At 32.0% G+C, this 50,008-nt stretch carries 39 protein-coding genes (1 of these 39 running past the window's edge); 37 read left to right on the plus strand and 2 right to left on the minus strand.

The window, feature by feature from the left end:
• The 19 genes from JOC47_RS11190 to JOC47_RS11280 all read left to right on the plus strand — a co-directional run.
• Window positions 1–178, plus strand: the 3' portion of a protein-coding gene (locus JOC47_RS11190; RefSeq protein WP_204702162.1) for an ABC transporter substrate-binding protein. 725 nt of this gene lie to the left of the window's left edge; the window shows 178 of its 903 coding nt (coding positions 726–903); its start codon lies off the left edge, out of view; the stop codon is at window positions 176–178.
• A gap of 16 nt (window positions 179–194) precedes the next feature.
• Window positions 195–1,337, plus strand: coding sequence for a betaine/proline/choline family ABC transporter ATP-binding protein (locus JOC47_RS11195; RefSeq protein WP_204702163.1), 1,143 nt, complete (start codon window positions 195–197; stop codon window positions 1,335–1,337).
• Window positions 1,334–1,993 carry an ABC transporter permease gene (locus JOC47_RS11200; RefSeq protein WP_204702164.1) on the plus strand — a complete coding sequence of 220 codons (660 nt, stop codon included), beginning with the start codon at window positions 1,334–1,336 and terminating at the stop codon, window positions 1,991–1,993. Before JOC47_RS11195 ends, JOC47_RS11200 begins: the two co-directional genes overlap by 4 nt.
• On the plus strand, window positions 1,986–2,702 hold the full coding sequence (locus tag JOC47_RS11205; protein ID WP_204702165.1) for an ABC transporter permease: 717 nt from the start codon (window positions 1,986–1,988) through the stop codon (window positions 2,700–2,702). Before JOC47_RS11200 ends, JOC47_RS11205 begins: the two co-directional genes overlap by 8 nt.
• A 15-nt stretch (window positions 2,703–2,717) precedes the next feature.
• Window positions 2,718–3,479 carry an ATP-binding cassette domain-containing protein gene (locus tag JOC47_RS11210; RefSeq protein ID WP_204702166.1) on the plus strand — a complete coding sequence of 254 codons (762 nt, stop codon included), beginning with the start codon at window positions 2,718–2,720 and terminating at the stop codon, window positions 3,477–3,479.
• Window positions 3,466–4,410: a SufB/SufD family protein gene (locus tag JOC47_RS11215; protein ID WP_204702167.1), complete on the plus strand. Its 945-nt coding sequence runs from the start codon at window positions 3,466–3,468 to the stop codon at window positions 4,408–4,410. Before JOC47_RS11210 ends, JOC47_RS11215 begins: the two co-directional genes overlap by 14 nt.
• A 141-nt stretch (window positions 4,411–4,551) precedes the next feature.
• Window positions 4,552–6,594, plus strand: a complete 2,043-nt coding sequence (locus tag JOC47_RS11220; RefSeq protein ID WP_204702168.1) for an EAL domain-containing protein — start codon at window positions 4,552–4,554, stop codon at window positions 6,592–6,594.
• The gene (locus tag JOC47_RS11225) at window positions 6,554–6,844 is read left to right on the plus strand and encodes a DUF427 domain-containing protein (protein WP_204702169.1); all 291 of its coding nucleotides are present in this window, start codon (window positions 6,554–6,556) and stop codon (window positions 6,842–6,844) included. Before JOC47_RS11220 ends, JOC47_RS11225 begins: the two co-directional genes overlap by 41 nt.
• A 107-nt stretch (window positions 6,845–6,951) precedes the next feature.
• Entirely contained in the window at window positions 6,952–8,385 is a 1,434-nt protein-coding gene (locus JOC47_RS11230) for a dihydrolipoyl dehydrogenase family protein (RefSeq protein ID WP_204702170.1), read from the plus strand.
• 104 nt (window positions 8,386–8,489) lie between these two features.
• Window positions 8,490–9,197 (plus strand): flavodoxin family protein, encoded by a 708-nt coding sequence (locus tag JOC47_RS11235; RefSeq protein WP_338035347.1) that lies wholly within the window; start codon window positions 8,490–8,492, stop codon window positions 9,195–9,197.
• Window positions 9,198–9,267: 70 nt separating this feature from the next.
• Window positions 9,268–9,609 (plus strand): DUF1622 domain-containing protein, encoded by a 342-nt coding sequence (locus JOC47_RS11240; protein WP_204702171.1) that lies wholly within the window; start codon window positions 9,268–9,270, stop codon window positions 9,607–9,609.
• Between the two features lie 170 nt (window positions 9,610–9,779).
• Window positions 9,780–10,127, plus strand: coding sequence for a DsrE family protein (locus tag JOC47_RS11245; RefSeq protein ID WP_239551144.1), 348 nt, complete (start codon window positions 9,780–9,782; stop codon window positions 10,125–10,127).
• Window positions 10,128–10,279: 152 nt separating this feature from the next.
• Window positions 10,280–10,849 carry a methyl-accepting chemotaxis protein gene (locus JOC47_RS11250; RefSeq protein ID WP_204702173.1) on the plus strand — a complete coding sequence of 190 codons (570 nt, stop codon included), beginning with the start codon at window positions 10,280–10,282 and terminating at the stop codon, window positions 10,847–10,849.
• A gap of 13 nt (window positions 10,850–10,862) precedes the next feature.
• On the plus strand, window positions 10,863–11,393 hold the full coding sequence (locus JOC47_RS11255; protein ID WP_204702174.1) for a carboxymuconolactone decarboxylase family protein: 531 nt from the start codon (window positions 10,863–10,865) through the stop codon (window positions 11,391–11,393).
• 15 nt (window positions 11,394–11,408) lie between these two features.
• On the plus strand, window positions 11,409–12,029 hold the full coding sequence (locus JOC47_RS11260) for a flavodoxin family protein (protein WP_204702175.1): 621 nt from the start codon (window positions 11,409–11,411) through the stop codon (window positions 12,027–12,029).
• Between the two features lie 163 nt (window positions 12,030–12,192).
• Complete coding sequence (locus JOC47_RS11265) at window positions 12,193–12,951, plus strand: methyl-accepting chemotaxis protein (RefSeq protein ID WP_204702176.1); 759 nt, start codon at window positions 12,193–12,195, stop codon at window positions 12,949–12,951.
• Window positions 12,952–12,962: 11 nt separating this feature from the next.
• A complete protein-coding gene (locus JOC47_RS11270; RefSeq protein WP_204702177.1) occupies window positions 12,963–14,063 on the plus strand; it encodes a hypothetical protein in 1,101 nt (366 codons plus the stop codon).
• 147 nt (window positions 14,064–14,210) lie between these two features.
• Complete coding sequence (locus JOC47_RS11275; protein WP_204702178.1) at window positions 14,211–14,801, plus strand: TlpA family protein disulfide reductase; 591 nt, start codon at window positions 14,211–14,213, stop codon at window positions 14,799–14,801.
• On the plus strand, window positions 14,801–15,208 hold the full coding sequence (locus tag JOC47_RS11280) for an RrF2 family transcriptional regulator (RefSeq protein ID WP_204702179.1): 408 nt from the start codon (window positions 14,801–14,803) through the stop codon (window positions 15,206–15,208). The genes JOC47_RS11275 and JOC47_RS11280 overlap by 1 nt, the downstream gene beginning before the upstream one ends.
• Before the next feature lie 65 nt (window positions 15,209–15,273).
• Here JOC47_RS11280 and JOC47_RS11285 read toward each other — a convergent pair whose 3' ends face one another.
• Window positions 15,274–17,271, minus strand: a complete 1,998-nt coding sequence (locus JOC47_RS11285; RefSeq protein WP_204702180.1) for an MSCRAMM family protein — start codon at window positions 17,269–17,271, stop codon at window positions 15,274–15,276.
• A gap of 237 nt (window positions 17,272–17,508) precedes the next feature.
• Between JOC47_RS11285 and JOC47_RS11290 the strand changes: the two genes are divergently transcribed.
• The 18 genes from JOC47_RS11290 (at window position 17,509) to JOC47_RS11375 (ending at window position 48,438) form a co-directional block, all read left to right on the plus strand.
• Window positions 17,509–17,748 (plus strand): hypothetical protein, encoded by a 240-nt coding sequence (locus JOC47_RS11290; RefSeq protein ID WP_204702181.1) that lies wholly within the window; start codon window positions 17,509–17,511, stop codon window positions 17,746–17,748.
• Between the two features lie 20 nt (window positions 17,749–17,768).
• Window positions 17,769–18,446, plus strand: a complete 678-nt coding sequence (locus JOC47_RS11295) for a TVP38/TMEM64 family protein (RefSeq protein ID WP_204702182.1) — start codon at window positions 17,769–17,771, stop codon at window positions 18,444–18,446.
• Window positions 18,447–18,578: 132 nt separating this feature from the next.
• Window positions 18,579–20,537, plus strand: a complete 1,959-nt coding sequence (gene tkt / locus JOC47_RS11300; RefSeq protein ID WP_204702183.1) for a transketolase — start codon at window positions 18,579–18,581, stop codon at window positions 20,535–20,537.
• Window positions 20,538–20,654: 117 nt separating this feature from the next.
• A complete protein-coding gene (locus tag JOC47_RS11305; protein ID WP_204702184.1) occupies window positions 20,655–22,457 on the plus strand; it encodes a S8 family serine peptidase in 1,803 nt (600 codons plus the stop codon).
• A gap of 176 nt (window positions 22,458–22,633) precedes the next feature.
• Window positions 22,634–24,445: an HD-GYP domain-containing protein gene (locus JOC47_RS11310; protein ID WP_204702185.1), complete on the plus strand. Its 1,812-nt coding sequence runs from the start codon at window positions 22,634–22,636 to the stop codon at window positions 24,443–24,445.
• Between the two features lie 175 nt (window positions 24,446–24,620).
• Complete coding sequence (locus JOC47_RS11315; protein WP_204702186.1) at window positions 24,621–26,303, plus strand: glycoside hydrolase family 13 protein; 1,683 nt, start codon at window positions 24,621–24,623, stop codon at window positions 26,301–26,303.
• A gap of 657 nt (window positions 26,304–26,960) precedes the next feature.
• The gene (gene topA / locus JOC47_RS11320) at window positions 26,961–29,198 is read left to right on the plus strand and encodes a type I DNA topoisomerase (RefSeq protein WP_204702187.1); all 2,238 of its coding nucleotides are present in this window, start codon (window positions 26,961–26,963) and stop codon (window positions 29,196–29,198) included.
• A gap of 136 nt (window positions 29,199–29,334) precedes the next feature.
• On the plus strand, window positions 29,335–31,362 hold the full coding sequence (locus tag JOC47_RS11325) for an EAL domain-containing protein (protein ID WP_439109076.1): 2,028 nt from the start codon (window positions 29,335–29,337) through the stop codon (window positions 31,360–31,362).
• Window positions 31,363–31,615: 253 nt separating this feature from the next.
• Window positions 31,616–33,613, plus strand: a complete 1,998-nt coding sequence (locus tag JOC47_RS11330; protein ID WP_204702189.1) for a DUF2339 domain-containing protein — start codon at window positions 31,616–31,618, stop codon at window positions 33,611–33,613.
• Complete coding sequence (locus tag JOC47_RS11335; RefSeq protein ID WP_204702190.1) at window positions 33,603–33,821, plus strand: hypothetical protein; 219 nt, start codon at window positions 33,603–33,605, stop codon at window positions 33,819–33,821. Before JOC47_RS11330 ends, JOC47_RS11335 begins: the two co-directional genes overlap by 11 nt.
• Window positions 33,822–33,959: 138 nt before the next feature.
• On the plus strand, window positions 33,960–34,298 hold the full coding sequence (locus JOC47_RS11340; protein ID WP_204702191.1) for a rhodanese-like domain-containing protein: 339 nt from the start codon (window positions 33,960–33,962) through the stop codon (window positions 34,296–34,298).
• Between the two features lie 231 nt (window positions 34,299–34,529).
• A complete protein-coding gene (locus JOC47_RS11345) occupies window positions 34,530–37,889 on the plus strand; it encodes a diguanylate cyclase (RefSeq protein WP_204702192.1) in 3,360 nt (1,119 codons plus the stop codon).
• 161 nt (window positions 37,890–38,050) lie between these two features.
• A complete protein-coding gene (locus JOC47_RS11350; RefSeq protein ID WP_204702193.1) occupies window positions 38,051–39,490 on the plus strand; it encodes an MEDS domain-containing protein in 1,440 nt (479 codons plus the stop codon).
• A 30-nt stretch (window positions 39,491–39,520) separates the two neighbouring features.
• On the plus strand, window positions 39,521–41,857 hold the full coding sequence (locus JOC47_RS11355; RefSeq protein ID WP_204702194.1) for a SpoIIE family protein phosphatase: 2,337 nt from the start codon (window positions 39,521–39,523) through the stop codon (window positions 41,855–41,857).
• 214 nt (window positions 41,858–42,071) lie between these two features.
• A complete protein-coding gene (locus JOC47_RS11360) occupies window positions 42,072–42,629 on the plus strand; it encodes a chromate transporter (protein ID WP_204702195.1) in 558 nt (185 codons plus the stop codon).
• Window positions 42,616–43,137 carry a chromate transporter gene (locus tag JOC47_RS11365; RefSeq protein WP_204702196.1) on the plus strand — a complete coding sequence of 174 codons (522 nt, stop codon included), beginning with the start codon at window positions 42,616–42,618 and terminating at the stop codon, window positions 43,135–43,137. The genes JOC47_RS11360 and JOC47_RS11365 overlap by 14 nt, the downstream gene beginning before the upstream one ends.
• 270 nt (window positions 43,138–43,407) lie before the next feature.
• Window positions 43,408–46,191, plus strand: a complete 2,784-nt coding sequence (locus JOC47_RS11370; RefSeq protein WP_204702197.1) for a transporter substrate-binding domain-containing protein — start codon at window positions 43,408–43,410, stop codon at window positions 46,189–46,191.
• Between the two features lie 156 nt (window positions 46,192–46,347).
• Window positions 46,348–48,438 carry a methyl-accepting chemotaxis protein gene (locus tag JOC47_RS11375; RefSeq protein ID WP_204702198.1) on the plus strand — a complete coding sequence of 697 codons (2,091 nt, stop codon included), beginning with the start codon at window positions 46,348–46,350 and terminating at the stop codon, window positions 48,436–48,438.
• Between the two features lie 130 nt (window positions 48,439–48,568).
• Here the strand turns inward: JOC47_RS11375 and JOC47_RS11380 are convergent, their stop codons facing one another.
• The gene (locus tag JOC47_RS11380) at window positions 48,569–49,558 is read right to left on the minus strand and encodes a DUF3231 family protein (protein WP_204702199.1); all 990 of its coding nucleotides are present in this window, start codon (window positions 49,556–49,558) and stop codon (window positions 48,569–48,571) included.
• Between the last annotated feature and the right edge of the window lie 450 nt (window positions 49,559–50,008).

The raw sequence follows: 50,008 nt of genomic DNA on the forward strand, positions 1-50,008 counted from the left end.
ACCTGTAATTAGAAAAGAAGTTTTAGAAGAATATCCTGAAATAGAAAAGATATTAAAGCCGTTAACTAAAAAATTAACTACAGCTGAAGTACAGAAGTTAAATGCTAAAGTAGCTATTGAACACCAAGAAGCTTATCAAGTGGCTAAAGAATGGTTGAAAAAACAAGGCTTAATTTAGATCGGGGGCCAAAACAGTGATTGAATATCAAAATGTAGTTAAAGAATACCAAGATAATGGAGCATTGATTAAAGCAGTTGATGATTTGTCTTTGCAAGTGGAATCTGGCGAGTTAGTAGTTTTACTTGGTCCTTCTGGTTGTGGGAAAACGACTTTATTACGTCTAACTAACCGCCTAGAAGATTTAACTGCGGGTCAAATTTTAATTAATGGGCAAAATATATTAGAACAAGATGAAGTTAAACTACGGCAGAAAATTGGGTATGTGATTCAGGAAATAGGGTTATTCCCTAATAAAACTATTGCTGAAAATATAGGAATGGTTCCTAAAATAATTGGCTGGTCAGCCGAGAGAATTGAAAAAAGAGTGCAGGAATTATTAGAAATGATGAATTTAGATGCTGATTTATTTAAAGACCGTTATCCAGCCCAATTATCAGGGGGCCAAAGACAGCGAGTGGGTGTTGCTAGAGCTTTAGCAGCAGACCCAGAGTTGTTGTTAATGGATGAACCATTTGGAGCTATTGACCCTATCAATCGCAAAGAAATTCAAGATCAGTTTCTGCATCTGCAGGATAAATTGCAAAAGACGATTATATTTGTTAGTCATGATATTCAAGAAGCTTTAAAGATGGGCGATAAAATAGCTTTAATTAATAACGGTCAAGTAGTACAATTTGGTACTCCAGAAGAAATTTTGCTGGAACCAGCTAATGACTTTGTCCAAGATTTTGTTGGTACTGAACGGGCTATGAAGGCTTTAGATTTGGTACAGGTTACAGAAATAATGCATGAGGTAGAATATAAGTATAAAGGTTTAGCAGTTCAAGATGCTTTAACTTGGTTTAGAAAAAAGAATAATGAATATCTTTTAATCTGTAACCGAGACCAAAAACCATTAGGCTATGTCAGTCATCAAGATTTAGTTGATGATTATGCTGCTGAAGCAGTAATTGATGATTATATTCGAGATTTATATACTGTTTTACATCCGCAGGATACCCTTAAAGAAGCATTGAATGTGATGGTAACTAATGAAGTGACTACTTTATGTGTAGTAGAAGAAGGGGCTTTAGTAGGGGTTGTTAAATTTGCTGATTTGCAGGACTATTTGAGCAAAAATTACCGACGGGAGCATCAGGAGTTGAAAAAAGCATGATTGAATTTCTGATTAATAACTGGCATCAAGCTTTAGTACTAGCCGGGGAACATTTATTTATTGTCTTAGTAGCGACTAGTTTAGCTGCTGCAATTGGGATTCCATTAGGGATTTTGATTTCAACTAAAGAAGATTGGGCCCCAGTAGTAATTAATGTAGCCAATATTATTATGACTATTCCTAGTATTGCTTTATTTGGTATTATGCTGCCTTTACTATCAATCTTTAATGCTGGTTTAGGAACCGTGCCAGTAGTGATTGCGTTAATTCTTTATTCGCAATTGCCAATTATTCGTAATACTTATACTGCTATTCAAAATATTGATCCTGCTGTAGTAGATTCTGCTAAAGGAATTGGGCTTTCCACCTGGCGGCGCTTAATTGAAGTAGAGCTACCGTTAGCTTTACCAGTCATCATAGCCGGACTGCGAATAGCAATAGTGATGAATATTGGAATTGTGACTATTGCTGTTTATGTAGGAGCAGGTGGTTTAGGTAAATTCATTCAACGCGGGATTGACCAAGTTTATGAAGAACAGATTATGGCTGGGGCTTTATTAGTTGCTTTATTAGCAATTGTAGTTGAAGCTTTACTTTATGGTGTTGAATATTTGGTTACTCCAGCTGGATTAAAGGAGGGCCAACAACATGACTAAACAGACTGCTCGGATATATCGGGGAGCTTTAATACTTTTAATTGCTGTGCTGCTGATTTACTCCTATTGGAGTGGATTAACGAAATATATGATAGAAAATGCTAGCCAATTGTTGAAATTACTCCAACAGCATTTATTATTAGTAGCTATTTCAATGGGTTTAGCTTCTGCTTTAGGAATTAGTATTGGAATTATTCTCAGTCGCCCTGGATTAAAGAAGTATCAGGGGGTTGTAATGTATATTGTTGGTTTAGGCCAAACTATACCTTCTCTAGCAGTATTAGCGTTGACGATGAGTGTCTTGGGAATAGGTATCAAACCAGCTATTTTTGCTTTAACGATTTATACTGTGCTGCCAATTGCTCGTAACACTTTGGCGGGCTTAGATGCTGTAAGTGATGATTTGCTAGATGCTGCGCGCGGCATGGGACTTCCAAATTGGCGCATTTTGTGGGAAGTAGAATTGCCGAATGCTTTAACAGTAATTCTAACAGGGGTTAGAATGGCTTTAGTAATTAATATTGGTACTGCTGCTTTAGGAGCTTTAGTAGGAGCAGGAGGTTTAGGAGAACAGATTTTTACTGGAATTAGTTTTTTAGATACTAAGTTGATGTTGTCAGGAGCAATTCCCACGGCATTGCTGGCCTTAACAGCAGATTATGGAGTACAGATGTTGGAGGATTTGTTGGTGTCGGAAGGAATTAAATAAAGGGGAGTGATAAAAGTGTCTGATCAATTACTACAAATAAAAAACTTAGATTTAGTGTTAGACAATAAGAAAATACTTGATGATTTGACTTTGGAAGTAGATTCGGGATATGTATGTGCTTTAATTGGTCCCAATGGCTGTGGGAAGAGTTCTTTAGCTTATACTTTAATGGGTTTAGAAGGTTATAGTCCGAGTAATGGACAAGTTTTATTTAAAGATGAGGAGATAACTGATTGGTCTACTCAATCTAGAGCGCAAAAAGGAATGACTTTAGCGTGGCAGGAGCCAGCTCGCTTTGAGGGGGTTACAGTCAGAAAGTTTTTATCACTGGGATTAGAGGGACAAGAAAAAGAAGTAACAGAAGAAAAATTGCAGTGGGCTTTAAATGAAGTAGCGATTAATCCGCGCAAATATTTAGATCGAAGAGTAGATGAGACTTTAAGTGGAGGGGAAAGAAAACGGATTGAATTAGCTTCAATTTTGTTAATGGAGCCTGATTTAGTGATTTTAGATGAACCTGATTCTGGTGTAGATGTAGTAGCTTTAAATAATATTAGTGATGTTATTAATGATTTTAAAGAGCAAGGAACTGGGGTAGTCTTAATTACTCACTCTGATGAGATGTTAGATTTAGCTGATGAAGCCGCTTTGATTTGTGAAGGAGAGATAATTAGACGAGGAGAACCGCAGCGGATAGCAGATTATTTTAGAGATGACTGTTTACCTTGTGAAGATACTGAATGTTTAGTGGAGGTGGAAGATAATGGCACAAAATGATTATCAACAAATGGTAGATGCTTATGATAATGCTGGCGGCGATAAAGATATTTTTTCCAATAGTGATGTAGCTCATTTGGTGATTGAAGAAGATGAAGTAGTAGGTTCTCATTTAGTAGAGGGATTGACAGTTGATGTGGATACGGAAGAGAACTTGGTTAAAGCTAAAATAGTAATTGAAGAAGGTCAGCAGATTGAAAAACCAGTGCACCTCTGTTTTGGAGTACTGCCTGAAGAAGGATTACAGCAAATAGATATGGATATTACAGTAGAGGATAATGCTGCTGTAGAAATTTTAGCCCATTGTGTGTTCCCTAATGCTAAAGATGTAACTCATAAGATGGATGCTGAAATCAAGGTAGGAGATAATAGCGAATATATCTATCGTGAAGTGCATGATCACGGTAGTAATGGTGGAGTTGAAGTAATTGCTAATACTGATATTGTGATGCAGGAGAATAGTTTATTGAAAACGATCTTTAATTTATTTGAAGGACGAGCGGGATTGATTGATATCTCTTATGAAAGTGAAATAGGTGCTGATTCTAAAGTAGAAATGATTGCTAAAATAAGCGGTTATGAAGATGATGAAATAAAGATTGAAGAGAATGCGGAATTAAAAGGGGCTAATGCCCGAGGATTGTTAGAGACTAGAATAGCTCTTCAAGATGAAGCCAAAGCAGATATTTTAAATGAAATGACTGCTTATGCTCCGGGAGCACAGGGACATGTTGACTGTACTGAGGTTATTAAAGATAATGCTCATGCTCGTGCGGTACCAGTAGTTGATGTTCGCCACCCAGAAGCAAAAGTGACCCATGAAGCAGCAATTGGTAGTATTGATAGTACCCAATTACAGACTCTTTTGGCCCGTGGATTAGACGAAGAAGAAGCGAGTGACGTTATAATCCAAGGAATGTTGAGAGGATAAAAAGTAGAAAAATGTCAAAATAAAAGGGAAATTAAATTTTTTGTTGAAATATAACCATAGTAATATATAATTATATTTGGTAAATTAAGAATTATTAAATTGATAATGGGTACTATTTATGTAATTAGGGGTGGTATTACTATGGAAGAAATTGTTTTAATAGAAGATATAGATAATTATAGAATCTTAATTAATAAAAGCGGAGATATTATAGGAGTTGGGACTGGAGTAGGGGAATTACTTGCAGTCCCTACTGCTGATATACTAGGAGATAGTTTTTTTTCCTTTTTTAGTGAAAGCGAACAAATAAAAGTGGAAGAAATATTAAAAAAAGTTATTGTTGATAATCATAATGAAAAATTAGAAAAGGTTACTATAAATATTAATCAACAAAAGAAAAAAGTTGATTTGAAATTTAATTTAATTAAAGAAGAAGAAGGAGAAATAATTGAGGTTTGCCTAATTAAATCTAAAGAACGGCAAAAAGTTAAAACTAAAACTGAGATTTTAGCTGCTTTACCGGATAAAAGTCCTAATCCAGTAATACAGTTAGATCATGATGGTACTATTTTATATGCTAATCAGGCTAGTCGAGAACTAATGCAGGAATTAGGGGTCTCTAAAAATGACAAGGTTCCTAAAGAATATCAAGAAATAGTGGATGAAGTACTAGCTACTAATGGTAGTAGAGAAATTACTGTGCAATTAGGAGAAGAAATTTATCTCTTTTCTTTTGCTGCCTATACTAAACATGAGTGTGTGTATCTTTACGGTCAGGATATAACGGGCTTAAAGCAGGCTAATAAACATATTGAACAATTGGTTAATTATGATTTGTTATCAGGATTACCTAATCGTAATTTGTTTATTGACCGCTTAGAGAGATTAATTATTAAGGCCAAAGAGGCTGATGAGCTGATTGCGGTTTTATTCGCAGATATTGATGATTTCAAGAAGATTAATGATACTTTTGGTCATCAGGCAGGAGATAAATTGTTGACTGATACGGCTAATAAATTGGAGGAATGTATTACTGAGAGTGATACTTTGGCCCGTTTAAGTGGCGATCAATTTGGGATTTTGATTAATGGTATGAACGATATCACTAGATTAAATCAAATACTAGAAGATATCATGGATGAATTTAAAGAGCCATTTACTGTTTATCCTGATCCATTTTGTGACCAAGGTAAAGAAGTATTTGTCAGTGTCAGTATGGGAGTTTCACTTTATCCCCAGGATAGTACTGAAGTAGAACAGTTAATTAAGAATGCTGAAGTAGCTATGCATAAGGTTAAACAGGCAGGCAAAAATAACTATAGATTTTTCTCCCAAGAAATGAATGAATCATTTTTGCAAGAACTAGAGCTAGAAGCTAAATTACGTCGGGCCCTAGATAGAAAAGAATTTATTCTTTATTATCAACCACAAATTGATATTCAAGAAAATACCGTTGATGGGGTTGAGGCCTTAATTAGATGGGATAATGATGAATTAGGGCTAGTTTCTCCAGGACAATTTATTCCTTTGGCTGAAAGAACAGGACTAATATTAGAAATTGGGAATTGGGTTTTACAGCGTGCTTGCTGTGAGACAAAATTTATGCAAGAAAAAACAGGCATGGATTTAGAGATAGCAGTTAACCTATCACCGCGACAGTTTAAAGATAAAGAATTAATTGATAAAGTAGATAATGCTTTGGATCAGAGTGGTTTGGCTCCTCATTATTTAACTTTAGAAATAACTGAAAGTATAATTATGGAAGATATAGACCAGAGTATTGAAACTTTGATGCAGTTAAAAGAAAGAGGAATTAATATCTCAGTTGATGATTTTGGAACTGGCTATTCGTCTTTAAATTACTTAAGTACTTATCCGCTAGATGAGTTGAAGATAGATCGGTCTTTCATTATGGATATTCCTGCAGATGAAGAGAAAGTATCTATTTCGAAAGCAGTTATTAATTTAGCTCATGCTTTAAATTTAACAGTAACTGCTGAAGGAGTAGAAGAATATGAGCAAATTAAATTTTTAAAAGAAAATGAATGTGAGAGATTACAGGGGTATTATTATTCTAAGCCAGTACCTAGAGATAGTATGCTGCACTTTTTAGAATATAAAAATAATTTTGAGGAGGGAAAATATGACGGAACAGGCTATTTGGCGGGGATTAATAGTCGCTGAAAGTAGTGATTGTATTGTAGTAGAAGGTAATCACTATTTTCCACCTGGTGATGTAAAAAAAGAATACTTAGTTTCTAGTGATAAAGAGACAATTTGTCCTTGGAAAGGTAGAGCTGAATATTATAATTTAGTTGCACAGCGCACTTCTGTAGAAAATGTAGCTTGGTCTTATCCTGAACCTAAAGATAAAGCACAACAGATAAAAGAATATATTGCTTTTGCTGACCAGATAAAAGTAGAAGAAAAATAGCTTCAAATTTGATTGGAGCTATTTTTTTATTTCTAATTCGGATAATAAAAGTCTATAATATGGATGCATTTTACAATTAATTCAATGAGAAGTGAGGAGGGATAATAATGTCTAATTATGAATATGATTTAATAGTAATTGGTGGTGGAGCTGCAGGCATAACTTCAGCTTTTACTGCGCAGGGATTAGGAAAGAAAGTAGCGATTGTTGAAGAAAATAAGCTAGGTGGAGAATGCACTTGGTCTGGTTGTGTCCCGAGTAAAGCATTGATTAAAGCAAGTAAAGTAGCACACGAGAGTCAGACAGCAGACAAATACGGGATTAAAACAACAGTAGAGATTGATGATGAGGAAGTTTTAGATTATGTAAATTCAGTTATCCAGAAGGTTTATCAAAAGGAAAACCCAGAAGTATTTGCAGAAGCAGGCATTACTGTTTTTAAAGAGAGAGCAGAATTTGTAGATGGTCAGACTCTTAACGTAGGAACAGAGGAGATAACAGCAGATAAGATTATGATTGCTACTGGGAGTAAACCTTTTGTGCCGCCAATCCCGGGGCTAGATGAAGTAGACTATCTAACTAATGAAAGTTTCTTTGAGTTAAGTGAACTGCCTGCCTCAATGATAGTTTTAGGTGGGGGAGCAATTGGAGTGGAGTTGGCCCAAGCTTTAAATCGTTTAGGAGTAGAAGTAACAATTGTAGAAATGCAGGATAATATTTTACCCCGCGAAGAACCAGAACTAGTTAATATTTTAAGAGATAAGTTAGTAGCAGAAGGGGTAAATTTACTGACTGGTTATAAAGCAGAGCAGGTAGCACAGAATGATGAGCAATTAATTGAGGTAACAGCAGTTGATAAAGCAGAAAATGAAAGAACAGTTAGTGCTGAGAAGTTATTGGTCGCTGTAGGTAGAAAACCTAATACAGAAACTCTTAATTTAGATGAAATAGGTGTTGAAACTAAGCGGCAAGGTATAGTAGTCGACCAGACATTAAAAACATCAGTCCCTAATATTTATGCCTGTGGAGATATTGTAGGTCCTTATCGCTTTAGCCATGTGTCTAACTATGAAGGAGTGACTGCTACTTTGAATGCTGTGCTGCCTTTACCAATCAAACGAAAAGTTGATTATTCTAATTTATTATGGGTTACTTATACAGACCCTGAATTGGCCCATTTAGGATTAACTGAGGCTCAAGCTAGAGAAGAATATGGAGAGCAAATAAAAATTTATGAGTATGATTATGCCGAATTAGATAGAGCAGAAACAGACTCTAACGGTGAAGGTAAGGCTGAATTCATTTGTGATAAGAAAAATAAGATTATTGGGGTTCATATTTTAGGTGCCCGAGCTGGGGAGTTAATTCACGAAAGTCAGGTTTTAAAGAATTTGAATCAGCCGCTTACTAAGTTAAATGCAATGATTCATGCTTACCCTACTTATTCTGAATTAAATAAGCAAGTTGGGAAAGAAGCACAAATTAAGGGTTTAAAAGAGAAGTTCTCTTGGGTAGATAAATTAATGTGGTGGCGAGATTAACTAGATGTTTTTTCTGAATTATCTTAATATTTTGAATAATGATTTATTAATTAATTTTAAGTAGTAGAGAGAATATAATAAACTAATTCAAGGGGGCGTTAATAGTGGATTTAGATTTTAGTGATTTGAAGGCGGTATTTTTGAATTGCACTTTGAAGAAGTCGCCGCAGCAGTCTCATACTAGAGGTTTATTGGATGTTTCGAAGCATATTATGGAAGAGAATGATGTTGATGTCGAAGTGATTAGAGTAGTAGACCATCAAGTAGCCAATGGAGTTTATTCTGATATGACTGAGCACGGTTGGGAGGAAGATGACTGGCCGGAAATTTATGAAAAGGTACAAGAGTCTGATATTCTTATTTTAGGCACGCCGATTTGGCTAGGAGATAAATCATCTGTTTGTACAAAAGTAATTGAGAGATTATATGCTTCTTCAGGTGATTTAAATGAAGAAGGACAGTATGCTTATTATGATCGTGTGGGCGGGACAATCATTACTGGTAATGAAGATGGGGCTAAACACTGTGCTATGAATATTTTGTACTCCTTACAGCATTTAGGATTTTTGATTCCACCGCAAGCTGATGCAGCTTGGTTAGGAGAAGCAGGACCTGGTCCATCTTATTTAGATGAAGATTCTGGCGGACCAGAGAATGATTTTACTAATCGAAATACTACTTTTATGACTTGGAATTTAATGCACATGGCAAAGATGATTAAAGAGCAAGGTGGGATTCCTGCTCACGGTAATCAACGTAGCAAATGGGATGCGGGATGTAGATTTGATCATCCTAATCCAGAATACAGATAAAAATCACAAATATAGCTGATGCTCATAATCTAATGGGCATCAGTCATATTTAAATCGAGGAGTGATGTTGATGGAGCAGTTAACCGAAACATTGGCTTTATTTATTGCTTTGGCAGGTGTAGCAGTTATTATTTGGGGCGTGATCATGGCTTTAATTGCTTTAATTAAATTAGAAATTGGACGGTTTAACGGGATGGCTATTTGTTCGAAACGTGATAATTTGCGTCATCATTTGGGTTCTTATCTCTTATTGGGACTAGAATTTTTAGTAGCCGCAGATGTAATTCACACCATTTTACATCCTGGTCGAGAGGAATTAATAATTTTAGGAGCAATAGTGCTAATTAGAACTATATTAAGTTTCTTTTTAAATTTGGAAATGAGAAATAACCATAAAAATTGTACGAAATAAGTTTATAATAAAGAATTAGTATAATTTTAGCGATAGATGTTGGTTAATGTTTGACTTTTGAATATTTAGTTATTATAATAACAACTAAATAAGAGTTATAAACTCTGAGTTTTGTATTTTTTTGGAATTAACTCGGATGATTAAAATCGCAATTAAAGGAGTTGATGCTAATGAGCCAAGATTTAGCAGGGTTAACAGTGGTTTGGACTAGCGGAGATAAAGAAGTAGCTAAAAAAATGGTATTCATGTATACGCTGACTGCAAAATTAAATGGTTGGTGGGATAATATTCGCTTTGTTATTTGGGGTCCTTCATCTAAGTTGTTAAGTCAAGATGAGGAATTGCAAAAAGAATTAGCTAAAATGAAAGAAGCAGGAATCAAATTAGAAGCTTGTAAAGCTTGTGCTGACCAATATGGAGTAAGTTCTAAATTAGAAGAGCTAGGAATTGATGTTAAGTATATGGGCCAACCGCTAACGGAGTGCATTAAAGGCGATTGGGAAGTAGTTACTTTTTAATTAGATTAATTCGGATAATGAAAGTCTGAAAAACGGAATGTATTTAGAGGAGGTGTATTAGATGGAGTCCGATTTATTGTTTTCGCATCATAGAAGATATAGAAAGTTTATCAGAAAAAGTTGATGTAGGTGGAGAAAACATTAATGAAACGGTGACTAGTATTAAAGAAATCCGCCGTGCAGTTCAAGAGACAGTCGATATAATTGAAAAACTCGATGATAATGCTCAAGAAATTGAAGAGATAGTAGATTTGATTAATAATATAGCTGAACAGACTAATTTATTAGCGTTAAATGCTTCGATAGAAGCAGCGAGAGCAGGCGAAGAGGGGCATGGATTTGCAGTAGTAGCTGAGGAAATACGACAATTGGCAGAAGAAACTGCCCAAGCCACAGATGAAATTTCTAATTTAATCACTAAAACACAAAAGCAATCTAAAAAAGGATTAAGTTCTGTCCAAAAAGTAAAACAAAAAACTAAACAAGGAGAAAAAGTTGTTAAAGAAACAGGAACGACTTTTTCTGAAATAGAAACAGCAATTGAAAAGACTGCAGTCCGCATTGATGAAACTGCTGATTTTGCTAATCAACTAGCTGAAAATAGTCAGCAAGTTGATAATGCGACTGAAGAAATTAAACTAATGTCAGATGAGGTTGCTAGTTCGGCTGAAAAATTAACCGAGATGGCACAAAAGTTGCAAAGATTAATAGAAGAAATTTAAAGGGGGAGATAGTATGAATAGAACTAAACTAGTTAGTGAAGAAGAGGCAGAAGGATTAGTCGAAGAAATTTATGGCGGTATCAAAAAAGATTTTGGTGGAGTCCCAAATTTATTTAAGGCATTAGCTGTGAAACCGGGTATTTTAAAAGCCAATCTAGAAAAAGTTAAAAGTATAATGATGACAGGAGATTTAGATAGAACTTTAAAAGAAATGGTAGCAGTAGTAGTTTCAGAAGCTAATGGCTGTGATTATTGTGTAGGTGCTCATTCAGCTTTTTTAAATCAATTGGGAGTAAAGGAAGAGACAATTAATGAAGTATTAACAGATATTGATAGTGCAGATATTAGTAAAAAGAGGAAGAAAATTTTAAATTTTGCTGTCCAGTCAACAACTAATCCCCATCAAATTTCTGATGCAGAGTTTAATCAGATTAAAGAATTAGGGTTTACAGATGCTGAGATAGTAGAATTAGTGTCTGTAATTGATTTATTTACATCTTTTAATATATTTTTAGATACTTTAGAGGTTCAATTAGATCTTTAAAACAGGAGTGATATAATGGCAACTATCTTAGGTGTCAGCGGTAGCCCAGTGGCAAATAGTAATACGGATCGGTTGATAAAATTAATTTTAGAAGAAACAGAACAAGATTCTGAATTTATAAAATTATCTAATTATGATTTACATCCTTGTCAAGCTTGTTTAGGTTGTGTGGAGGATAATATCTGTAAGCAGAATGATGATTGGCAGGAATTAGAACCTAAGCTAAAAGAAGCAGAAGGCTTTGTAATTGGAAGTTATGCCCCTTATGATATATTAGATGCTCATACGAAGATTTTTATAGAGCGAATGTATGCCCTGCGGCATCAAAAACTATTGAATAATGGCAAAGCAATAATTAGCATTGCCCTTGGACAACCAGAAAGTAATAGTGCCCAACAAGCGATTGAACAAATTAATAATTTTGCCGAACATGAAGGGATGGAAGTAGTGGCTTCTATTAAAGCCCAAGGAACTTCGACTTGTGTAGCCTGCGGCTATGGAACTGATTGTGCAATTAGGTCGACTGATAAAGAAACAATCAAACAGCAAGAATATAATCAAATTGAAGAGCAACCTCAGGTTTTAGAACAAGCTCGTCAAGCTGCCCAAAAGATAAGTAAAAATTTGTCTAAATAAAAGGAAAAAGAGATTGTATGTTTAATTAATAAATAGTACAAGGTAATTTTTTATTTAAGTTAATAAATGAAAAATGTTTTTATTTAGCTTATAATTCAGATAATAAATATCCGAATTATAGGACTGGTTAGAGAACGTTAATTTAATCTAAGGGGGAATTAATATGTCGGCAGAAAATGAAGAAATTTTTGAACAGATTGAAGAAGCGAAATATACGATGGATGAACAAAAAGGAAATATTCAATCGTTGGTTGATATTTCAAAAGATGTAGCTGGCTATTCGACAGAAGTTTTAGAAGTAGTAGATGATATTAAAGATTTATCTGAAGAAACAAGTGATTTATCCCAGTCGGGAGAAGAACAAATTGAAGAGGCAGTAGAGCAAATTGAAGAAATAAATGAGCATGTGCAAGATATTGAAGCAAGAATGGAGGCTTTAGAGGAGTTTTCTAATGAAATTTTGAATATTATTGGTGTGCTGCAGGATATTGCTTCTAAAACACATATGTTATCTCTAAATGCTTCGATTGAAGCAGCCAGAGCAGGAGAGGCTGGTAAAGGTTTTGCAGTAGTAGCAGAAGAAGTAAAAAAATTAGCTGAGGATAGTTCTAAATCTTCAGAAGAAGTAGAGGAATTAATCCATAAAATTGTGGGAGAAATAGAGGAGTTATCTACTGCGGCTGAAAATGCAGCGGAAGAAGCTGAAGAAGGTAAAGAAGAGGTGCAAGATTCTAAAGATACTTTCCAATCCATTCAAGAACGAATAGTTCAGCTTGAGAATAATAATCAGGAAGTTTATCATAAGGCGGATGAAATGAGTAATATAAGTGACCAAGTAGAAGAGTTAAGTGAGCCGATTGCAGAGAATCGAGTTATCATTTCAGAGGGCATAGATGCTGCTCTGTCGCTTGAAGAAGAATAGAGGTGAATATGATGTTAATTATTGATGTAATAATTGTTTTAATATTAGTTGCAGTCGGTTATATGTTAGATGATTACTTTAATTTAACTGCTTTATATATTACTCCTCCTGTAGCAGGAGGAGTAATTGGAATTATAGTAAATTTAGTAAACTATGCTATGACAGGTTCAATGTGGCTTCCACATCAATTTGGCCCGCAGCTGCTAATAACTATATTTTTATTTTCAATTGGAGTTAAAATAGCTTTAACTTACGGTAAAAAGCATTTAATTTCGTTGTTTAATTTATTTTGGATTACTGTTGTAATTATGTTCATCATTGATGCTGTAGCAATTATGACTACTAATAATTCAGTATCATTGTTTGCTTTTGGCAGTAGCTCATTAGCTTGGAATGGAGCGTGGCTAAACTTTATCCAGCAAGTGTTTCCTAATTTAACTACAATTCAATTTTATTTTCATGCTTCACTATTAGCTGCTTTTTTGCTTGCTCCAGTGGTAGTGAAGATGTTTGTATTTTTTGAAGTGGAGGAAATACAAAATCCGGCTCGACCACAAATAGGTGATTGGCATTGGGGAGTAGTCATTGTTTCATTATTTTTAGCTCTAACTGCAATTTTTATGCGGACTAATTTTCTAGCCGGAATTCCTTATTTATTTAGTTTTATTATTGCTATGTGGTTAGGCATTATAGTGGGATTAGTGATTGATCATTTTGCAAATGATAAGCAAGATCAAATGTTAACTAGTATAGGAGAATTAGGTTTATTATCTTTGTATGGATTTATAGTATCAATGTTATTAAAATCTACTAATATTGTTGTAACTAATTGGAATTTACGTTTGCTTTATTTATTAATAATCAAAATTATAATTATTACAGTTATTCATATTATATTGGCTAAATTATTGGTAAAAGATCATCATGATTTAGTGCTGATGGGGGCTTGTTGGGCTTTCACTTTAAGTGCTCCTGTAGCTTGTATGAATACAATGAATTCAATAGTTAGATATCATGGTGAAGCTGATGATGTGCTTTTATTAGTACCTCCAATTGTGTTATGGTTGATTAATTATGCTCATTATGGTGTTTTTATTTGGTTATTGCATTAGTTGAAATTTAGAGATGAATTTGCTAGAATACTTAATGGTATCTTAAACTTAGTTTGGTTTTATAAAAAAATACTTTCTTGCGATGAAAGATGAAATAGAAGAAATTTATGAAGAGTATAATCATTAAAGAGAGGAGAGTGGAGGCGGATGAAGAAAAAATATTTACAAAAATTTATATTAGGATTATTAATTGTGGGCTTGCTTGGTGGAGTAGTAATTTATAATACACCAGTGCAGGCTATGAGTAGTGAGCCTCAATCTGAGGAGCAAAGTGCAAATGGCAATAATAAAAGTAAGCCGGACGGGGAATATGGTTTGGAAGTAGGAAAGTTAGCTCCTTTGTTTACTTTATCTAACCTCAAAGGAGAAGAAGTTAGTTTGAAAGATTTACGAGGGAAATATGTAGTGCTTAACTTTTGGGCAGCTTGGTGTCCTCCTTGTCGAGCTGAAATGCCGGACTTAAATAAGTTTCATCAAGAAAACAAGGAAGAATTTATTGTAGTGGGAGTTAATTTAGCTGATAAAACAAAAAAAGTTAGAGAGTTAATGAATGAAGAAGGATATGACTACCCTATATTACTAGACCACAATAAAGAAATAGGATCTAGATATAGAGTATCGGCAATCCCTACTTCCTATTTCCTTGGCCCGCAAGGAAGAATTAAATATATTAAACGCGGCTTAATCACTGCAGAAGAACTAAAGAAAATTAAAGAGAAAATAATGGAGGGTGAGTAATGAAGTTATCACAAAAAACAGAATATGCTCTGCATAGTTTGTTATATTTAGCTTATAAGAGTCCAGATGTGATTTTAGTTGATGAAATTGCTGAGGACCAAAATATTTCTAAAAGCTATTTAGCTAAGGTAATGCAGAAATTATCAAAAGCTGGTTTGGTTAAATCATATGTAGGAGCCGGGGGCGGTTATGATTTAGCGAAAGATCCATCTGAAATAACTTTTGCAGATGTGATGAGAATTTTTGAGTCAGAAGATTATGTACTAGATTGTTTAGCTGAAAAAAGAGGTTGTACTAAAAAATCATCTCATTGTGAAATGCTAACTGCTATTGATGATGCTTATCAGACAATGTTAAAAGAGCTAGAAGAGACAACAATTGAAGATATTTTAGATTCTTTTGATTGATTTAAAATGAGATAAAAATAAAAAGACCTACCGTAAAAACCGGTAGGTCTTTTTTAATGCTGTAATTATTTTTGATGCTTAATAATTACAACTCCTATTTTACCTTCATATCCTTCTGGTGGATAAATACTAAATTCACTTTGATCTACTTTGAAGTAGTTAACACCATAATTACTAGCTTCTTCAGTTGCTAGCTTAGGCATTTTAGCTAAATCAAATTGAGAGTAATTATAGATTGGATTATCAATTTCTTCTATAGAATCAGTTACATTAGTAGTTACCCAGTTAAGATAAATATGGTTGAAGTTTGTTCCAGTATGGTCAGCAATAACTTCTCGTGGTCCTTTAGAACTAGTAACTAACTTGTAAATCAATTCTGTACCAAAATGATCTGCTAGGTAGTTAGTAAATAGTCCTGCAGCACCTGTGAAAGGTAGGCTACCATCATGAACTAATAAATTAACTTCAGAAGTATTATTTAAATATCCAAAGTCTTGGTCATAAACCCAACCATTACCTTTTTCTGGGGACCAACCTTCGCTAGCAGGTCCGATATATCCTAATAGTTGAGGAGCTAATTGAGATAATCCTTGGTTAATCCAAGCATCATTAGCAACACGACCAGCTTTTGCTTTATCAACAAAGAAGTTTAAATGTTGATATTGATGAGCAGCAGAAGTTAATAATGTGTTTCCGCTACGTCTAGCATTAATATAGAACATAGGTTCTTCATTACCTAACTCCGGATATAAGTCTGCTGCATCAAAGTATCCTGTCATTTGATAATCAGTAAACTGTGATAATAGTACTGTGATTTTACCATTAATATTCTTTTTATTTGTCAAAGAAGGGAAAATATTATTATCAAACTCAGTTACTAAATCATTCAAATCGCTTTCTTTAACATAAGAGTCTTCTCCTACGAAAACATAAATATGCTCTCCTGCTTTAGCTAATTCCGCAGATATAGTTCCTTTTTTACATACCTTTTCAGGTAGCTTAAATTCTTTAGTATCACCAACTTGATAATTTCTCTCGGCATTTGCAAAGTTAGTACCGTGTTCTTTAACTAATTGATTTTCTTTACGACGAGGTTCATAAATATTTTCTTCATTAATTTGCTTCCAATTTAACTTAGTTAAAGCTACAATTAGTTCTTCATTGTCAGCTAATGAACTAAGCTGAACTGTTTGGCTACCTTGCTTAGCGGAGAAGATATTATGGCCAATTGGACCACCTTTTAAAACAGCATTAAGGTTAGTATTAGATTTTAAGTTAACCTCTTTAGTCCAATTTTCATAACTTGGATGCTTAATTGTAACAGTATAGTTTCCAGAATCTAAATCTTTGAAACTAGTTTGAGCAGCAGTTTTTTCTTCTACTACTGAACCATTAGCTTTAATTTGTACTGTAGCTGGTAATGGATTTTCATTTATGTCTGCAACTTTAACGTTTAAATCCACTTTTTTCTGCTGTTGCTTTTGCTCTGCAGTTTCAGATTTAACTTTAGCTAATTTTAAGCTAGTTCTTAAGTTTTGGTCTGTAATAGTGATGTTTTTAGTAGCACTTTGATAACCATCTTTAGTTACTGAAAGTTGATAGTCACCAGCTTTTAGGCCTTCGATTGTAGCACTACCATCAGTAATAGTTTTAGTGTGAGTTGCTGTTGTACCTTCTAATTTTGCTGTCGCAGTTAAGTTCTCACCAGATTGATTAGTAACATTAAGCTTAAGATTATAAGTTTTTTCTTTTAAAGTTACTTCATAGCTAAGATTTTTTCCTTCTAAAGTAACTGATTCAGTAATGGCTTGATAACCTTCTTTGCTAACATTTAACTTATATGTTCCAGTGGGAATATCCTTAAACTGAGCTACCCCATTACTGCTTTCTTTTTCTCTAGTTTGGCCCCCACGGCTGGCCGTGATTGTTGCATTTAGATTTTGCCCTGCTTCATCCTTAACTTCGACTCTAAGATTTCCTAAGTCTTGATTACATCCTACTAAAAGCAATAAACTAGTTAATAAAATTGTCATAACCAACATTTTAGTATTATTTTGTCTCATATGATTCCCCCCTTAATAGATTATGATTTCTCATTTAACATTCTTTCTAGATATGAGGTTGATTTCCTTTATTAATTAGCATTTTTTTAATTTTTCTTGTTAGTATTTTAAAATAAGAGAATGATTAGAATAAATCGTTAGCACAGTTTTCATAGTCTTTAATAATTAATTTTAATATGTTATTATTATAATAGAAGATAGTAATATATTTAATAAATAATAACAGGGGTGATTATAATGTTAAATAAGAAGATTGATCAGTTAATTGATGAAGTAGTTGCTGAGGGTGATATTATGATTACTCCTAATCAAGAAGAACAAGTTAAATCTATTTTATTAAAGCGTTGTGAAGAAGCAGAATGGAATGGTGCTAATAAGGAAGAAGTTAAAGAAGTGATTAATTGTGTTAATTCTTCAGAAAAAATTAGTGAGTTGGATTTATCAGAAGAGATTCCTGTTAATGACAATACTGAGTGATCAATTAAGGATTGATAATTATGATAAATAGAACGAAGGTGTTTATGACTACAATAATTATTGCTATAATTGTCGCTTTAATTAGATATTTTGATTTAATATATTATATAGAATTAGATAATATTACAGAACTTCCCCAATTGATTGATAAATTTGGGTTATGGGCTCCAATTATTTATATATTATTATATACTTTATTTTGCTTATTTTTTTTGCCTCGTTTTCCAATTACTCTGTTAGGAGGGGTAGTATTTGGGCCAGTCTGGGGGACTATTTGGGTATCTCTAGCCGCAACTGTAGGGGCAACGGTTTCTTTTTTAGTTAGTCGCTATTTAGCTGCCGGACTAATTAAAAGAAAATTCGGTGCTAGTAAACATTTTAAAAAGATTCAACAAGGTGTGGAAAAGCATAATTGGCGAATGTTAGTGATTACTAGAATGATTCCAGTATTTCCTTTTAATTTACAAAATTATTTGTATGGTCTAACTAATATAAAATTACTAACTTATATAGTAGTTTCTTGGGTTTCTATGTTACCGGCTACAATTGCTTATTGTTTTGCTGCTGGGTCTATTGTTGAAGGAACTACTAGTATTAAAAGTACTTTATTTTATCTTGGAGTAGCAGCAGTAGTGTTTGTTTTACTTTCTTTACTACCTAAATTTATGAAAGAGAAGGTCTTTATAGATAAAGATTAATTTGAAGTAGCGAATAAATCGATTAAAACTAATTAAGGTTGGCATTCAATTAGGACTTATGGTATAATGTAAACCGAAATATTAGATGCTAGTAAATAGTTAAAAGTTATAAAATCAATAAGGAGGAATAAAATGTTAAAAGAAGTAGCAAACATAACTAGAGGATTATCAGTTGATGCAGTAGAAAAAGCAGGTTCTGGACATCCTGGGATGCCGGTTGGATGTGCTGATATTGGGGCAGTTTTATATGGTGAAGTGATGGATTTTGATCCTACAAGTCCTGAATGGCCTGACCGAGATCGATTTGTTCTTTCAGCGGGACATGGTTCAGCGTGGTTATATTCATTCTTACATTTAACAGGTTATGACTTGAGTTTAGAAGATTTAAAGAATTTTCGACAATTAGGTTCCAAAACACCTGGTCATCCTGAATATAATGATACTGAAGGGATAGAAACTACTACAGGACCTTTAGGACAAGGTTTTGCTAATGCAGTAGGAATGGCAATTAGCGAAAAGATGTTAGCTGAAAGATATAATACAGATGAACATACAATTATTGATCATTATACTTATACTATTTTAGGTGACGGCTGTATGATGGAGGGGATTTCCTCTGAAGCAGCATCTTATGCTGGTCATCTTGGATTAGATAAGTTAATTGCAATTTATGATGATAATAATATCTCTATTGAAGGTAAAACCGATATTACTTTCACTGAATCAGTAGTTGATCGTTTCAAATCATATGGTTGGCATGTCATTGAAGATGTAGATGGTCATGATATCGATGCAGTTAAAGAAGCAATTGCAGAAGCTAAAAAGAGTAATAAGCCGACTTTAATTGATGCTAATACTACAATTGCTTATGGGGCGCCTAATAAAGCAGGAACAAGTGATGCTCATGGAGCTCCATTGGGGACAGAAGATATTAAGGGATTAAAAGAGAAATTTGATCTACCAGTAGAAGAAGAATTTTATGTTTCTGATGCTGTACGAGATTTCTTTGCGGAAAGAAAAGAACAATTAGTTGAACAGAGAAAAGAATGGGAAGCTGAATTTGAAGCTTGGGCTCAAGCTAATCCAGAATTAAAAGAACAGTGGGACCAAGCTCATAATTTAGAATTACCACAAGATTTAGAAGAAATAGTTCATGCTGTAGAATTAGATACTCCGCGTGCTACTAGAAAAGCTTCAGGGCCAACACTACGCGCTATAGCAGATGATGTACCTTATTTAGTTGGTGGTTCTGCTGATTTAGCTCCATCTAATAAGACATATTTAAATAAATATAGTGAAATTCAGCCAGGAGAATTCAGAGGACGCAATTTCCGTTTTGGAGTACGAGAACATGCTATGGGAGCAATAGTAAATGGTATTTCTCTACATGCTGGATTAAGACCATTTGCTGCTACGTTCCTTGTCTTTAGTGATTATATGCGTTCAGCAATTAGAATGGCTGCTTTGATGGAACAGCCAGTGGTCTATGTCTTTACTCATGATTCAATTTATATTGGAGAAGATGGACCAACTCATCAACCTGTAGAGCATGTAGAAGCATTACGAGTAATTCCTAATTTAGAGGTTCTAAGACCAGCAGATGAAGAAGAAACAAAAGAAGCTTGGTTAGAAGCCATGAATAGAACTGAAGGACCAACTGCTTTAGTTCTAACTCGACAGAATTTACCTCATTTAGATAAAGAAAATGGACTAGCTGATTTTGATAAAGGTGCTTATGTGGTACAAGGCACTGAAGATGCTGAGATTGTACTTTTAGCTAGTGGTAGTGAAGTTTCTTTAGCTCAGGAAGTTGCAGATGAGTTAGAAGAAGAAAGTAAAATTGTATCTGTACCTGAACGTGAGAAATTCTTAGCTCAAGATGAAGATTATATTAATGAAGTATTAGGTGAAGATACTTTCCGTGTGGTACTTGAAGCAGGAGTCAGCAGTGGATGGTATCAACTATTAAATGATAAATATCATGTAGTGAGTGTGGAAGAATTTGGAGCTAGCGGACCAGGTGCAGAAGTTGGAGAGCACTTTGGTTTCATAGCAGAAGATATTGCTGCAGATATTAAAGAAAAATTATAGCTTAAACTCTGACTCGGGTCTTTTGGGCCCGGGTTTTTTATTTTTTGCACATATCCCTTGACTATTTTATGGAAAATTATTATTATATTACTAAATAAAGGAAAGAGGGTGTGCTGAATGAAGAAAGTTTTAATGTTCCTCTTAGGTGTAATATTGATAGTGTCTTTATTAGGTTGTTCAAGTACTCAAGATGAAGAATTGATGAGTGAGGATAGTCAAGAACAATTGGCACAGTATCAAGAAGGACAGCTAATAGTAGGGATTAAAGAAAAAGAAACAGGAATAAGTACGCAAAATGTTGAAAATTTAATTTCTACTCAAGCTAATCATCATCAACAAAGTATTGAAACTGATGGTTTTAAAGTTATAGATTCGGTCTATGATTTTAGTGATTCAGATTCAATGACTACTCTTAGTAATGAAACAAAAGCAGAAATGGTCAAAACAATGGGATTTGTTTATACAGTAGAGTATGATCAAGAAAAATATGAATCCTATACACGAGCTAAAACTGCTTTGCAAGAATCTTTAAAAAAGTCAGGCAAAGAGATCAAGTATATAGAACCTAATTTTAAGTATTATGCAATTGGAGTTAAAAAGTTTCCAAAGATTCCAAGTCAAGAACAGCTTAGCAGTTCTGTAATTAAGGCGACTGCAATTAATAATCGTCAAACCTGGAATTATGGAATGATTAAAGCTCCTGAAACTTGGGATAGTATTACTAAAGGATCTAGTTCGGTTAAAATTGCTGTATTAGATACGGGAATAGATTATGACCACGAAAGTTTAAGAAGATTAGTTGATAGCAATTTAGGTAGAAGTTTTGTCAGTTATTCTTTTAATGATGGTAATGGACATGGAACTCACGTTGCAGGTACGATTGCTAGTCAAGGTAGAGTTTCAGGAGTAATGCAAAATGCTACTTTAATTCCTGTTAAAGTTTTGGGAGACCAAGGTGGGGGTAGCTTAAGTGCTATTCAAAAAGGAATTTTGTATGCTGCGGATATAGGAGCAGATGTAATTAATATGTCTCTTGGCGGTGGTGGTTATTCGCGGGCTATGGCTGATGCTTGTCAAACTGCTGTTAATCGAGGCACAGTTGTTGTAGCTGCAAGTGGGAATGAAGGTCGCTCTAGTATTGCATATCCATCACGGTATAACAGTGTTATTGCTGTAGGAGCAGTAGATTCTAGAGGGAATAAAGCTAACTTTTCTAATTATGGCTCAGGATTAGAGGTTGTAGCGCCTGGAGTTAATATTTATAGTACTTATGCTGGTAATCGATATAATAGTTTGTCTGGAACTTCAATGGCTACCCCTCACGTAGCTGGAGTAGTAGGTTTAATGAGAGCCGCCAATCCTAATGCTTCTGTAGGAGAAATTCGCTCAGCTTTACACAATACAGCTCAAAATGCAGGTAGCAGTACTTATTATGGCGAAGGAATTGTTAATGCTTATCAAGCAGTAAATGCTGTCTATAATGGTAATGATGACAATGATGATGTTCAGCCTTCTCCAGACCCAGACCCGAGTCCTAGTCGAAATCTTGCTTTGAATAAAGCAATTTCTGCTTCAGATAGTTACTCTTCTTATCAACCTGATAATGCTAATGATGGTAATACTAATGATACTTTTTGGGCTACAAGAGCTGATTATTATTCAGATTGGCTAATGCTTAATTTGGGAGAAAGAAAAAGAGTTAATAAGGTACGAGTTAAATGGAGTGCTCAAAATTATGCTATAAATTATGGAATTTACTATTATGATAACGGTTGGCAGCTTGCTGCAAAAGTAAATCGTGGCGATGGTAATTGGGATGAGATTAAATTTGACCGGGCTATTAATGCTCAACATTTTTGCTTAATAGCAGAGGAAAATAATTCTTATTATTATACTGTTTATGAATTTGAATTATATTAAGATTTATTTAAAGGCTCAGATTTTATCTGAGCCTGTTTTATTTTTTGTTAACGAGATTTTAACTTAAAGATAATTTTTTATTAATATATAGATGTTAAAATATATTTAAGTAAATCTACTAGAGAGAAGCAACTATAAAATAATCGATTAGATATAGAAAGGAATTAAAATAAGATATGAAATTAAAAATAAGAGATAAGTTTATAATTCATGTAACTTTAATCTTATTTTTATTAACTTCTTTATTTACTTATTCAATTTTAGAGTTACAAAAACGGAATAAAAAGAAAGTGTTAGAACAAAAAATTAATCGTGATTTAAGAGCATTATCTACAATTAATCAAATTCCTCTATGGAATGTTGAGTATAAGACAATGAAGAAAAATTTGAATAGTTTTTTAGAAGACCCAGATATTGTTAGAATTTCTGTTTTTGACCACAGTGGTGCAGAGGTAATAGATTTAGAAAAAGAATATAATATTAAAACTGTAATTAAGAAAAAAGCTGCTGTTAATTATCAAAATCAAAAAATTGGTCTGATTGAAGTTTATTTTACTACTCGGTATTTAGAAGAAAGTATCGATAAGATGAGAAACCACTTATTATTATGGGCTTTAGCGATTTATATTGTGATGGTTACTATTATAGTTATTATTTCTAATATGGTTACTGAACCATTAAATAGGTTGGCCCATAATATCCATGAGCTGGACTTTAATAACCCCGAAAAGTTAACCACAGGAATAGAAAAAACAGATCTGCAAGAGGTAGATATGCTCTTGTCATCATATCAAGAGATGGTAGGAGAATTAGCAGCTGCATTTGAGGAATTGGATGCTAAAACTGAACGATTAAATCAATCTTATCAAGAAGTAGAGAAAGTTAATAAGAATTTACAAGAGATTATCTCCTTATCCTCTTCACTTAGTAGTTCGGTTTTTGCCGAAGAGAAGGAAGAATTTTTACATGATTTATTAGAAAAAGCAAATAGTTTGATTTCTGAAGCAGATTATGGGAGTATCTATTTAGTGGAAGAGGGTAAAATAAATTATATTGATGCTATTGGTCATAATTTAGAACAATTGCAAGAGTTAGATTTAAATAAAGAAAATTTTGAAATTAGTAATGAAGAAGTAGTAATTATTGATAATATTTCAGAAGAAGAAAATCTAAGTTTAGACTCTGAGACTGAGAATAAATTCTATAATGCAACTAAGAAGATGAAATCATCGCTTATTTTCAAATTATGTGTTAATGATAAATGGAAAGGTGGAATTTCTCTTGATATTGCTGAGGGTAGTGAAGCTGAGTTTGAAGCTGAAGCAATAGAAAGTATTACTGCTTTTGGTAATTTAGCATCTGCTTTTTTAACCATGAAGAATCATCGCGATATACATGAGAAATTTCAGCAAGAGTTAATTATGTCGTTCATTAAATTATTAGAGTTATATGATAAATATACTAAAGGTCATTCACAAGGTGTAGCTAATTTATGTTTTGAAATTGCAGAAGGCATGGGTTTAGATGAAGAAACTGTTAATTTAGCTTACTGGTCAGGAATGCTGCATGATATTGGTAAGATACTAGTCGATAAAGATATTTTGAACAAACCGTCTAGATTGACTGATGATGAATATGAAGAGATAAAATATCATTCTAATTATGGGTATCAAGTTTTAAAGGAATCTTCTTCCTCAGAATTAAGGACAATTGCTAATTATATAAGGTATCACCATGAAAGATGGGATGGTGGTGGATATCCGGAAGGATTAGCAGGAGAAGAAATCCCATTAATTTCAAGAATTATTTGTGTTGCTGATACGTGGAATACAATGCGGACTGATAGACCTTATCGTGAAAAATTATCCCGAGTTAAAGCAATTGAGGAATTAAAAGATAATAAGGGAACTCAGTTTGCGCCAGAAGTAGTTGATGTGTTTTTGGATTTGTTGAACTGTGATAAAAATCAAAATAAATGTATAATCTAATCGATAGATCCCAGGATTAAATCCTGAGATCTATTTTATTTTTTAGTGATATAGTTGATAAAAGTAATTGAGTTCTTTATAATTAAGTTGAATCGTTGCAAAAGAATTACATTAATAGAGAAAAAGAAAGATACATAGCTGAGAGTATTATACTAAATTTTGAGGAGGAAAAAAGATGAATGTAAGTAAAGAATGGTGGAAAGAAGCAGTTGTTTATCAAATTTATACGCGGAGTTTTAATGATACAAATGGTGATGGAATTGGAGATTTGCAAGGAATTATTGAAAAGGCAGATTATTTAAATAAATTAGGAATTGATGTAGTCTGGTTAAATCCAGTTTACCAATCGCCAAATGATGATAATGGTTATGATATTAGTGATTATCAAGATATTATGGATGATTTTGGTACTTTAGAAGATTGGGAAGAGTTATTAGAAGCATTACACCAGCGTGGAATTAAATTGATTATGGATTTAGTAGTTAATCATACTTCTGATGAACATGAATGGTTTCTAAAGTCTAAATCATCTAAAGATAGTGACTACCGTGATTATTATTATTGGCGTCCAGGGCAAGATGGGAATCCACCTAATAATTGGGGCTCATTTTTTGATGATACAGCTTGGGATTATGATGAAGCAACGGAAGAATATTATTTACACTTATTCTCTAAAAAACAGCCTGATTTGAATTGGCGAAATCCTGAAGTGCGCGAAGAAGTTTATGAGATGATGACGTGGTGGTTAGATAAAGGGATTGATGGTTTTAGAATGGATGTGATTAATATGATTTCCAAACCTGATGGTCTGCCAGATGGAGAAGAAGGTCCAGGTGTAAATGGCTTTGACCAATTTGTGAATGGTCCACGGGTTCATGAGTATTTAAAAGAGATGAATCAAGAAGTTTTGAGTAATTATGATATTATGACTGTAGGAGAAACGCCGGGAGTTAGTCCTAAAGAAGGAGCTAAATACGTAGGAGAAGATCGAGATGAATTAAATATGGTCTTCCAATTTGAGCACGTTGATATTGATGTTGGTCCGGATGGGAAATGGGGTAAAATTGATGAATGGCAGTTAACAGATTTAAAAGAGATTATGAGCAAGTGGCAGTATGAGATGGAAGAAAGAGATGGTTGGAATAGCCTGTATCTAAATAATCATGATCAACCGCGGATGGTGTCTCGCTTTGGAGATGATGAAGAATATCGTCGTGAATCAGCGAAGATGTTAGCTACTTTTCTTCATACTTTACAAGGCACGCCTTATATTTATCAAGGTGAGGAAATCGGCATGACTAATTGTCCTTTTCAAGATATTGAGGAAGTAGATGATATAGAAACTGTGAACAATTTTGAGGATATTAAAGAAAGTGCTGGAGGTTACGAAGAAGCAATGGAAGTAGTGCGTTATCGTAGTCGTGATCATGCCCGAACTCCAATGCAGTGGAATGATAGTCAGAATGCTGGGTTTACTACTGGAGAACCGTGGTTAAAAGTTAATCCTAATTATACTGAAATCAATGTGGAATCTGCTTTAGAAGATGAAGAGTCAGTTTTTCATTATTATCAGCAGTTAATTGAATTGAGGGATCAGTATCCTATTTTGGTTTATGGGCAGTATGAATTGATTTTAGATGATGACCAAGAAATCTATGCTTATACGAGAACTTTAGAAGACGAACAACTATTAGTTATACTTAACTTCTTTGACGGCGAGCCGGAATTTGATTTACCGTCAGAAATTGAGTTTGAAGAAAAAGAATTGTTAATTAGCAATTATGATGTAGATGAAGCTGAAAGTATTGAACACTTCCTGCTGCAGCCTTATGAAGCTAGAGTGTATAAACTGAAATAATCTAGAAAATATTAAATAGATATTAATTTCATCATAATCAAGGACTATTGGAAAGTGGTCCTTGATTATTTAATTTGATAAAATTTTTAAAATAAGAACTTATTAGAACAATTTTCTCTTAATTAAAGCAGGAACTAAGCTCTTTAGTCTTGAAAGCAGTTAATAGCCTTGCTAATATAGTTAGGAACTATAAGGAGGGTTAAATTATCTTAACAATTAAGTGTGCTAAATGTAAAAGTAAATTATTAAAATATAAAAAAATTGGTTCAGGGCAAGTTTTACGGTGTTGGGAGAGTAAAATCCGTAAAATTTATGGTGAATTAGAGAATGATAAATTATATTGTCCTCAGTGTGGTAATTTGATTGCTGAAGTTCGTACTGACAGGGAAGAAAATTATCTGAAGATGGAGCAGAGTCAATTTACATTTAGCGGGCATAAAATTTAGCTTCAGATTTTATCTAGCTATGTTATAATAGAGCTAAAGAAAGTAGCGAAAATAAAATTAATTAGTTGATAAAAGGATAAATATGTTAAAAAAAGAAGGAAATATGATAAATGTCTATAATAAATAACTATATAAATCTTAATTTATTTTATTTATGCTATAATTTATCTTATAATAAAGATTAAAGTTTAGAGAAAGGAGCTAAGTGGTAATGGGATATAATTTAGTAGTTGTAGAAAGTCCAGCTAAAGCTAAAACTATAGGTAAATATTTAGGGCAGGGCTATCAAGTTCAATCTAGTCTAGGTCACTTTAGAGATTTACCTAAAAAAGAACTAGCAGTAGATGTTGAAAATAATTTTGAACCAACTTATGTAATTACCAATAAAAAGGCAGTAAATAATTTAGAGGAACATTATCAAAATGCTGATATGGTCTATATAGCTAGTGACCCTGATCGAGAAGGAGAAGCAATTGGTTGGCATGTAAAGAAAGTTCTTGATTTGGATACTGGTGAATATCAACGAGTCACATTTAATGAAATTACTAAAACTGGTATTAAGAGAGGGATTGAAAATCCTCGTGATATAGATATGGATCGTGTTAATTCCCAGCAGACCCGAAGAATTTTAGATCGCTTAGTAGGATATAAACTGTCACCTTTGTTGTGGAAGTTTATTAGAAGAGGATTATCAGCGGGGCGAGTGCAGAGTGTAGCCTTGAAGATGGTAGTGGAATTAGAAAGAGAAATTGAGGCCTTTGAGCCTGATGATTATTGGACGATTAAAGGAGATTTTGCAGATAATTTAGAAGGGTTTAAATTAAACAAAGTAGCTGATGAGAAGATAAAGAAGGCTAGATTGTGGGAAAAAAAGAAAGTAAATACCCTAGAGGAGAACTTGGCCCAGGGGGATCAATTTGAAATTACGGGCTTAAATACTGAACAGAAGAAAAAATATCCTTATCCGCCGTTTACTACTTCTACTTTACAGCAGACTGCTTATAAGACACTGCGTTTTTCTTCTAAGAAAACGATGTATTTAGCACAGCAGTTATATGAAGGTATAGAAGTAAATGGGGAAACAGTAGGTTTGATCACTTATATGCGTACAGATAGTGTAAGAGTTAGTAATCAAGCTAAAGGGCAAGCGCAGAAGTATATTAAAGATCGTTTTGGTGAGGAATACACTTATAGTTATTCTCGTAGTGTATCCAAGAATGCTCAAGATGGTCACGAAGCTATTCGACCTACTTCTATTTATCGAACTCCTCAGAAGGTGCGCGGTAGTTTAACAGAAGACCAATATAAATTATATAATTTAATTTGGAATAGCTTTTTAAATTCACAGTTAGCTCCGATGGAATATCAACAATTAGAAATTTTAACTGAAAAAGATAATTATCAATTTAGAGGATTAGTTAATAAGATTACCTTTGATGGCTATTTTAGTAATTTAAATAGTGATAATTCCAATTATAAGAGCGAGCTTCCTACCTTAAAAGAAGGGGAGACAGTTGATTTATCTAAATTAGATATCAAAGATAAACAAACTAAACCACCTAAACGATATACAGAAAGTAGAATGGTTAAAACCTTAGAGAAAGAAAATATTGGACGTCCATCAACCTTTAGTAATATTATTTCTACTTTAAAAAAGCGGAAGTATGTTAAAGTGAGTAAAGGGAAGTTCTATCCAACTACCTTAGGGATTACTGTTAATGATTTTTTAGTTGATCACTTTCCTAATCTAATTAATATTGATTTCACGGCCGAAATGGAAGAAGGATTAGATGCTATTAGTAAAGGTGATAAGAACTGGAAAGAGTATTTACAGCAATTCTGGGAACAATTTGAACCAGAATTAGAAGAGTTAGAAGAAAAAGAAGTTGATAAAACTGAGTATCAAATTAAAACTGATATGAAATGTTCTGAATGCGGTGCAGATATGGTGCTCAAAGAAGGTAAAACAGGTAAGTTTTTAGGTTGTTCTAATTACCCTGATTGTAATAATACTGTTAATATCCCTGATGGAATTAGAATTGATAGTCGTCAGATTAAGGATAATTATTTAAAAGTTAAAGATCGAATTGAGAAAAAACGCAAAGAGGCAGAAGAAAAGAAGAAGAATATAGTAGAAACAGATTATACTTGTTCTAATGGTAATCCTCTGGTTGTCCGTGAAGGGAGACAAGGTAAGTTTTTAGGTTGTAGTGAATTTCCAAACTGTGGTTGTGGTGATACAGTTAGTATCCCTGATGGATTTGAATTACCAAAAGGAGAAAAAATTGAAATTAAAGCTGACTTAGAGAAGTATAAAGAAGAAGGTGGTAAGTATGGTCACTGCCCTGAATGTGGAGGTTTATTACGGAAAATAACCACTAAACGAGGTTCTTTTTTAGGATGTAGTAATTATCCTAAATGTAAGCATACTGAACAATTAGATGATTAAGTAAAGAAGTTTTTAGTTGCTTTGAGGTCAGTTTTTAAGCTGGGAGGGATATAGTATTTTCAATAAATTTAAAGATTTAAATCTGCGTATGAAAATATTAATTGGAATTGGTCTAAGCTTTCTGGTGTTAATGGTATTGTTGATAGGGATAGTATCTTATCAATATAATAATTTATCATCAGAAGGTAAGGACCTTTTAGAAGAACAGTTATTGAATAGAGAAAAAGTCCGAATTAAAAGTTTGGTTCAAACTCGAGCTAAAATTTTAGAGCAAGTGTATAATAGACATCGAGATGAGTTATCTCAGCAAGAAATTGAGGAGTTATTGGCTGAAATTAATCAGAAGGCTGACTTAGATAAAAATTATTTTTTCATTTACACTAATAGTGGTGAAACTATATCTCTCCCTCCTACTCCTTATTTAGAAGGAGACAATCGTTGGGACCTAACAGTCAGAGGTAGAAATTTAGTGCAAGAAATGAGTCAGTTATCTCAACAGGGTGGAGGGGCAATCAAATACCCCTACACTAATCATAATACTGGTGAATTAGGAATTAAGTATGGTTATATAGAACCGATTAAAGGGACTAATTATTTTGTTGGGGCGGGGACTTATAAATCTAATTTTGATTCAATAGTTGATAAGATTAAAACTAAGGTAGCTAATATCAGAGATCAAACTTTTTATTTTTTAATTTTTGGATTTATATTAGTAATGCTAATTATTTTTGAAGTAATTCTTATAATTTCTAATTATATTAATGAACATATCAATAAAGTGTTGACTGGATTTCAGAAAGTAATTAATGGTCGTTTAGATTATAAATTAGAACATGATAATGATGATGAATTTCAAAAGTTAGTGGCTGGTTTTAATTATATGGTAGAGCGGATTAATAATCTAACCTATAGTGACCCCCTAACTGGTCTACCTAATATGAATTTTTTAGAGACAAGTCTTGGTTCAGAGTTAAAAAACATCCAGGATGAAGAAGAAACATTATATTTATTGACGCTAGGAATTAGTAATTTTAGTTTGATTAATAGTAATTATGGCTATCATTTGGGTAATGAATTATTAGAACAAATTTTCTTACGCTTAGATGAAATTATTGATAAAGAGACTACTATTGCTCGCAAGAGTGATGAATTTATACTTTATTTTAAGTCTGAAGCCCAAGAGGCTGAAGTAGAAACTTTAGGGGAAGAAATAATTGAGCAATTAAGTACTCCTTATAATTTTAATGAACAATTAGTTTATGCAGAGCCCAAATTAGGTATAGCTAAATCGCAAAACGGTCAGACTAACTGTGACCGGTTAATTAAAAGATCAGAGTTAGCTCTTCATTTTGCTAATCAAAATGCTAAGGAAGTATTATTTTATAGTTCTGATATGCAGGGCCAATTATCTGATAGAGTTGACCTAGAATCTAAATTACGTAACGCATTAGTTAGAGAAGACTTTTTACTTCACTATCAACCATTAGTAGATAGTAGTAAAGATGAAATAGTAGGGGTTGAAGCATTAATTCGCTGGGATCATCCCCAAGAAGGAATGATTTCACCAGGACAATTCATTCCTATTGCTGAAGATACAGGCATGATAGTTGAAATAGGTGATTGGGTCTTAGAAGAATCATGTTGGCAGTTAAAAGAATGGCAGCAGCAAGGTTATGATGATTTAATGATGTCAGTTAATATTGCTCCTCAACAATTTCAGAACTCTGCTTTTGTCGAAGAAGTAAGTTCTATTATAGAAAGAACGGGAATAGAACCTCAGTATTTAGAGTTAGAAATTACTGAACGGACAGTAATTGAAAATGTTGAATATACAATTGATATACTGAATGATTTAAAAGAATTGGGAGTTAAAATTGCTATTGATGATTTTGGGACAGGTTATTCTTCATTAGAATATTTAACTGAATTTGCTATTGATACTTTAAAAATTGACCGTGCTTTTATTCATAAACAAAAGAATGAAGCAATTGTAAAAACAATTATTGTGATGGGAGATAATTTAGAGTTATCTGTAATTGCTGAAGGAGTAGAAACAGAAGCAGAGTTAGAATTTTTAGCTCAAAACAACTGTTATCTATATCAGGGATACTTCTATAGTCGTCCCCTTCCTGTAGCAGAGATGATTGAACTATTAGAAGCTTAAAAATTAATAATGAGCAATTAAAAGACCGAGCCATAAAATTGGCTCGGTCTTTTGTTATTTATTATGAATCGTAATAATTAAAAATAAATTAGAATAAATTTTATTACAGTTATAAGCACTGATTTATTACTATATAATTCTAAAATTGTTTTATTTTTACATAAAATATGATATAATTTATTTAAGGTATTGCTTTTAATTTTTTAAATTATTGAACTATCTACAAGAAATCTTAATTAGGGGTTGATTAATAGTGGGCAATGAGACTGAAAAAGTTGAGCAAGAACAAAGGCAGGTCAAAAAGAGTAGTTGGGAATTAAAGATTGGTTTACATCTGCTTAATAAAATTGGAGTATTGTTGATTTTATTTGGAGTTATAGCAGGATTTAAATATTCTTATTCACATTGGATTAGTCGCTGGGTCAACAATTATGTTAAAGGAAGTTTCTTCTTTTTATTAGGCGGACTATTTATTGGCGGAGGCGAATGGTTTTATCGCGAAGATAAGCAGGTATTTGCTTTAGGATTATTAGGGGGCGGAATTTCTATTTTATATGCTTCTGTATTTTATAGTTATTTTTTGCTAGAAATAATTAATCTAGTTACTGCCTTTTTAATGATGATATTAATTAGTTTTACTGTAGTTGCTGCTTCACTACGATATAATTCTAAAACTATCTGTTCGCTGGGTTTGATTGGTGGTTATCTAACTTTTATAACTTATGCAATTAATTATCAACTATCAGGAGCTAGTTTATATGGGACGATGATTTATCTTTTAAGCTTAACAGCGGCAGTTTTGACTATATCATTTAAAAAAAGATGGATTATATTAAATTATATTAGTTTCTTTGCTAATTTACCTGCATTACTCTATTTAACAGGGCAGGTAAATAGTGAATTACTTGCTATTATCTATGCTGGGGTTACCTTTATTATGTATTTAGCTATAATATTAGCTTATCCCCTCAAACATCAAATGAGCCTTAGTATATTTGATGTATCTTTATTAGGTGTTAATACTGTTGTTAATAGCTTATTGCTTTATAATTTAGTACTCAAAGCAGGATTGGATAACTTAGCGGGGATAATTACTTTAATTTTGGGGGCTATTTATTGGCTATTAGGAAAACTTGTTCAGCAGAGGATACCCAATGAGAAAAGTACTGCCTTTTTATTTTATGGGGTTGCTGTAATTTTAGCAGTGGTTTTAGTACCACTACAATTTGGGGTTAAATGCTTATCATTAGGATGGCTAATAGAAGCTTTAATTTTAATAGTTTATGGTCATCTTAAGAAAATTGAAGTATTAGAATTCAGTGGTATTCTACTTTTAATTTGTAGTGCGTTTATCTTTATTAAAGTAGATTTAATAGTAGGATTTTTCTTAGGAGATGTTCACTACTTTAGTCTTAAATACTTAGCTTTTACCTTAGGCCAAATTGTGTTACTATTACTTTATTTATTTGATACTAAAACGGATGAAAGAAATGAAGATAGTCAGTCAAGATGGTGGCTTAATAAATTTAAATATTTTGTAGTAATCCATACTTGGATTTATTTATTGTATCAAAGTGGGAAATTATATAATAATTTAGTGAGTACTGGTGCTAATTATTATTTTTATCAGTCTGTAGTAGTAGCTTTAATTTCGATTGGCTATGGACAATTAATTAAAAGATTTAAATTAATTTATGATGAATTCATTAAATATTTTAGTCTTTTCCTTTATCTTTTTGGTGATGCCATCTGTATAGGAATTAATTTAACAATTCCAGTCTTTCTTAAGCCCCAAAATATGACTTTAAAGTGGGTATCTTTGTTAATATTAATAGCTTACAATATTATTGTTTTCTTTAATTTTAAGGAATTACTCACTACAGTATTAAAGAAGAAGAAGTTTTCTCTAGAATGGTTATCAATTATCTTAAGTATATATTTGTTTGGGGTAATTACTACTTTTTTAGCTATTCAATTTAGATTAGGGCGACATAATCTATCATTTAGTATCTTTTATTTAATTTTAGCTTTAGCTTTTATTAGTTATGGCTTTAAAAAGAAATTGATTTATCAACGACGTTTAGGTTTAGGATTAGCGTTATTTGCTACTGGGAAATTATTTCTTTATGATTTATCCTTATTAAGTTCAGGAGCTAAAATAGTGGCTTATTTTGTTTTTGGAGTAGTATTATTGACTATTTCATTCATTTATCAAAAGATGGAAGAAGCTTTAGAAAATTATGAGGAATAGTAGAAAAATTAAAGTTATAATGGTTTTGATTTTGTTCTTAGTTCTTTTAATAAGTTATCCGAGTAGGGCAGGAGAAGAAGTAAAAGACGAGTCTTCACAGCTAAGAGAAGAAATTGATTGGGAATATATTTTCAATGTAGTTCTTGTTCTAATTTCCTTATTACTAGTGATAGTATTAATTACTAAATTAGATTTTTTAGAAAAGTGAAATGTAGTTGTTTTAAATTAATGATAGAGATTTAAGCAGGAATTCATAGTACTAATATTTAATTAATAAAAGTAAGCATAATTTATAATATTTAATCTAGTTAAAGTAGTATTTAAATAAGGAAAGGAGAATATTAAAATGATTAAAGATATGATTGCAGGTTTATTTGGCAAGGGAGTAGAAGAGATTACTCCTCAAGAAGTAGCAGATAAAGATATTCCAGTAATTGATGTGCGAAAGAAAAAAGCTTATCAACAAGGACATATTCCTGGGGCAATTAATATTCCTTATGGCGAATTTGAAAAAGATCATCCTAAATTAGCTAATCTTGATCAAGAACAAGAAATTGCTGTTAATTGTGTGATAGGAGCATCTAGCAAAAAAATTACTAGATTGTTAAATGAAGCAGGTTATGAGAAAGCTAAAAGTATGAAAGGCGGTTTTAGAGCCTGGGATGATAAGGTGGAAAAAAATTAAAATTCATATTTAAGTCCCTAGGTTAAGAGCCTAGGGTTTTTCTATGTATAAATTGCTCTATTTTTTAAATCTAATTATATTTTTTAGAAAAAAAAGAAGGAATGTTAGCTGGTGTTGTGGTAATATATGTATAAGAATATTTTTACAAAAGATAATAAAAAATAGTAAAGAGGAGGTGAAGGTCTGGTTATATATGGATATTTGAATGTGATTTTATAACCAGGATTAATTATGAGTTTATACCATGAACAAGATTTTGATTCTACGCAACAACAATTTATTATTAATTATTTAAATAGTATTTGGAATAATGTTAGAAAGAAGAATATAAACTCTATTTTTTTTAATATTGAAGCTGAAGAATTTGAAGAGGGATTTCCTCGCTATATTAAAGAATTTAAAGATGAATGCCTAATTTTAGAGGAAGAAATAGATAATAATTATAATCCACCGTATCAGCCTTTTTTAAAGTTTATAGCAGAGTATTTGCAGGATTATTCTCCTTTAGAAATTGAAAAATATATTGAAGAAACAGATATTTATCAACTCCACAAACCTTTGTTCATTGATTTTTTTAATTCTAAACAAGCTCAAAGAAAAGAAGAAATAATTTTAGAAGAGTTTAAATATGAACAACAGCAGATGTTAAGGTCGATTATCAAGTTATTAATTAAGTTGACTGAAGAACAGGGGCCAGTGCTAATTGTTATTAAAAACTTAGAACAATCCAGTGCTTCCACTTTGAACATAATCCAACATATAATAAAAAAAGACTACCAAGTTCAATTAATGTTTTTAGTTTCTTTTGATAAACGATATCGAGTTTTAATGTCTGGAGGCAGAAAGAAAAAGTGGGATCAGTTTATTAAGACTGTGGAAAGAGAAAATATGATCATTAATTTAAATCAGCAAGAAGAACTAAAACAAGGATTAAGTAATGAGGAAGAAGAAAATTTAGTTGGCGAAGAATTAATTGAGTTAGGAAGTCATTGCTTTAGTTTTTTAGCTTTAGATGAAGCCAAAAAATATTTAGAGGAAGTATATAATTATTATCAACAGCAAAATTTGAACTTAGATAGTGATAATTATATTAAATTATTAAATAAATTAGGTGATACTTATAACTATTTAAATGAAGATAATAATGCGTTACTTATTTACCAAGCCTTAGCTGATTATTTGAAAACTAAGAATCGAAGTAAAGAATTGGCTACTGCTTATCGTAAAAGTGCTGTGGTCCATTTTAAGAAATATAATTTAGAAACTGCTGAAGATTTAATAGATAAAAGTTTAAAATTAGCCCAAAATGATGGTACAGAGCAGCAATTGTTTTTAATTTATTTTTTAATTTGTCTAATCCAAGAGAGAAAAAAGGAGTATAGTCCTAAACAGTGGCAAGAATTATATAATAAAACTGTCTCATTAGGAAAAAAATTAGAATTATATAATACTTTAGCCTGTTTTTATACTCATTTTCATTATATTTACTATATTGAAGTAGTAGAACAAAATAACCAGGAAGCAATGAAAAATTTACAAGAGCTAGTAGATGAAAATAAAAATGCAAAAGATAACAATAATAGATTAATGGAAGATACCTACTATAAAGAGGTTTTAAGAATTGCTCAAGATTATGATAATCAGTATCGTCTGGCAGCAGCTTATCAATTGAAGGCTGTAATTTATGGGGGCAAAGGGGATAAAGAACAAGTTTTAAAGTACTACAAGAAGAGTGAAAAGATAAAAGAAGAGTTAGATATCAAACGTGAACTAGCTTATATTTATAATGGTTTAGGGCATCATTATTTTACTTGCGAAAATTATGAACAAGCTTATGATTATCATAATCAAGCTTTACAATGTTTAAGAGAAGTTAAAGATTATCATGAAATTGCAGTAACTTGTTTAAATCAAGGCTTGAATTTATATTTTGCTGGAGAACATCAACTATCTATTATCTATTTAACGGAGTTGTTAGAAATATTGCGTGTGCTGCAATTAGAAATCTTAATGTATCAATCACAGGGGAAATTATATTCCTTATTAGGTATTAATTATTTAAAAATAGGTAATTTTGCTAAAGCGGAAGAATGTATGCTAAAATTAAAGTTTGAAGGTGTTGATAAGAGTAGTGGAGATATTTTAGAACCATTCTTTGTAGAATTGTTTACTGCTCTATATTATAAATCTCGAGGTGATTATCAACTAGCTAAGAAATATTTTTCTAAAGCTTTAGTTTTATTAAATAATATAAATTATGATGTAGAATATATTTATCCTCATTTTTATTATGAATACGGATTAATGTATAAAAAGATTGACCAGCCAAAAAGAGCAGAAAAGGTATTAAAATTAGGTTTAGAATATTGTGAAAAACTAGATTATAATTTTTATAAAAAATTAATTTTACAGCAATTAGGAATTGAGAAAGAAATAGATGAATTCTATTTTGAAGAAGTTAAGTTTGACTTTGATTGGATTGCTGAATCAGCTGAATTAGAGGAGACATTAAATAAGTTTCACAACCAAATGAGTCGGGTTAAATTTTTGAATCGAGTGCAGGATATGCTAGTTAAAATTGAAGAAAAAGAAGAATTAATCAATAAAATAATGAAATTAATAGAATATAATTTTTTAGCTGAGTATAGTAATTTGTTTTTAAAAGAAGATGGTGAGTGGGAAAATTATTTTGCTTCTGAGCAAAAGTTTGTACAAAAAATCGAAGTAGAAAAATTAATTGCCAAAATGACTGCTGCTGGAGAAGAAAAATTAGTTGATGGTCGTAAAGATAATTGTGAAATCAAAGATTTAGTTGGTGATTTTAATACTTTGATCTTTATTCCTTTAAAAATAAAGGACGAGATAATTGCTTGTTTGTTCTGTTTTACTGTGAGTGGAGATTTAGAATTGACAGTTGATGATTTACAGATTTTATCTATCTTGGGTCAGCAATTAGCAAATGCTTTAGAAAAGATTGCAAAAGATGTAGAATTGAAAGAGGCTTATGAAGAGTTACAGGATTCTTATAGTAAAGTGTTAAAATTATCTAAAACTGACTTCTTGACAGGTCTGTATAATAGATTTGAGTTAATTAAAAAGTTGAATCAAGAGAAAAGTAGAATAGAGCGTTATCAAAATTATGATCCAAATTATTATTCGGTAATGTACATTGATCTTGATAATTTCAAATATTATAATGATCATTTCGGACATGATATAGGAGATTTAGTTTTGTGTAAATTTGCTGAGTTATTAGAACATGGAACTCGTGATGTTGATTTTGTATCTCGCTTTGGTGGAGATGAATTTGTAGTTGCTTTACCAGAAACTAAAGCTGTCTGTAGTTATAATGTAGCTAAAAGAATACAAAGTAGGTTAGTAGAAGTAGAGCAATTTAAAGTAGATATTGAAGAGAAATTAGGAGAGGAAATAAATATTGCTCCTGAAAAAAGATTAACTTGTTCTATTGGTATTGCAGAAAATGATCCGGACAATCATTTGAGTAATGATCAATTACTGAAGAGAGCTGATCAAGTATTGTATACCGCTAAAGAAGAAGGGAAAAATCAAATTAAAATTTGGATGAATTAAAACTCTTGAGCTGTTGCTCAGGAGTTTTTTTTGCAATAACTTAGACAAAAATTGACAAAATTAAAGGAATTTTTATTTCAAAGTAGAATAAACTAAATGAAGATAAAAAATTTAGAAAAATTAAGAGTTGAAGGTAGAATTAGACTTTAAGGGGGGGGTTAATGACTAAAGTTACTTCAAATTTTGATGAAATAAAGCCTCAAGACCATTTATGCTTACTTTATGAAGGACATGAAGAATGGAAGTCAGCGGTAACTGACTTTTTAAAAACAGGATTAAGGCAAAATCACAGATGTTTATATATTAGTGGTGCTTATAGTACGACTAAAGTGAAAAAATATTTAATAGAAGCAGGAGTAGCTGTTGAAAATAAAATTGAGAGTGAGCAACTAATTCTACTAGATAAAGAGGATTCTTATGCTCAAAATAAAGAGTTTATACCTGATAAAATGATTGATTTTTTGAAAAAAGAGGCAAATAGAGCTATAGCTGATGGATATGATTCACTGCGAGTGACGGGAGAAATTAGTTGGGCTTTAAATTATGAACGAGGTAAAGAGAAGATTATTGAATATGAGTTTAAGTTAAATCAAAAGTTATTTCCTGATTATCCAGTGATAGCTCTATGTCGTTATAATCTTAATAAATTCACACCAGAAATGATAAAGAATGTGATAAAAGTTCACCCATATATAGTTTTGAATGAGCAAGTGCAGTCTAATCCTTATTATATTGAACCACAGAAGTTTAATTCCCAGCAAGAAGAGGTCGAACAATGGATTGAAAATATAAGTTCTTTTACTAAATTAAAGGGTCGCTTTCGAACCTCGATTAAAAGAAGTCAAAATCAATTAGAAGAGAAAAATCGTAAATTAGAGCAACTTCTGTATAGTACATCTCATGATTTGCGTTCACCTCTGCTCAATATTAAAGGATTTAGCGAGGAAATCAAGCATGATTTTGAGGTGGTTAAAAGATTAATCAATAATCAAACAAATAATGAGGATAAATTAAACTATTATTTAGAAGAAAGTCTGCCTGAAGATATTGATTATATTTTGAAGAGTGTAAAGCGGATGGATGATTTATTAAAAGAGTTGTTAAAATTATCGCGGATAACAGTTAAAGATTTAGATAAAGAGTTAGTCAATACTAATCAGTTGATACAGAGTATTAAAGACAATTTTGCTTATCAGCTAGAAGAAAAAAATGTTAACTTAACTGTAGACCAACTCCCTGATTGTTATGGAGATAAAAAACAACTCAAACGTGTTTTTTCCAATCTGCTTGATAATGCTATTAAGTATTTAAATCAGAGTGGAGAAAATAGAATTGAAATTAAAGGTTGGAATTTAGATAAACGAGTTGTTTATGCTGTCGCAGATAATGGTATAGGAATCGTTGCTAGTGAGCAAGAAGAAATTTTTGATATTTTTACCCGAGTTACTAATCAAGCCTCTGTATCTGGTGAAGGAATTGGTCTAGCCTTAATTAAAGAAATAATTGATTTGCATCAGGGGAAAATTTGGTTAGAATCTAAAGAAAAAGTAGGAAGTATCTTCTTTTTTGCTATTCCTAAGTTGAATTTTTGGCAAAATTAATGTAAATGAGTATTATAGGAGATGATTAATATGAATTATAAGTTTGCTGATACAGAAGATGAAATACTTATTATAGAAGATGACGAAGGATTAAATAGGTTAATTGAAAAGAAGTTAACTGCTTTGGGGTATCAGAATCAAATAGCTTATTCAGGGCAAGAGGCATTAGAATTAATTTCAGAGAAGAGTTATGATTTATTATTATTAGATTATCAATTGCCTGATATGAAAGCTGAAAAAATAATTAAGGAGTTGGATAATCCGCCAGCTTTTATTATTATGACTGCAAATGGTAATGAGAAGATAGCAGTAAAAATGATGAAATTAGGAGCAGCAGATTATTTGATTAAAGATTATAATTTTCTCGATTTATTACCAGAAGTTATAAAAAACACTTTAAAAGAAGTGGATAAATCTCAACAATTAGAAGTAGCTAAGCAAAAGTTAGAAGAAAACTCTAATTATTATGAGAGTTTATTTACTGAAAATCCTAAAGTCTTATTATTAGTTCATCCGCAAAGTAAAACTATTGTTGATGCTAATCAAGCTGCTTTATCTTTTTATGGGTATAATAAAGATGAGTTAATTAGCCAAAAAGTAGGTAAAATTACTGCTACCACTTCTAAAGAATTAGATGCTAGAATTAAAGAAATTAAATCAAATCAGCAAAATTATTTTGAAGCACTCCATATTTTAGCTAATGGAGAGCAGAGAGAAGTGAGGATTTATAGTTCTATCATTTTAGTCCAAGGACGAGAATTGATATATTTGATTGTGACAGATGTTAATGAAGAAAAAGAACTCAAAAAGCAATTACAGCAAGAAGAAAGGAAATACCAGCTTTTATTTGAAAATACAGGAACTGCTACAGCTATTGTAGAAGATGATGGAACTATTGCATTAGTTAATCAAGAGTTTGAATTATTAACTGCTTATAGAGGAACAGAAGTAGAAGAAAAGATGTGTTTTGATCATTTAGCTAATTCGAATGAAAAATTAGAAGAAATTTTAGCACAGGTTCAAAGTAGAGAAGGAAATCAGATCCCCCAAAAATATGAATTTCAAATTGTAGATAAATATGGACAAATTAAGGATGTATTAATTAAAGTTAAAATTATTCCTGAAACTCAAGAAAGAATTGTATCAATGCTAGATATCACTGAGAGAAGAAAAAAAGAAAAAGAACTAGACCGAGCTTATCAACAATTAAACCAAAATCTCAACAAAGCTCGTAAATTACATCAATATTTTTTACCACAAAATTCTGCTCAATTTGAAGAGTTCTGTATTAATACATATTATCAACCTGCTGATGAATTAGGGGGGGACTTTTATAATTTTGAACGAGTTAATGATAAATTAGTATTTTATGTAGCTGATGTAGTTGGACATAGTTTAGATGGGGCAATGTTGAATTTGTTAGTTAGAGACCAGATTAATGAATTTATTAATAAAACTAAAATTGCTTCTCAAACTAATGACGAAAAGAATAATTATTTGACGCCTGAACGAATGATGGAAGAAATTTTAAAAAATTATTTGGAGCAAAGTTTTCCTGAAGATTATTTTTTGTGTCTACAAATTGGGGTGCTTGATTTAACAGAACAGCAGTTACAGTATAGTAATGCTGGATTTCATATTTTACCTTTTGTAATTACTAGTGAAGGGCAATTGAATAAAATAGAGAATTCTCATTTGCCGATCACTAATCTTGAAAATGATTATGGTGGTTTTTCTAAGGAAAAGTATCAACTACATGCTGGAGAAAAATTATTTATTACTACTGATGGATTAATTGAAGAAAATAATGACGGTCAACGTTATGGGCAAGAACGACTAAAAAGAATATTAAAAAAATATTACTCTATGCCAACTAATATTTTGCTGGATAAAATAAAGAAGGATTTAAAAGATTTTGTGGGTGGGTTAAACACTAAAGATGATATAACATTTTTAATATTTGAAAAGGAGTTTCATATAGAATTTTCTCAAGAAATAAAGAGTGATTTTGAAGAAATGAATCAACTAGAAGAGGAGTTATATCAATTTTTAGTGGAATATACTGCTGATATTGATCTTTTACAAATAGGTTTTCATGAAATAATCACTAATGCTATTGAACATGGGAATCAATTGCAAAGAGAAAAGAAGGTAGAGGTTAAAGTTGTTGTTTGTGAGGAATATATAAGACTTGTAATTGCTGACGAGGGCAGTGGATTTAATTGGTCAGAGAAGTTAGACACTAAGCTTGAAGAGGTTGGACTTGCTGAACGGGGGCGAGGATTAATAATAGCAGAACAAAGTTATGACCAAGTTGAATTTAATGAGGCGGGGAATCAAGTCTGTTTAATAAAATTCAGAGATTAATTGTCGTCATGACTTATTTTGCTAAAGAAGTAAAAACTATAGCTAATAATTATACTCCCGGATTTTTAGCCCGGGAGTATAATTATTAGTATTAGTCTTTATAGTTAAGACTGGTATTATAATAATCTAACTGTTTTTGAAACTAGAAATAAATACTTAAGTTTGATACACTATAAACAGGTTGAATTAAGTTTAAATTGGAGGGTTAAAAAGGATGGAGAATATCAAACTTAGGGACTTATTTAAAATTTTTTTAGAAGTAGGTGGCTTTACCTTTGGTGGTGGCTATGCGATGCTGCCGTTATTAGAAACAGAGCTAGTTGAAGAAAGAGAGTGGCTCAGTAATGAAGAGTTTTTAGATATATTTGCGATAGTGCAGGGAATACCTGGCATTATTGCTATTAATTCTGCCTTGTTTATTGGCTATAAATTAAAAGGAGTTTTAGGTGCTTTAACTGCTGTGACTGGAATTAGCTTACCTTCGATTGTAATTATTAGCTTAATTACTGAACCATTATTAAATTTACAGCATAATCAATATATTAGTGGTATTTTTATGGGGATTCGAGTCTGTGTAGTAGTTTTAATCTTTTGGGCTGGTTTTAAAATGGGCAAAAAAGCAATTATAGAAGCTAAAAGTATTTTATATACTGTAGGAATGTTAGTCGGTATTTTATATTTTGATCTATCACCAATTATTTTAATTGCAGCAGCAGGAATAATTGGATTAATTGTTAATCGAGATAAGGAGTATAACAATGATACTACTTAAATTATACATAACGTTTTTCAAAATTGGATTATTTACCTTTGGCGGTGGCTATGCGATGCTGCCTTTGATTCAAAAAGAGATGATTCAACATGGATGGTTGACTGTAGAGCAGTTTATGGATATTGTTGCAGTGTCTCAGATGACACCAGGAGCAATAGCGATTAATAATGCAACTTTTATTGGTTTTAAATTAGCAGGGGTTCCTGGGGTCTTGGCTACTACTTTGGGAGTGATATCGCCATCTTTGATAATTGTTTTAATCATTGCTTCAGTATTTAATAAATTTGCTGATAATAAATTAGTACAGCGGGCTTGGGCAGGGATTCGACCGACTGTGGTAGGATTGATTTTAGCAGCAGTGATTTCACTAGGGAAAAAGGCAATTACTGGTTTTAAAGAAGTTTTAGTAGCTGTAATTGTTTTATTTTTATTAGTTAAATTAGATTTACATCCCATTATTGTGATAGTTTTTTCTGCAATTTTAGGTTATTTGTTAGTATTTGTCTAATAAATTGATCTTTAAAAAGGGGAAAAATAGTTTATGTCGAAATAAGTAGATAAGAGAAAATGATAAATTTTAGTAATATTAAAAAACTATGACTGAGAAAAATAAATAATTATAGAGGAGGGGTAAAATGAAAAACAACCCTCGCATAATACTAGTCTTAATATTGTTTGTATTATTTAGTTTTTTTAGTGTTCATGCTGCAGCTGAAAATATAAATTTAACTGATGAAGAAAAAATTGGATAAAAGAACATGAAGAAGTTAAAGTAGCAATGATGAAAAGATTCCCTCCATTTTCTTATGTATCGTCAGATGATGAAAATTTGCAAGGCTTTTCTGTAGATCTATTTAAGTTATTAGCAGAAAAAACAGGATTGGAATTTAAATTTGAAACAGGTTTTTGGGCTGAAAATTTAAGTGAATTCAAAAATAATGAAGTAGATTTGATATCTGGAATTTCTTATAAGGAGGAACGGACAAGATATACCTATTATACTGAACCTTATTATAAAATTCCGTTAGTAGTATACATACGTAAAGATAATAATTGGTATCAAACTTCTCAAGATTTGTCAAATAAAAAGATTGGGGTTACCAAAGATGTATACTATAAAGATACTTTAAGACAAGAACTTGGTTCTGAAATTGTAGGGATGAAGAATAATGAACAGTTACTTAAAGCTTTAGCATATGAAGAAATAGATGCAGTAATTACTAATTTGTCAATTGGTAATTTTTATGTACAAAAGAATGTTTTGCAAAATATAAAGTTGGCTGGAGAATATAATAGTTCTCAGCTAACTAAAGAGGATCTAAGAATTGGAATTCAAAAAGAAAAACCTGTAATATTAAAAGATATTATAGAAAAAGGATTAAATGCAATTACGGAAACAGAATGGACAAGATTAAAGAAAAAATGGATAGATAATGCGGTAAAAAGAGATAACAATACTATAAATTTAACTTCTCGTGAAAAAAAATTTGTTGAGCAACGAGAAGTAATTAAAGTTGGTATTGATAAAAATTGGCCGCCTTTTGCCTATACTGTAGGAAGTCAGTCTTTTGGATTAAGTGTTGATTTAATTAATGAATTAGCTGATAAATTAGGTATAGAAATAAAATATGTCAATGGGTCATGGAATGAATTATTGCATAAATTAAGAGAAAGAAAAATTGATGTTTTACCCTCAGCTTATAAAACTGAAAATAGGCAGCAGTTTGCTTTGTATACTACTCCATATTATAATAGCCGGACTGTATTTATAACACGAACAGATACAACAGATGTTTCTAAAATAGAGCAATTATACGGCAAAGTTGTAGCAGTTCCTAAAGGTTGGGCTTACGAAGAATATTTAAGAACTAATCATCCGCAGGTAAAGTTGTTAGCAGTAAATAACATGAAAGACGCATTTCTTCAGCTAGAACAGAAAACAGCAGATGCAGTGATAGGTTATTCTGCTACAGTTAAATATTTTCTGCAGAAGAATTTAGTTACTGATATTAAGGTTGCCGGTAAATTTAAAAGTTATGAGCAAGATAAATTTAGAAAATTACATTTTATGGTGCGTGATGATTGGCCTATATTACATCGCATGTTAGAAAAATCTTTAGCTAGTATATCTCCTGCTGAAATGGTAGAACTAGAGGAAAAGTGGGTACAGAGTAAGGAAGAAGAGATGAGCTATTTAACAGCAGAGGAAAGAAAATATTTAGAAGATAAAGAACAGATTACGATGTCTGTTAATCCTAAGTGGATGCCCTTTGAAAAAATAAATGAGCAAGGAGGATATGAGGGTACAGTTGCACGCTTTTTTGAGCTCTTAGAAGAACAGTTGAAGGTTGAAATAAACGTTAAAGAAACAGAATCTTGGCAGAAATCATTAGAACGAACTGCAGCAGGGAAGAGTGATATTGTATCTACTGCTGTTAAGCCAAGAGATGAAAATTTAGCGTTTACTGAATCTTATGTTGACTACCCTTTTGTAATTGCTACGAGACAAGATGAGATTTACGTGAGTAATTTAAGGGATTTACAAAATAAAAAGATCGGTTTAAGCAAAGGATGTCCTTTATTTGAAGTAGTTCAGGAAAAATACCCGCAAATTGATTTTGTCAAAGTAAAAAACTCTGAAGTAGGATTAGAAAAAGTACAAGACAGTGAATTATTTGGCATGGTCAATACTGCGCCGCGTTTGGGTTATATCATTCAGCAAAAAAATATGTTTGACTTAAAGATATCAGGAGAATTAGCAGCAAAAATGGATTTGCGGATTGGTGTTAATCCGGAAGATGAAATGTTATTGAATATTTTGAATAAAGCGATGCAGCAAGTCGAGCAAGAGAAGAAAAAGGAGCTTTTTAATAATTGGTTAACAATAAGGTATCAAGAGAGATTTAATTATTCATTACTGTTTAAAATTTTAGCTGGAATAGGAGTAATAGGATTATTTATTTTATACCGGCAATATGAACTGAAGAAATTCAATCAAAAATTAAGGTCTTTAAATCAAAAATTAGCTGAAGCTAATAATAAATTAAAAAATATGTCTTATATAGATGGTTTGACTCAGATTCCTAATCGGCGCAAATTTGATGAGATATTAGAAAAAGAATGGAAACATTGTAAAAGAGAACAATATCCCTTATCTTTAATTATGCTTGATTTAGATTTTTTCAAAGAATTTAATGATCGCTATGGTCATTTAGCCGGAGATGATTGTTTAAAACAGATAGCTGAAACACTAGAAGAATATGTTAATCGGCCGCGTGATTTAGTTGCTCGCTATGGGGGAGAAGAGTTTATAGTAATTTTACCTGAAACTAAAGCTCAGGGAGCAAAGCAGGTAGGTGAAAAGATACAGCAGGCTGTTATTGACCTAAAGATTGAGCATAAAGATTCTAAAGTGGCTTCGTATGTAACAGTGAGTTTAGGTGTGAGTACTGTTATTCCACATGATGATATTTCTAGAGATGACTTTGTTGATGCAGTAGACCAAGCAATGTATCAGGCTAAGCAAAATGGTCGCAATCAAATTAAAGTAAAAAAACTATAGTGAAAGTCATATTTTGTCCCTCATTCTTGTGAGGGACTATTATCGTTAAGAATGTAGAAAGTTGTAGAAAAATGAAGGGTTTTGAATGATTTTAGACAAAACTATATTTATGAAGGTTGTGTTTGAAAATTATTTGTTTAGGGGGAGGGGATAAGAATGAAATTAAAAAGTTTAAGTCTTAAGAAAAAAGTTATTTTATTATTAATTAGTTTAGCCATTGTTTTTATTGTTATTACTACAGCAATGGGATATTTTAAAATATCAGATTTGCGCGAAGAAGTGTTGGATAAAAATACCCAACAACTAAAACAGGAGTTCGAAAATGTTTTAGCTGCTAAAAAGAAAGTGTGGTTGACAAATGCGCTTCAGATAGCTAAAAATTCAGGTGTAAAACAGGCTATGGCTGAAAAAAATAGAGAAGCAGGGATTGAATTATTGAAAAATTATAGTAAAGTTTTTAAAGAAAATACAGGCTTTAATAATATTAAAGTACATTTAATTGATGCTAATCTAAATTCTTTTGTTAAATCTTGGGCTTATAATGATTATGGTGATAATCTTAGTTACTCTGATGCGTATAAAAAAGTAAAAGAGACTAAACAAGGGATGGTTACTATAGAAGAATCTTCGCAAGGATTAAGATTAAAAGGTTTATATCCAGTCGAATATCAAGGTGAGTTTGTAGGAATAGTTAATTTTGAAGGTGGATTAAATTCTATCAAAAGAACTTTAAAGGGCAATAACATTGAATTTTTATATCTACTGAAAAATAATTATTTAGATGTAGCTGAAAAATTAAAAGGGAAAAGTGAACTGGGGGATTATGTTCTAAGTCAGAAAGATATTGATTTAGATTTTTTAGGGCATGTACAGAAAAGTTTGAACTTAGATAAAGCTTTAAGTAATTATTATTTTGATAATAATTACTTAAATATTGTCCAACCGCTGACTGACTTTAAAGGAGATAAAATTGGAATAGCAGTTTTAGCTAAAAGTAGGGAGTCTGTATTAAGTGAAGTAAAAGAAAGTCAAAGTATAATTTATACTCTTTATTTTTCTTTCTTAGCTATCTTTATAGTATTAATTATTTGTATTTATTTCTTTATGAATCACTATATTACTAAACCTATTAAGAAATTCCAAGAAATATTTACCCAAGCTGCTTTAGGTGACTTTACGGTACGCTATCCGATTGAAGAAGTAAATTGTTCAGAGATTATGGACTGTGATGAAGAAGAGTGTTCTGATTATGGCAAAAATGGTGTTCTATGTTGGTTTGACGTAGGGAGTTATGCTCCAGATTTTGACCGTGAAATTGAATGTCCTAAAATTTCTGAAGGAGAATATGAATCATGTGAAGAATGTGAAGTCTATCAGCAGGTGTGTACTGATGAAATCATTACTCTAGGGGCTTGGTTTAATAAACTAATGGATGTTTTAGATGATATGATCCATCAAATCAAAGAGAATTCTAGTGATTTATCTGCTTATAGTCAAGAATTATCAGCCTCAGCCCAAGAAGGTAATGCTACCATAGAAACTACTAATGATTTAGTAGAAAATATGTCGGCTAATATAGAAGAAATATCTGCTAGTGCCGAAGAAGTAACTAGTTTTGCTCAAGAATCAAGCTCTAAAACTGAAGTAGGCAGTGAAGATATTGAAAATACCCTTGAAAGTATAGATGCTATTAATAATTCTGCTGATGAAGCGTTAGATATTATTGATAGTTTAGATGATACGGCAGAAGAAATAGGTAAAATAGTAGAAATGATCACTAATATTGCTGAACAGACTAATCTCTTAGCTTTAAATGCAGCTATTGAGGCAGCAAGAGCAGGCGAAGCTGGACAAGGTTTTGCAGTAGTAGCAGAAGAAATTAGAGAATTAGCTGAAGAAACCAATGATGCTACGCAGGAGATTACACAGTTAGTGAATAAGACGCAAAATAAATCAGATGCGGGATTAGAAGCTGTTAAAGAGGTACAGGAAAGAGCCAATCAAGGTGAAGAGGTGGCCCAAAAAACTAAGCAGGTTTTTGAAGAAATTAGAGAAGCTAGTAATCAAACTGCTCAGCAAATAGAAGAAACTGCTAATGCTACTCAGGACTTAGCTGAAAAGAGTGAACAGGTAAGAAGTAGTACTGGGGATATTGATGAAATGTCTAATGAAATATCACGCTCTTCCCAGGAATTAGCAGAGATGGCACAGAAACTAAAAGGTCTGGTCGAACAATTTGAAGTATAATAGTTAGCTAATACTCTCGGGTTAAATACTCGAGAGTATTATTTATCTAAAAAACGGTGAATGGCTAATAATAGAGAAAAATTGATTTCCAACTGGGATTTAGATTGAAAGAGTAATTAATAAATAATATTTATTCTTGAGTTCGCTTTAATTTAGGAAGACTAGACATCCAGTTTTTAGTTTTACCATATTTAATTAATTGATCAATCATTTCAATTTCAGAAAATAATAGTTGTTTAAAAAAAGATCGTACTTCTTTATCAACTATCATTTCTTGAATACTAGCTCCGTGTAGAAAAGCAGCATTTTGCATACCGTTTAAGACCATATTAAAAATATATTCATCTCCTAATATTTCTGTAGTTTGGGGGTAGGGAATGCTGTTCGGAAATTTAGTGGGTAAAGTAACACCGTGTTTTGAGAGTAGTTTTTCTAGTTCTGCGGTTTGTTTTTGCAATACAGTAATGCCTTTATTAAGAATAAGTTTAAAGTCATTGTCACTAACGAAGCCAGTATAAATTTTGGTTTGATGAATGTGAACATAGCGGTAATTTAAATGTTCCCATAAATGATAGATTTCATTAGCAGCTATTTCTTCTCCAGTTTTACTGCTTTTATAAAGAGGTGGATATTCAATCCAATTTTTACTTTTTAGATATTCTATATATTGATGAAGTTTATTAACTGCTTCTTTAATAAATTCAATAAAAATCTGACGAAGTTGATCACTAAAGATAGCATCATTAATGGTTTTAATCTGTACTGATATATTTGCTTTGAGAAAAACATATAATAAATTGGCTATATTTTCATCCTGCATAAGTTCTACTCTTTCTGGTAGATTAATGTTTGGAGGACTTGGTTTAGCACTTTTAAGTGAGTACTTTTCCATGATTGTTTCAATTTTTTCTACTTCTGTTTGAAAGTAGTCACAGTGTTTTTTTAGAACATATTTAAAATCTTTATCATGAACAAAGTTTATGTTTAATCTAATGTTGTTAAGAAAAATATGATGCATTTGACTGAGATTCCATAATTGATGTGCTTCCTGCGAACTGATTCGAGTATGTGGCTTTTTTAATGTGTCTTCAACACCTAATAGCTCTTTTAAAAAGGACATATTTATGCTCCTATTCGTTTATAATTTGTGATTATTAATAGTATTGATAAATTTAATTTTTTTATTCATTAGAGATTAATTTTAATTAGAGAATGTGAAAAAGAATATCATCAGAAGTAATCATTATTTAAATAATGATTACTTCTATCAATTTATGTTCAGTTACTAGTTAGTCACTTATGAACATAAATTTTTAAATACAAATCATAGTCATCAAATTGGGATTCTTGACTTTGTGTGATATAATCTATATAAAGTTTCACTTCCAGTGAAACTTTATAGCTAGAAGTAAGTAGTTAGGAGCTAGTAGTTAAAAACATAAAATCAAAACCAAGAGGCACAATCAAAAAATAAATAACCTCACTTTAAGATAATCCCTGACCCCACTATTAAAGTAAAACTATCATTAGATGGCTGAGCAAGTTTTTCGTAGTGGCATTAAATTTAGGA

The sequence above is a fragment of the Halanaerobacter jeridensis genome (genome assembly GCF_016908315.1).
Taxonomy (GTDB): domain Bacteria; phylum Bacillota; class Halanaerobiia; order Halobacteroidales; family Halobacteroidaceae; genus Halanaerobacter; species Halanaerobacter jeridensis.

Bases quoted from the DNA above. Each gene is read 5' to 3' on its own strand.
- JOC47_RS11200 (WP_204702164.1), top strand. From the start codon at position 1,334: ATGATTGAATTTCTGATTAATAACTGGCATCAAGCTTTAGTACTAGCC.
- JOC47_RS11205 (WP_204702165.1), top strand. From the start codon at position 1,986: ATGACTAAACAGACTGCTCGGATATATCGGGGAGCTTTAATACTTTTA.
- JOC47_RS11215 (WP_204702167.1), top strand. From the start codon at position 3,466: ATGGCACAAAATGATTATCAACAAATGGTAGATGCTTATGATAATGCT.
- JOC47_RS11220 (WP_204702168.1), top strand. From the start codon at position 4,552: ATGGAAGAAATTGTTTTAATAGAAGATATAGATAATTATAGAATCTTA.
- JOC47_RS11225 (WP_204702169.1), top strand. From the start codon at position 6,554: ATGACGGAACAGGCTATTTGGCGGGGATTAATAGTCGCTGAAAGTAGT.
- JOC47_RS11230 (WP_204702170.1), top strand. From the start codon at position 6,952: ATGTCTAATTATGAATATGATTTAATAGTAATTGGTGGTGGAGCTGCA.
- JOC47_RS11240 (WP_204702171.1), top strand. From the start codon at position 9,268: ATGGAGCAGTTAACCGAAACATTGGCTTTATTTATTGCTTTGGCAGGT.
- JOC47_RS11245 (WP_239551144.1), top strand. From the start codon at position 9,780: ATGAGCCAAGATTTAGCAGGGTTAACAGTGGTTTGGACTAGCGGAGAT.
- JOC47_RS11255 (WP_204702174.1), top strand. From the start codon at position 10,863: ATGAATAGAACTAAACTAGTTAGTGAAGAAGAGGCAGAAGGATTAGTC.
- JOC47_RS11260 (WP_204702175.1), top strand. From the start codon at position 11,409: ATGGCAACTATCTTAGGTGTCAGCGGTAGCCCAGTGGCAAATAGTAAT.
- JOC47_RS11265 (WP_204702176.1), top strand. From the start codon at position 12,193: ATGTCGGCAGAAAATGAAGAAATTTTTGAACAGATTGAAGAAGCGAAA.
- JOC47_RS11270 (WP_204702177.1), top strand. From the start codon at position 12,963: ATGTTAATTATTGATGTAATAATTGTTTTAATATTAGTTGCAGTCGGT.
- JOC47_RS11275 (WP_204702178.1), top strand. From the start codon at position 14,211: ATGAAGAAAAAATATTTACAAAAATTTATATTAGGATTATTAATTGTG.
- JOC47_RS11280 (WP_204702179.1), top strand. From the start codon at position 14,801: ATGAAGTTATCACAAAAAACAGAATATGCTCTGCATAGTTTGTTATAT.
- JOC47_RS11285 (WP_204702180.1), bottom strand. From the start codon at position 17,271: ATGAGACAAAATAATACTAAAATGTTGGTTATGACAATTTTATTAACT.
- JOC47_RS11290 (WP_204702181.1), top strand. From the start codon at position 17,509: ATGTTAAATAAGAAGATTGATCAGTTAATTGATGAAGTAGTTGCTGAG.
- JOC47_RS11295 (WP_204702182.1), top strand. From the start codon at position 17,769: ATGATAAATAGAACGAAGGTGTTTATGACTACAATAATTATTGCTATA.
- tkt (WP_204702183.1), top strand. From the start codon at position 18,579: ATGTTAAAAGAAGTAGCAAACATAACTAGAGGATTATCAGTTGATGCA.
- JOC47_RS11305 (WP_204702184.1), top strand. From the start codon at position 20,655: ATGAAGAAAGTTTTAATGTTCCTCTTAGGTGTAATATTGATAGTGTCT.
- JOC47_RS11310 (WP_204702185.1), top strand. From the start codon at position 22,634: ATGAAATTAAAAATAAGAGATAAGTTTATAATTCATGTAACTTTAATC.
- JOC47_RS11315 (WP_204702186.1), top strand. From the start codon at position 24,621: ATGAATGTAAGTAAAGAATGGTGGAAAGAAGCAGTTGTTTATCAAATT.
- topA (WP_204702187.1), top strand. From the start codon at position 26,961: ATGGGATATAATTTAGTAGTTGTAGAAAGTCCAGCTAAAGCTAAAACT.
- JOC47_RS11335 (WP_204702190.1), top strand. From the start codon at position 33,603: ATGAGGAATAGTAGAAAAATTAAAGTTATAATGGTTTTGATTTTGTTC.
- JOC47_RS11340 (WP_204702191.1), top strand. From the start codon at position 33,960: ATGATTAAAGATATGATTGCAGGTTTATTTGGCAAGGGAGTAGAAGAG.
- JOC47_RS11345 (WP_204702192.1), top strand. From the start codon at position 34,530: ATGAGTTTATACCATGAACAAGATTTTGATTCTACGCAACAACAATTT.
- JOC47_RS11350 (WP_204702193.1), top strand. From the start codon at position 38,051: ATGACTAAAGTTACTTCAAATTTTGATGAAATAAAGCCTCAAGACCAT.
- JOC47_RS11355 (WP_204702194.1), top strand. From the start codon at position 39,521: ATGAATTATAAGTTTGCTGATACAGAAGATGAAATACTTATTATAGAA.
- JOC47_RS11360 (WP_204702195.1), top strand. From the start codon at position 42,072: ATGGAGAATATCAAACTTAGGGACTTATTTAAAATTTTTTTAGAAGTA.
- JOC47_RS11365 (WP_204702196.1), top strand. From the start codon at position 42,616: ATGATACTACTTAAATTATACATAACGTTTTTCAAAATTGGATTATTT.
- JOC47_RS11370 (WP_204702197.1), top strand. From the start codon at position 43,408: ATGATGAAAAGATTCCCTCCATTTTCTTATGTATCGTCAGATGATGAA.
- JOC47_RS11375 (WP_204702198.1), top strand. From the start codon at position 46,348: ATGAAATTAAAAAGTTTAAGTCTTAAGAAAAAAGTTATTTTATTATTA.
- JOC47_RS11380 (WP_204702199.1), bottom strand. From the start codon at position 49,558: ATGTCCTTTTTAAAAGAGCTATTAGGTGTTGAAGACACATTAAAAAAG.